This is a genomic window from Lentzea sp. NPDC042327 (genome assembly GCF_040647275.1).
Classification (GTDB): domain Bacteria; phylum Actinomycetota; class Actinomycetes; order Mycobacteriales; family Pseudonocardiaceae; genus Lentzea.
Genome location: NZ_JBEZBX010000015.1, coordinates 1 through 56,378 on the forward strand (window position 1 = coordinate 1; position 56,378 = coordinate 56,378).

Genomic DNA, 56,378 nt, shown 5'->3' on the forward strand with positions numbered 1-56,378 from the left:
GGGGGGGGGGGGGGGGGGGGGGGGGGGGGGGGGGGGGGGGGGGGGGGGGGGGGGGTGGGGGGGGGGGGGGGGGGGGGGGGGGGGGGGGGGGGGGGGGGGCCCCCCCCCGCGGGGGGGCCCCCCCCGCCCCCCCCCGCGGCGTGGGGTGCGATGCGAACGAACTCGCTGGCAGAAGGCGGCTACAGCGCCATGCCCGCGGTGGGCGTTGCGCTGGTCACTCGGCCTCGACGTCGTAGGTCAGGTCCGACGCCGCGGGGTCGGCGAGGCGGCGGTGGAAAGCCTCGGCCGGGAAGAGCTGCGCGTGCTCCTCGTGGATCGCGTCGTCGTAGAACAACTCGTCGCTGTCCACCACGTACGCCGGGGCGATCACTCCGGCGAGTGCCGCGTGGGCGCCGGCCGACATCCTCATCACCTGCGTGCCGTCGGCGTCGACGGCCAGCGACTTGGTGACGCGGGGGCTGTTGAGCTGCCGCCGGAACAGCGTGCGCAGAACACGGTCGCCGAGTTCGTGGTGTGGCGTCTGCCGCGCGAGGTCGTAGAGCTCCATCAGCTCGTCGTAGGCCGGGTCAGCGCAGTCGGGGTGGATGTCGAGCACTGCCGCGCCGAGCAGCCCCACGAGCTCGGACCCGGTCGGCACGCGGCACAGGTCGTAGACCCTCTGGACCGCGGCGACGTGGTCCGCGGCGTCGCACTCCTGGTCGTCGTCCTTCCGGTCGTTGCACTCGGTGTTGTCGCGCCGCTCGTGTTCGTCGTCGCCGAGGTCGAGGGGGTGACCGTCCACCATGACCGAGGCGACTTCCCAGCCGGTCTCACCCCAGACCAGGTAGAGCTTTCCGAACGTCTCGATGTAGTGGTCCGTGCAGTACTGCAATCCCTGGACCTCAGCCGCCTCGTCGATCCGGACGGTGTCCGGCAGCTCGACGCGGGCGAGCGTGGTGGGCGTGGTCGCCGGAGCGGATCCGGCGGGAAACTCGGTGCTGTTCATCGTTGAGCTCCTGTATTCGGGCACGAAAAAGCAGGACCTGATGTGGAAGCCGGACAAGATCGGCCGCCCGCGGACCGGGCCCGCCGGTAGAACCAAGGGGTTCGCCGGCGGGCCCGGTATGCGTTGGCGGGCAACAAAAAACCCCGCATCACGTCGTGACCGGGGTTGGATGGCTGGCTGGTTGATCAGAGCTGCAGTGGAACGCGTTGCGGGAACCGGTTGCGGGTGCGCTCGTGGTCGAGCACGCGCCTGCGGACGGCCTCCCACTCGTTCGTCTGGTCCTCGCGGCGCACCTCGGCGAACGCGAACGCCTGGTGCTGGCGCAGCGCGGGGCACTCGCCTCGTGCCAGGTCGAGGCAGCCCTCGTGCAGTGCACCGCCGTCGGCGACGCTGTCCAGGTCCGCGTTCAGCCACTGGGCGACCGCGACCCACGCGCCGCCCGCCGAGTTCAGCGGGGTGCCGCAGTACTGGCACAGCCAGCACGCCAGGGCTTTCTCGACCCGGGCCTTGTTCAGTGCGGTCCACGCCACCTCGCCGCCGATGACCGGGACGATCCACGGCACCGAGTGGCCCGCCACACGTGGCCGGGGAAGACCCGGTCCGGGCTGGGTCTCGTCGTCGACGAGCTCGCCCGCGGCCACGCCGTCGTAGGCGCAGCCGTCGTTGTGGCAGTACACGTATTCGGTGTCGTAGCGTCGATTCAGCCGCATCGGCGTGTCGCAGTCAGGACACGGGAACCGGGTTTCGCCGGTCACCAGTCGAACGCCGGCAGCAGTGCGGTGACCTCGGCGTCCCGGTCGAACAGGACGTAGGTACAGCCGTTGTCCCGACCGAGTTGAAAGATCCGCGGCAGTTCCTCGGGCATCTGCTGCGGATCGCTGTCGTCGGGATCGTCCAGGTTCGGAATCCAGACCAACCAGCCGTAGCGCGTCTGGTGGACTCCGACCTGATGGTGGTGGTGGAGGCGGGTGCCGATCTCCTCGCTCAGGTGCGCGGTGGAGAGCACGAGAAGCTTCAGGATCTCCAGGTCGCGGTGCCTGCGTCCAGGTCGGCAGGCGCGGATGATCCGCTTGAAAAAGGGCAGCACGAAGCCTCCGATCCGGATCGGTGTGCGGGGGAATGCGTTGCTGAGCCGGCCGGCCGGTAGCCGGACCTAGTACTGCATGGTCAACTGTGTCGCCCGCACGTAACGGCAGGGCGCCGGGACGCCGAGGTGGCGGCCGTCGCAGGCGATGTCGACCGGGGGCGTGCGATCGCTGGCAGCGAGGAACTCACGGGCGGCACGCTCGTCGGCGGCGACGCTGTCGCCGTTCAGCTCCTCGTAGTGGTAGCCGGCCGCGGCGAGTTCAGGGATGTAAGGCAGGCCGGCGAGCCGCCAGACCCGCATGTACAGGGCGGCACCCGAGGACTTCAGCGGCATCGCCGCGCTGACGTCGCGCATCGAGCAGGCCACCTCGACCGCCGTGCCCGGCCGGGTGTCCTCGCCGGCGAGAGCCCTGTCGATCAGTTCCCGGCAGTGCGAGCGGTACACCAGGTCGTAGTCCATGCACTCGTGGGTCGGTGTGAACAGCGGCAGGCCGAGGTGCCAGAGCCGGTCAGCTTCCTGCGGGTACCGCTCACCGGCCTGCTCGATCTCCTGTTCGACCCACTCGAAGCCGTCCACGAGCCGGCCGAGCCTGGCCAGCGTGCTCTTGGTGAGTGTGTCCACTGTGGTGACATCGACGGTGGCCATGGAGGGCCTGGCGGATTTGAGCATGATCATCTCTGTGTCCTTCATGACGGGGAGGACGGCTTCCCCACCACCTCGCCTGGTCGTGTGCCAGGCGGTGGGGCGCGCTCGTCGTGCCCTGGCAGCGACAGACGCGGGGCAAGCCCCGCTGTTGGGCTTGCCCCCTGTCGCTGCCAGGGCAGAGTGCGGCCGCCCCACCGCCCGGCACCGGCTGCTTCTCGGCTACGACGGCGGAGTCGGCGGCGTGGCCGACTGCCGGACCGGCATCACCAGGTAGCGGTAGGCGTGCGTGGTGTCGAAGTCAGCGGGGGCGTCGAAGAACAGCACCGGCCGCGTCGGCGCCGACGACGGGAAGATGCTGACGGTCTTGCCCGTGAACGCGTTGAGGCCTTCGAGCAGGTACTTCGGGTTGAACCACAGCTCGCTGACCTCGCAGTCCACGACGGTCGCGGGCAGCGCCGGAACCTTCACCTGCTCATCGCGCTCCCACGCCCGTGCTCGCGCGAACGCGGCGTCCGGTTTGATGAACAGCGCGACGCTGCCAGTCGCCCGGGGCAGGTGCTTCATCACCTTCGAGGCGCGCTTGACCTGCTCGATCAGGGCATCTCGATCGACCGTCACGTGCCCGTGCTGCTCGGTGGGCAGCAGTTCGCGCCACGTCGGGAAGCGGGAATCGATCAGGAACGTCGCGAGGGTGACGTTGCCGATGCTGAACGACATCACGTGGTTCTCGGAGTCCCGGCCGATCAGCACCCAGTTCTCGGTGGATTCCTTGACCTTCTTGAGCAGGTCTTTCAGCGTCTGGGCGGGAACAAGCGCGGGCTCGTCAGGCTGTGCGACCTTGTGAAGGAGCGCGCGCGTCTGCACGGTGGCCACGCGGAACCGGTCGGTGCACGTCATCGTCATCGCGCCCTCGCCCAGCTCGACGTACACCGCGGTCAAGACGGGCAAGACGATGTCCGTGCCCGCAGCGACGAGCACTCGTTCCACGTCGGCCACCCAGTCGGCCCGGGAGACCTGGGCGACTACCGGCGGCAGCGCCGGGTACGGCGTCGGATAGTCCTCGATGCGCAAGGACTTCAGCGGCATCTCCTGGCCGTTGAACACCAGCACCGGCCGGTCCGGGGCGCTCGCCCAGATCTCCACCGGCATGTTGGCGGCCTTCTTCTTCGTTACACCGGTGAGCAGGGCGTCCAGCGCACCGAGCAGGTTCGCGTGGTCGACGAGCAGCCTGCCATCGGTACACGTCGTCGTCGCCACCTTGACGCGCACGTGCACCTCGCCATCGAACGTGGTCAACGCCAGCTGGCCGTCGACACCCTCCAGCAGGACCCCGCCCAGCACCGCCACCGGTGGCTTGGACGCCACCCCCAGCCTGGCGGCCTCCAGACCCGCGAGCAGTTCGGCGTGGGTCGTCGCGAACACGATCGCGTCGGTGTCCACCTGGGTCGTCTCAAGACGGTTCAGCACCGCGGTCAACTCGATCACTCCTCATCCAGGGTTGCCAAAGCAGCGCCGTGACGTGCAATTTCGGGCACGTCACGGCGCTGAAAGCTCGGAAGGAACAGCGGGCCGGTGATCGGCTCCGCCTGCGCGATTGGTCCGGCTGCGCCTACGGCTCGGTGCCTTTCGGGCCGCTGAGGTCCGCGGACTTGACGGCGACAACGAGTTCGCCGTGGCTGCCGTACTTGTCGTCGACGACCTCGTAGCAGACCCGGCACACCGTCGCCCCGCAGCTGCCTTTGCTTGTCGCGTCGCAGCACGGTGTCAGCGGGATGAGGTACTCCGCGCCATCAGGCCGGAGCGTCGGCCGGTCAGGGTCGCAGCTCAGCGCGATCAGGGGGTCGCCGTCGCCGTCGCGTCCGCGGACCCGACCCGCGACCTCGGGCGAGAGGTGCAGGTGGCTCCCGTCTTCGAACTGCACCTCGACGAGTTCTGACATCAGGCACCGTCCCGGGGCTGACTGGGCTCGGTGTAGCCGAGAATCCGGTTGAGCTGCTCGACGTTGCGCACGCGGCCCGCCCAGTACCGGACACCGCTGGCCGGTTGTCCGGGCAAGCCCCACGCCGTCACGCTGATGTCGCGGTCGTGAGCCTTCAGCGTGACCGACCGTCCCGGCCGATCTCCCTTGGGCACCCGGTTGATCTCCGGCATGCCGACGATGCCGCTTTCGGTGCACGGGTAGTCGCGCACCAGCTCCCAGCGGCAGGCCACCGCGCGGTCGATGATCTCCTCCACCGTGAGAGCGAACGGCCGCTTGAGCTCGGCGATCCGCTCACGCTCGTACTGCGCGACCAGCCGGCCCAGGTCCACCGGCTCCGAACTGATCAGCTTCGAGAGCTCCTCGATGTCGGTGATCCAGCTCGTTCCCGTCCACGCATGGGCCACGACGTCGGGTGCGGTGAAGAACACCATGATCTGCTGATCGCATCGCTTGAAGACCCGGCGCCGGCCCCGTGGCCGGTCACCGATCTTGCTGCTCGGCGCGATGGTGACGTGTCCGTCCGTCTCGCGCGGGTCCTGTTCCCGCCAGCCGTTCACGTCGAGTTCGTGGAAGATCTCCGGCCACGGCTGATCCTGAGGCAGAGCCTGCCCGTAGCCGGTGATAGAGCGGCCGAGCACACTTGCGAGGTACTCGATGCGGGCCAGCAGGTCCGCGACCACCTTCGTGCCCAGTGGCCTGCTGCTCACCTGGTTGTCGAGCAGGTCGGCCACCCGGCATCGAACCTCGTGTGCCTGCCTTTCCAGATCCGGGAAGGCGTCGAGAAGCCGATCGAACACGATCAGCGCATCGTCGCCGCCGTCCGCGCTGCTGGTGAGTCGATCCGTTGAAAACCCTTTTTTCACGCAGTCTCCTTGCCACGCAAAGGAAACTGCCTCCGCGCGGGGAGCGCGGAGGCAGTTCGAGGTGCTGTTGTGCCGGCGTCAGGCCGCCGGAGAAGCGCCGCAGAGCGCCGTAGCCGGGCCCAGATCGAGGGGGCCGCCGTTCATCGCGACCGAGCGCACGCCGTGGACCGCGAGCAGCGCGGCTTCACCGTCATCCGAGACGTAGTCCCAACCCTCACGAACCCGGACCTCGTCGTAGATGTGGCTGTGGCCGTGTTCGCACCGGTAGCCCCGGCCCCCGGGCAGGTGCCAGCTCACCCCGTGGCACGGTCGCTCCCGGCGTTCGCCGTCCTCGGGGTCGACGAACTCGTTGAGCCACTCGCAGGGCCAGGCCTCCGGTTCGAGGTGGCAGCGGCGAACCGCCTCGACCGTCGAGTGACGTACCGGGATCCGCTCGGCGTGCCGAGCGCGGTTTCCACATACAGGCATTCAGCTCTCCCGTTCGGTGCGGCGTGGAGAGCGCTGAGCGGGCAGATGAGCTGGTGTGTGGAGGGGGCGAAGCCTCGCGTAGCGACGCCGCAGGCGCCCGGAACACGGCGGCTCATCTGCTTTGCTGGCGGCGTTCCACGCCGCACCGAACGGGAGCTGGCCCGGCACCACCGGCCTCGTCAGGCCCGCACCCGTGTGGATGCGGGCCTGACGAGCGGATCACTCCGCTGGCACAGCCGCCGTGACCTCGTCGTCCGGGACCTCGGCCTCTCCGGCCGCACCGACCTCGCCGTCGTGCTCGCCGTCGACCTCGACCTCGGGCATGTCCACGGGCTCGCCGTCGCCGACCTCGCCGACCACGCCGACCACGCCGTCGTGCTCGCCGTCGATCTCGATCTCGGCCTCATCCGCGTCGGCGTCGACGTCCTCAGCGGAGTTCTGCTTGGCTGCGGGAGCCAGGTGCGGCCACTTGGCGTGGTCGAGTTCGGGATTGAGGACGACCTGCTCGATGTGTTCTGCGGGGTAGCCGAGGAAGTGCAGCAGCCGGAAGTAGAACCGGACGTCCTCGGTCTGGACCCTCCAGGTGTGGTCGGCACTCCTGCGGGTGTACTTGATGTTGAAGTAGTCCTCGCACGCACCGATGACCTGGGCGAGCTGGATCAGCAGGACCTGGGCGTCGCCGATGTTCTTCTTGTCCAGCTGCACCATGATCGGGTGCTCGGACCGCTTCTTGCCGGCCGGCTGGGGCAGCCCGAGCAGCTGGCAGGCGTACACGTGCTGCGGTGCGCCGTCGGTCAGGACGTTCCGTGCCTCCATCGTCGCCCGCACCAGCCAGTGCTGCAGGCGGGCAGGGGGCGGCCCGTCGACGGCAGCCTTCTTGCCCTTCGCCTTGACCGCCAGGCCGTTGTTGACCGTGCCATTGCGCCACTTCGAGAAGTACTTCTTCAGCCAGGCACGCCGCTTTTCCTCCGCCAGCTCCCACAAGTCGTTGTTGTGCGGCGTCCGCTTGCGGTCCGCTGCCAGCCACTCCGGGCTGCGGGTCTCCTTCTTCGGCAACGCGGACGTGATGACGTGTCCGTTCGCCACGAAGTCGGTGCACACGTAGCGCACGTTCGCCGAGGTGCCGTAGCTGCCGTAGACGAAGGCGGCATGGCCGGGGCAGGACGCGTGTTCCTCGGGCTTGAAAGAGCGCTCGCCCTCCGCTGGGTACAGATGCCGCAACTCGACCAAGCCCTCGGTGGCGGGGTCGACCAGCACCACGCCCTCACCGCGCAGCTTCTCCTCGGCCGTCGCGACCACCACCGACTCCATGGTGCAGTGACCATGATCGGCGAAGTTCACGCAGTACTCGACTACCTCCGGTCCCTTCCACGTGAGCCTGACCTGCACTGCCCGGCCGGGACACGTCTCGTGCAGCTCCGCCGTGATCGGGGCTCCGCTCTCGGCGTCACACAGAGCGCTGAGATCCTCCACCCCGTCCACGTAGACGTCGTCGAGCACCGCGTAGCCCTGTGCGGCGAACTCGCGTTTCGCTTCCGCCACCTTGGCCTGGCGTTCACGGGTCTTGCGGGCGTCGTTGCACTCCAGGACGAAGTCACCGGGACGCTCCCGGAGCACCTCCACCAACTCCTGGTGGAGCTCCGGGTCGTCCTCGAACTCTGCCAGTTCGGCCAAGGTGAGCAGGTCGGCGTCAGGCAGTTCGTCGCCGGCTGCCCGAGTCCTGGTGTTCGTGGCGACCTTCTGAGCGGCCTGGATCCGGGCGATCGGCTCACTCAGCTCTTCGGCGATCGTCTCGGTGTCCAAGCCCTCCAGCGCGAGCATCTGCACCGCGTCCGCCAGCTCGGGCTCGGTGTAGCCCTCGCGATGGATGTTCTCGATCATCTGGCCGACCATGACGTCCGCGCGAGACGTTCCCGGGGCGTGCACCATGACGTCGATGAGCAGGCCGTCGTTCTCGGCGGTCTTGACCGTCACCGCCGCGGCGTGGCGGTGGAACCCGTTGAGGATGTGCAGCCCGTCCGCCTCGTCGGCCACGTTGATGATCGAGACGCGGGTCAGCAGGCCGTGCTTCACGACGCTGGCAACCAGCTTCGGCCGCGTCTGGCGGATATCACCGACCACGCGGGTGTTGTCCTTCGCGATCAGCGTCTGCGGGTCAACCCCTTTCAGCAGGTACGGATACTCGCGCTTCTCCTCGGCCGGCGTGGCGTCGAGCTCGGCGGCGGTGTCGGCGGGGGTGAGTGTGGCGGTGTCGGGGCGGGCGTGGTCGTCGTGGTTGGGCCGCTGGGCGTCGGCGGTCAAGGCGACGATGACGCAGTGGCCGCACTGTTCGTCGCCGCACAGGCCGTCGGTGACGCCGTTGGTGCACGTGGTGGATGGCGGGGCGTCAAGCTCGGCGACGGTGTCGTCAAGGTTCGTCTGGTGCGTCGTCATGGCGTTTCCCCAAGTCAGGTGGGCATGGGCACGGCTTTGCCCTGAGGTGAATGCGGTAACTCGTTGATGTGAAAAGGAAAGGTCATTTCCTTCGGCCTTCTGGCCGTCGAGCGGAGCCGGTGGAGCGCCCGCGCCCAGCGGCGCCGGGGGCCGGGATGTCCAGCGCTTTTCTGGACATCCCGGTGACCGGTGGCGCAGGCTTCGCGGCGCCCACCGGCTCCTCGACGGCCCGGCTCCCCCTCCTCCTAGACCAGGGCAGGAAGATCCATGGGGGAGTCGCGAATCGCCGCGATGACGCCTTCGCGCCAGGTCAGCGCCCAACGCGCGCAGTTGATGCACGGTCCCTCGTGCCGGCAACCGGCCAGCCGCAGTTCCCTGCGGCGCGCGTGCTCTGACCACGCGAGGCTGTCCGCCGAGGTGAAGTACGCGGCGTACGCGCGCAACGCCGTCGTTTTCAGGCCGAAGCCGTGCAAGCGGTAGCCGCGCTCCGCGAAGTGTTTCGCGATCTCGCCGATCGGCCGGATCGAACCCCGGCGGCACACCGAACCAAGACCGACAAGTGCTTGCGTCCCAAGAAAAACCCCGGCTTCGCGGTACATTGCGTCGTGCCGGATGTAGTCCTCAAAGGACCAACCTTGAAGGACCGGCAACCACGGCACGTACGGGAACTCCCGCACCAGGTACAGGTAGGACTCCAGAGTCAGGATCTGGTGCTCGAACACTGACGCACCAGCGCGGAGCAGGACCGTCCGCTCACAGGGACGGTCAAGCGGTGCCACCCACATCGGCGGGCCACACACCTCGATGAGGCGGGTGACCATGCTGCCGTAGGTGTCCTCGTCCCAGCGCCAGGTGCCGTAGTCGCGGATCTCCGTGTAGGCGCCGCTGTCGATCGCGTACGGGACGCCAGCCACCGGCATCGCAGCGCTGCCGGTTTTGTAGGCGGCAAGGGTGTGCGCCGAGACGCACAGCGGAACCGGACTGTGCCGAAGCCACCAGGGTCGATGGGTGCCGAGCAGAAACATCAGCCGGCGCGCGGGGTCGGCCGAGCGGTGGTCCTGCGCCCACGGCGTGATCGTGAGGTCGTGCATCGGCGGCCACTGCGCGCGGCGCGCGGGAACGTGGACCGGCATCGAGGTTCTCTCTTCCGGCTAGACGGGCATGGGTCGGTGGCCGCCCAGCACGTGGGGCAGCGGGTGCGGTCAGGCCGTGAGCAGCAGTTGCGAGGCAGCGGTCCAGGCCGACGGGAACGCCGGTCCTGTCTTGTCCTGTGCTGTGGCGGGCGCGAGGGTGAGGAACTGCTCCGCACCTGCACCCGGTGTCGCGCGCAGGTGGGTGGATGTGTGAGAAAACGACTGGTGAGGGAGTGCGAAGATCACGGCGTTGCGGGTGCTGCCGCCTCACGCCAGCGCATCCGCAGCACGGTCTGCCACGGGATGCCGAGGTGCCGGCTGCCTTCGCGCGTCATCTCGGTCAGGTGCTCGACGAGGACGCCTTCGTGTTCGGCGGCGGTCAGCGCCCACTGGCGCCCGGTCGATCCGGGGTGCGGGCACGGGCACCAGCCCAGGCCGGTGCGGTGATGCCACTCGCCGCCCACACGGGCGAACACCACGGCGGCGTCCGGTTCCGTAGCGCGCGGGTCCTCGACGTAGGCGACGCGCGGGTCGTCGACGACGACTGGTTCTCGGTCGCCATAGCTGACTTCGAACGCGCGCGAGAGCACATGGTGGCGTTCGAGCCGGGCCTCCCTGGACGTGCCCTCAGGGCTGAGGGCCGCCCACCTGCGCTTCGGGTTGAGCGCCTCGGTGATCTCCTGTTCGCTGGCACCGAGGACGATTGCGTAGGCGGTTCGGAGCTCGTCCGTCTCGAAGGTGGCGGCGTCCGCGAGACTCCAGGTTTCGCGCATCGAGATCACGGCGCCGTTGGTCAGGCTCCGCTCGTAACGGGGGTCGTCGGTGACGAGGGTGATGGCGGTGTGCAGATCCACCGGACCTCCTTGAACAGCCAGTTCGGGGTTTGGAACGGCGCGAAGGCCTGGCCTGAGTCCGTGTGAACCCAGGCCAGGCCTTCGCGGAGGGAGGAAGCGGAACGTCAGCTGGTGGTGGTCTTCAGGCAGCTCAGCGGGATGCCCTGCAGGTCGTAGGAGTCACGGCCGGCGAGGTGGTGGAACTTGCTGGACCTCACGCGCAGCTCGGCGGTGGACGCCTTGTCCAGCCTCACCGTGGCGTGTGCCCGGCCTCGGCCTCGGCCTCGGACGATCGTCGTCACCGCGCCCGTCAGCCCGTCGAGGTACTTCGGCCTGAGGTTGTGGGTGGTCACCGTTGCGCCTTCGGTCAACGACGCCGAGGCGATGTCAGCCAGGATCTGCCGGCGTGACCGGATCGCCTCCACGAGGTTGTCGAGGTTGTCGGCGTCCGCCTCCTCCAGCACGAAGCTCACGACGCCGGCCATGTTCACGGTTGAGTTGCTCATCCGGACTCCTTCTCCATCGGGAAACAGGGTTCGTGCCGCTCGCCCGGTGTTGGTGAGGGCACGAAAAAGCGGCCTGCTCGCACAGGCCGCTTGGCGAAGGCGCAGACGTGAGCTGCGCGGATCACTGCCGGACGAACGCCATCCGCAGGTAGGTGGCGGTGTCGCGGTCGTAGGCGCTGGTGACCTGGCTGTCCGAACCGGAGAACGGCACCGACGACAGCTGCAGGTCCGGCTCCTCGTCGGCCGCGTGGACGACCACGAGAAACTGCTCGTTCCCCGGCGCCGTCACGTAGTCGGTCGCCTGCGGCGACTCCGCGGTGCCACCGTGTTCGAGGGCGAGGTGAACCACCGGGTGCAGCAGCGGTATCGCCTTGATCTCCAGCGGGAGGCGGACGTCGTCGTCGATGTACCGGTACAAGGCGATCAGATCGACCTCGCCGGTCGACGGCACGGTGCCGCCGTTCTGGACGACTGATCGCACCTCGTCCCACAGTTCGGTGAGATCGAGCATGCGCGGCCGCACGTGGTCGTCGCGGTGGTGGATGATGAAGCTCCACCGGCGGCCGCGGTCGCACAGGAAGTCTTGCCGCGCCTCGCGCTCGGTATCCCAGAGGCTCTCGGAATCCACGTCGTGCGTCGAGCACGCGGCGGTGTAGCCGCCGGCACGGCGTTCGCTGATTGCGATCGAGCACGGCTGGTCTGCGCGGTCGTGCTCGAAGTCCGCCGTGCGGGCCAGGTCCCAGCACAGCCGACGCACGCGCTTCCGTTCGGCGCCGGGATCTCGGTACAGACTGATCTTCTTCTGGATCCGTTCGAGGTCGTCGCCGATTTCCTCGATCATGTCGCTCGCCTCTCTTCGGCCTGGATATGGCACGGAGAACTCCCTCACGTCCGATGAATTCGGAGCTGAGTAGCTGGTGCGCCCACCGCCAGATCTCGGCGGGGATCTCCCGCCGGTCGGCGGGGCGCACTCGGGCAGCGTCGCCACCGCGTGAGCGGCAAGCCCCTTCTTTTGGGGGCTTGTCCGGCGAGCGGGGTGGCGGTGCAGAGTGCGTCGCCCCGTCGACCGGAGGGGCCCCGCGGACCTTCACACCCGGTGCCGCCCCGCGCCGGACCTCGGACTGCTATCGCGTGCCACGATGCGGTCGGGGCTCGACCTCGCTTGGTGCTGGTGGCGGTGGGGCCGCCGCCGGGTGCGGCGGGTTAGACGTCCGTGCGCAGGGCGTAGTTGAGGTGGCCGTCGTGGGCGGGCAGCGTGGCCAGGATGTGTGGCGTGGGCGAGCCGGTCCAGGTGTCGGGGCTGCCGGGGTTGAGTGGAGTATCGGGGTCGCACGGGTCGTCGTTGAGCCAGCTCCAGAGCTCGCCGGCCAGCTCGTGCACGCGGCCGTCGTGGACGATGAAGAAGTTGGAGTGCCCGAAGTACAGGTCGCCGAGCGTGGCGGCCTGGTGCCGGTCCCACAGGCAGATGACGTGGGCGCCGGTGGCGCTGTTGATCTGGCCGAGGGTGGTGTTGACGTCGCTGTCGGTGTAGCCGTCGATCATGGTGCCGCGCAGGCCGGGGGCCAGGTCGGCAGGGACGTCGTAGGCCTCGTGGAGTGCGGTGAGGATGCTCTCCGCCGCGCGGGCGCCGGCCTGTGCGGTGATGATCTGGGTGAGCAGGTCGGTGTCGAACGGCGTGGGCGCGGCGTCGTCGAGGCTGCCGTGCGGGTTGAGCTGGGCCAGCCAGTTGTTGACGGCGAGCAGGCTGAGGTACGGGTGGCCGGTGCGATCCCGCTCGGCCTGTTCGCGGTAGTCGGCGTGTTCCTTGTCCAGGAACTCGCTCACGATCACGCGCAGATCATGCAGCGGCGCGTCGGGGTGGCGGGCGGACTGGTCGAGTGCGCTGTAGCCCAGCACGGCTCGGCCGATGGGGAGGTTGACGGTCCACTTCGGGGTACGGGCATTGATATCCCAGTCGCGCATCTGGGCGGCAGTGGCCTTGACGAACAGGTCGTCGGGCTTGGCAGCGGTGAGCGCACAGGACAGGTGGTGCTCGATGGCGTGGCGGACGTCGTCCCAGGTTTGGCCCTGGTTGCCGCGCCAACTGGTGAGCCAGGCCGGTGCGCGGTCGCTGACAGGAGTCCAGCGGCTCCCGACGGTGTTGAGCAGGCAGACGGTGACCGTGTTGGTGTCGGCGCTGATCCGGAGAGCGAGCTGGTAAGTGCGTGGGGCGATGTTCAGCAGAAGACGACTGATCTCCATCAGCCGCACGGCCCAGGTGGTCTCGGCTCGGTCGGCGGTGGCCTGCTCGAAGTAGCGGGAGGCGAGCGTGCCGGGCTGGGTGGCGGGATGAAGGGTGCTGGTCATGACGAGGCCTTCCTCGTGGTGCCGGTAGATCTGGGCGGGGGCTCTCCCGCCGGTCGGCGGGGCGCACTCGGTCAGCGCCGCCGACGCGCGAGCGGCAAGCCCCTTCTTTCAGGGGCTTGGCCGGCGAGCGCGGTGGTGGAGCAGAGTGCGTCGCCCTCGCCGAGCGGCAGGGGAACCCGCGGACCGTCACGTCCACGGTGTGAGAGTGAGGTCGTGCTGGCCGGCGGTGTGGCTTTCAGGCCGCCGCGGAGTGGGCCCGGCGGATGATCTCGGCGCTGAAGTGCGACATGGCTAGGTGCTGCTCTTTGTGCTCGGTTTCGGGCGCGGGCGGTCGATCCCGCGGCGCGACGTGCTGGCGCGGATGCGTGCTGGGGTGGCGAGCCGCCAGTCCCGCGCGGGGGTCTGCTTGGCCCTGGCCACCGGGTGGTGCCGCCCCGTTCGGTGGGGCGCGCTCCGGTGCCAGCGCACCGTGTGAGCGCCCCACCGGGCGGGTCGGCAGCGCCGAACTCCCTTGTTGTTGCTGGGGTTGGCGGCCTGGTGGGTCAGGCGTGGGGGAACCGGAGGACGTCCAGGCCCGGGATGAGGATGTCGGCCAGGGCGCGCAGCGTCTGCTCGTTCTCGTCGTGCAGGTCGAGGTCCATCTCGGGTGCGATCTCCAGCAGCGAGGCCCGGTTCTCTCGCGCGGTGTCAGCCAGGGCGCGCAGCCTCCCGGGCAGGTCGGGATCGCCGTCGTGCGGGCCCGAGCCCGACGGGTACAGCCAGCGGCTGCGGGTCTTCCAGTACCGCAGTCCTTCGCTGGGCGTGGGGCGCTGCATGCGCGCCCACGCCGCGCGTTCGGCCCGGCTGGCGTGGGCCCATTCGTAGTCGTGCAGGACGTCGGCGAGCTGGAGCAGCATCGTGTTGAGCTGCCGGGGCCGGCGCAAGTGTGTGCGGAAGTCCGGCGCGCTCCGATCGAGTTGGTCGCGGCGGCCGGTTTCGGCGTCCATCCGCAGGTAGAGGTAGTCGAGGTAGGCGTGGCCGAAGGCGAACACGGTGGCCTCGGTGAAGTGCGGGAGAGCGGCGGTGGGGAACGCCTCGGTCGAGCCGTCGACGGCCTTGTAGACCCAGGGCAGGACGCCGTAGCTCCAGGGCTGGATGCCGTCGGTGGTGGTCAGGATCAGCCACCTGCGTGCGACGTCGCCTTCGTCGGCCGGGTCGGCGGGGCTGGTGCTGGCCCACAGGTGGGCGGTCCCGGCCGGGGTGTGCAGGACCCAGGTCTCGGTCACGCCGTCCGGGGCGTGCCCGAGCTGGGACGGGCCGAGCCGGTCGCGCAGCTGGTGGACGCTGCTGGTCAGGTACCCGACACCGATCAGGCCGGTGGTGGGCGGTGTTTCCGGGTCGTCGCTCGTGTCGATGGACAGGTCGGGATTCAGGACGGCCATGGGTGATCCGTTCGTTGGCACCGCGCGGTGGCGAGGGGTGCTGGCCGCGAACCGGCGTGGGGCGTGCGCGGCGCGGATCCGCCGGACGCCGGCGCGGTGAGTTGGTTGCCGTGGGTGCGGGCCGCCGGAAGCGCGGCGGCCCGCGGACCGGTCAGGCGGGCACGGGGATGGCGTCTTCGAGCACGTCGATGCCCCAGGGCGCGCTCTCCCAGGCGGGAAGAGTGCAGTAGCGGTAGGTCTCGCCGAAGTGCCAGTTCACCCGCTCGCCGAGCTTCGGATGCCGGGCGAGGACCGCGGTGTGCAGCGCCTCCATGAGCTTGTTGGCCTCGCTGTCGGGCCAGCCGGGGTGCTCGCAGGACTGGTAGTCGAAGCAGGCCGCGGCCTTGAGCACCACGATCGGGTCGAGGGTGGCCTCGGTGGTGCGCAGCTGGTACCGCGGGGATTCGGTGAGTTCGCTGTAGCGGTAGTTGACCGACGTGTGGTTCTCCTGCCACAGCTTCTGGCCCAGCGCGCGGAATCCTTCGGCGCCGAGGTCGGGGGCGACGACCTCGTACTGCGCCAGGGCGTGCACGAGGACGTCGATGTGGCCGCTGGACACGATCCATGCAGACATGCGAAAGAAAGCCTTCCTGGACAAGGGAAAGAGAACGCGGCGCGGTGCCGGTGGCCGGGCTCTGGGCGGCCCTGGCTTTTCGTGATCACCGGGTGGCGCCGGCCCCGTTCAGCGGGGCGCGCTCGGCCCGCGCCGGCGCCGGGCAACGGGGTCAAGCCGGGTGCTGTTCCCGGCTTGACCCCGGGCCGGCGCGGGCGCACCGTGCGAGCGCCCTGCTGGGCGGGCGCGGCCGGGTCGCCCTGCTACTGCTGGCCGGGCGGAAGTTGGCCGAACGGGAAGGGCTCGTGATTCACGGCGATGACTTCGCCGTCGAGGACGTCGCCGTCCGGCTCTCCGTCGTCCTCGTCGCCGAGGTCGTCGGGGTCGTCGACGGCGCCGTGCTCGGCGGCCTGGTCGGCCAGCACGCCCACTTGGCGGCGGAAGTCGGCGCGCTCGCGCGCCGACAGGGTCGTTGGAGGCATTGGTGCTCCCGTTCACTCGGTTTCGGTGGGCCGCGCACCGGGGGTGGTCAGTCCCCGGTGCGCGTGGATCACCGCCCGAGGTACGGCGCCGTCTTCCCTCGCGTTCTCCCTGTTCAGCGTCGTTTTTGGTCAGTGCAAGCGCCGCTGCTGGTCGTCGGTGTCGGTGATCTCGTCGTCGTAGAGCCAGGCCGCGAGCAGCGGCCGCAGCGGCTCGGCGATCGCCCGGTCGATCTGGGCCAGCGGTACCCCGCTGTGGCGCTGGCTCTTGTGGTGGGCCCAGGCGGTGAGTACGCCGGTCAGCGCGTCGACCAGCGCGCGTGTGGGTGTGCCGGGCTGGTAGTCGGCTTCGAGCTCGGCCAGGAGCCGTTCGGTGTCCGTCAGCGGAGTCCGTACCTGGTAGCGGTGCAGGTAGGGCAGGGTGATCTCGACGGTCGTTCCTGGCTGTCGTCCGGCGAGCACGACCCGGTTGTTGCCGCCGTCTCCGCCGCACTGCACGACCCAAGCGGTGCTCCAGCGGGTCCAGACGCGGGTGATGCCCTTCATCAGCAGTTCGGGCCGGATCCGGACTTCTCGTTCGAACTCCTTGCGCAGGCCGTGCCCGATGAGGGCGTCGCCGAGGTCGCCGGTGTCGTGGACGTACAGCTCGCTGTAGGGCGGGATGAAGGCTGACTGCGGTCCGGGCATCACCGCACCTCCGCTTCCGTGGCGCCGATGTCGACCGCGTTGCGCAGCGCGATGGCCTGCTCGATGTGGATGCGGCCGGGTTCGTCGGCGCCGTCGAGGTCAGCGACGGTCCACGCCAGCCGCACGGCGATGTCCCCGCCGCGGGCGGAGAGCGCCCCGGTGTCCTGGGCGTGGCGGACGCGGTCGGCCACCGCGGCGGTGCCCGCGACGGCGTGCAGCACCGCGTGCGGCACGCTCGCGTTGGTGATCGCCGTCCCCTGCCCGGCCCGGCTCCAGCGGGCCGCGGCGCGGGCACGGGCCGCGGCGACGTCGGCGCGGGCCCGTGTCAGCAGCCGGGTGACGAGGGCGTGGTCGTGGGCGTCGGGTTTCGGGTACAGGGCGGTGTGGCGGGCGATGGCCTGGATGTCGATCGCGTCGCGCAACGCCGGTGACATCTGCCATCGCCGGGGGGCCGAGGTGCGGATGCTCGTGGCGAGCAGCTGAAGCCCGGCCGGGAAACGGTGGGTGCGCCCGTCGTGGGAGAGGCGGACTTCCCGCTCGATCAGCACGCCGCGCAGCGCTTCCTGTGCCGCGGCACCGAACTCGTCGAGCTCGGGGGCGAACAGCACGCCGTGGTGGGCCTGGCTCAGCAGGCCGGGCCGGGGTCCTCCGAGCAGCGACGCGATCGGGTCGCTGTGGTGGGTGACGACCAGCGGCGGTGTGGACACCAGGGCGGCGCCGTCCTCGCGCGGGCCGAGCAGGGACTGGATCGCGGCCAGCTTGAGCTGCTGCTGCGGGGTGAGGTCGGGCAGCAGGGCGTGCAGCCAGGAGGCGACGGGCGCAGTTCCCGCGTCGGTGCCGAAGCCGCACAGCAGGTGATGGCCGCCGGCGGCGGCGATCGTGACCACGCGCTGGGCGGTCGCGGTCAGCGCGCTCATCGGCGCGGGCTGACGCGAGGCAACCGGTCCGGCCGGCGTGCTCAGGCGGTGCAGGGCCGCGTCGTCGCCGCGCAGCCAGTCGGCGATCTCGGCGAGGGTGTGGGCGCCGAGCACGTCGAGCTCGGCGACCAGGGCCGCCTGGCCGAGCGAGGCCGCGGGCACGATGACCCGGCGGATGCCGTGGGCGTAGGCGGCCTGCGCGGCCGGCAGCACGCCCAAGGTCGGGCGGAGGCTGCCGTCCAGGCCGACCTCGCCGAGCACCGCGGTGCCGGCCAGCCGCCGCGGTGCGGTGTCGAGGGTGGCGGCCAGCACGGCGACGGCCACGGCGGCGGCCTCGGGCCGCGCGGACGTCGCCGGGATCCTCACCTCGACATGGGGGCGCGGGGCGCCGTGGTGCGGGCGGGAGTTGGCCAGGGCCGCGTGGACCCGGTCGTGCAGCTCCCGGTTGGCGCTGTGGTGCCCGGTGACCAGGGTGATCCCGGGCGGGCCATCGACGGCGGCGGCGGTGAGGGTGAGCGGGTGGCCGGTGAGGCCGTGCACGGCCACGGTCGAGAGGGTGGGCATGGCGAGGCTCCCTTCAGGGGCGAGGAGGCGCTGAACAGCGGAGACGGGGTCAGGCGCGGGCGATGGTGAGGAAGCCGGGCCCGCCGTACTTGCCGTCGACCGGGCGGTAGCAGCCGCGGCACACGACGCCGGTGGGCGATTCGGAGCCCTTGCCGCTGGCGTGGCAGCACGGGGTGAGCGGGATCAGGTACTCGGAGCCGTCGTCGTGCCGGATCGGGTTCTCGGTGTCGCCGGGCGGGACCAGCAGGTCGCCGTCGGCGTCGATGCCGCGGACGCGGTCGGCTATCACGGTGTGGACTGCCAGCTGTCGGCCGTCGGCGAGGGTGATCTCGACGGTGTCGGCGGGCGTGGGGCGGGGCATGGGGTCGTCACCTTTCGGGCGTGGGCGTGCGGGAACAGCGCGGCCGCCGGTCACCGTGGGGTGGGGTGACCGGCGGCCGCGGGGATCGTGGGGTGGTCAGCCGGTCTTCGGGGTGGACGTGCATGGCCAGCCAGTCGCAGGCCCAGACCTCCTCGGCCAGGAAACAGGCGCGGACCGCGGCGAGGCTGGCGTGCGGGCCTTCAGGTGCGATGCGGGTGGCCAGGCGGGCCGAAGCCGCGGCCGTGGCAGGGGTTAGTCGAGGCGGACGAGGCGGCGGCAGCGGGTGGCCGCGTGCACGGTGCCGGACTCCTCAAGGGAGCCGCGGTTCCACCGCTCGAAGGCCACGACCTTCTGCCGGCGGCGGCAGGTGCACCACTTGGTGCTCTCGACCGCACCGACGTGGTCGCCGACGAGGGTGAAGCCGGCGGTCGGCGTGCCGAACAGGTTGAGGCCCTCGACGAACGGCACGTCGATGTTGTGGATGTCGGGCGAGTCGAGCTCGGCGGCGAGCCGGTCGACCTGGCGGAGCCGGTCGGTGACCTGGTGCGGGGTGAGCGGGGAGGTCCCGGTCAGGGGCACCCACTCCTCGCCGTTGAACATCTGCCAGGAGGCGCCCTCGTCGAGGCCGCGGGCGTCGGCGGTGAGCCTGGCGGCCAGCGGCTCGCGGTCCGCGCGGTGGGCGATGATCCGGTCCCAGATCAGCGGTGCACCGCGGTACGGTCCCCCGCTGGCGGCCTTGCGCGAGAGGTACGCGCGGACGAGGAACTGGTTCTTGGCGCGCATCTCGGCGACCAGCTGTGCGGTCTCGGACTCGTTGATGATCTCGTCGAGCACGGTCTCCATGCCCGTGAAGCCGGTGTCCATCGGCTCGCCGTCCTGGAGGCTGCGCTGGAGGAACTGCTCAAGCTGGCGGTCGCCGAAGCGGGTGTGGTCGTAGGAGTGAAAGGTCGTGGGGCCGCTGCGGCCTTCGTTGGCGATGCGGCCGACGACACCGAGTTCGGGATGCACGAGTTCGGCGCTGTATGCGACGCCGCGGCCGGTCTCCAGCTCGTTGAACCCGTTGATGGTGAACGCGTACGGGGCGTCGATTCCGGTGTGCGGCCAGCGGACGCGGGATTCGATGATGGTGGGCACGGGTGGTCCTCCGGTGTTCAGGAGATGTCGGGCCGCTGGGTGAAGGGCCCTGGACAGCGCGAAGGGTGGAAGAGGTGGCGGTGAGTGATGCCAGGTCAGGAGTGGGTGACCTTGCAGGAGCTCAGCCGTGTCGAGGGCCTGACAGGGCTGCTCCGGCTGCGTCGCGTCAGCAGCTGGCCCAGCCGAAGAACAACCAGCCGGTCACCTCGGGGCGCGCGGTGACGGCGCTGTTCTCCCCGACGGCGGGGTCGCCGTGGGCGGATTCGATCTCGGCGAGCTTGTCGAGCCGCTGTGCGGTGGCACGGATCGGCGCGCTGGGTGTATCGCGGGATTCGCCGCACACCGGGATAGCCCCGGCGGGACCCCACTTGTCGCAGATCCGCTCGTCGTTGTCGCGGATCAGCTTGTCCGCCAGGGCCTCGGCGCCGCTTTCTGATAACGGGGGACCGTCGATGACGACGTACTCGTTCTTCTCCGCGATGCTGCCGGTGTAGCCGGCGTGGCCGTAGTCGTACTGGGCCTGCTCGACGGCGTCGCGGAATGCGGCGGCGACGTCGGCACCTTCGGCGTAGGTGGTGAAGGCTTCTGCACCCATGGGCGGGTTTCTCCTCGGCTGCCGGTTGTCCAGCGGCAGCCCCGAAGTGCCTGTTCACCGAAGGTGCAGGTGGGTTTGCGCTGCCGCGTCCCGCAGGTTCGGCGGGACGCGCTCGGCCGGCGCCGGCACCGGGAAGGGGGTCAAGCTCGCGGGTGCTGTTCCCGCGGGCTTGACGCCCGACCAGTGGCGGCGCAGCGTGCGCGATGTCCCGCCGGACCTGCGGGCGTGGCAGGAGGAGTTAGGAAAAGCGGGTCGAGGAACCCGCCTCCTCTGGTGCACGACGAGGAAAACTTCGCGCTGGCCGCACATCTGTGCTGTTCAGCGTCTTGACCTGTCGGTTTCTACAACGCGGGAGGGTCCGGGTTCAGTGGGACCGGGTGGCCGGGTTCGTCGCGGGCGAACGGCAGCGCGAGACGGGCAGCCGTCCGGGCGGCAGCGACCTCCTGCGGCGGGTTGTGCATCCCAAAAGAGGTGTCGCCGATCAGGTGACCTGCGTCCTCGATCGTTGAACTCCCCCCGTAACGATGAGGGATGATCGAACGCTAAAGCATCTGACAGGGTAATACGTCGCTCGGTGACCGCCATCATCACCAAGCGTGAGCGGGGGTGGCGTACGCTCAACCCGCTGGACTGTGGCGACGGTTCAGGTAGCCGGAAGCGGCGCAGGGGTGAGTCGTTCCTGGTGAATTGGGGCAAAGGGGCGTTGCCGTGACCGAAGCTGATGAGCGCAGAGAGCTGCCTTCTCTCTCGGAGAAGATCAAGCTGTTGCAGGCGGTGCGGCGGCAGCCGGACGGCAGTCCCTGGCATGGACCCACCGACATCAGGGCCGGACTGCTGGCCCTGCAGGGCGGCGAGGTGGTCGTGGACTACACCGTGTCCATGATCGCGAAGGTGATCAACGGCTCGGCGCCCAATCCCGGTGCTCTGCTGATCGCGGGGCTGGCGGCGTTGTTCGACGTTCCCGCCGACTACCTCCTGCAACCGGTGTCCGGGCGTGCGATCGAGGTCATGCTCGACGTGCACGAGACGCTGCTGCGGGAGCTCGCCGAGGCGGAACACGCCGCGCCGCCCGAGGCGCATGACGAACCTGCGGCGGCCGAGGTCACTCCCGACTGGACGGCCTGGACCCGCGGTCTCACGCTCGGCGTGAAGCGGATCGCCGAGGAGATCGCCGCCGAACTGCAGATCAAGCCGGGGCATGCCGAGATCCTGTTGCAGCTGACGGGCAGCACGAGAGCGTCGGTGTCGATCGCCGAGATGATCGCTGAATGTCAGATCTCGTCCAAGACGGCTTCGCTGGCCGCGGACGCGCTGGAGGAGAAGGACCTCCTGCGGCCGTGCGAACCCCAGCTCGGAGACCCGCGCAACGTCCGCCGGCTCGCGCCCACGCAGCGCGCCCGTGGGATCGTCGCGAAGCACACCCAGCCGCCGCCGGCCGGACGGGATGTGCTCACCGCCCTGAGTGCCCAGGATGTCGAGGCCGCGACGAAGCTGGTCCTGCTCATGGCCCAGCGTGCGCAGTCGGCGGCCGGCTCCGACAACCGCGGGCAGCCGCCGGTGACCGGCTCGGCACAGGGCGTAGCCTGACCGGCGTTCTGCTGGCCATGGCCTCACGCCGCGCGCGGGGTTGATCACGAGGAGCACGTCGCTGACGTCTCAGAAGCAGCGGCGACCGGCCGGGGCGTTTCGGCAGGTCTGGGCTGTACGCAGCTACCGCGGGCTGTTGCTCGCCGACATCGTCTCCACCCTGGGCGATCAACTTGCTCGCGTCGCACTGGCACTGCTGGTCTTCGACCGGACCGGCTCCGCCTGGTGGACCGCCGCCGTCTACGCGCTGACCTTCCTGCCCGACTTGATCGGGCTGCTCACGCTGGCGTGGGTCGCCGACTACTACCCGCGCCGATCGGTGATCGTGGTGTGCTCGTTGGTCCAGGGCGCATCGTTCACGCTGATGGCGATCCCCGGTGCTCCGTTGTGGACGGTGGCGGTGCTGGTCGCCGTGTCGACCGTGGCTCTGGCGCCCTCGAAGGCCGCCCAGATGGCTCTCGTCACCGATGTGCTGCCCCAGGACTTGCTTCCGGTGGGGCAGGGGCTCCTCGGCCAGGCGCGGTCGATCGGGCAGGTCGTCGGGTTGTCCGGTGGCGGTGCTCTGGTCGCCGCCATCGGACCGTCGCCCGTGCTCGTGCTCAACGCCGCCACGTTCGTGATCGCCTCCGTGCTGGTCGCGCGCGGAGTTCCTGATCTCCCGGCGCCGGGAGGTGCGCGCCGGCCAGGGGTGCAGTGGCGCACCACGTTCGCCGTGCTGCGCGGCGACCGCCAGCTGCTCACCCTGATCGCGCTCGCGTGGATGGCGACCATCGTCGTGATCCCCGACGGTGTCGTCGCACCGCTGGCCGAGGAGATCGGCGGGGGCCGGTCATCGGTGGGCCTGCTTCTGGCGGTCCATCCGCTGACCTACTTCCTGGCCCTGTTCCTGCTCGCCGGGCGCTTCGTGCGGCGCCGGCAGAACCAGGTCATGTGGATGCTCGCCCTGCTCGCGGTCGCGCCGCTGACGGGGTTCTTCCTCCGGCCGAGCCTCGCCGCCGCGCTGGTGCTGCTGGCGTTGTCGGGCGTCGGCACGGCCTATCAGGCGATCCTGCAGGCCGAGGTGATGAGCAGGGTGCCGACGCACGTGCGTGGATCAGCCGGCGGGTTCGTCCGCAGCGGCCTGCGCGTCGGACAGGGTGTCGGTGTCGCGCTCGCCGGCGCGGCCGCCGAGCTGACCGGGTCGACCACGCTCACCCTCGGGGCCGCGGGCCTCGTCGGCTGCTGCTGGGTGGCGGCCGCCGGGTTCACGTGGCGGCGAGCCGCGGCCACCGCACCTCGATGAACCTTGCTGCCGGCGGCGATCAGCCGGTCCCGTCCAGCAGGTCCTGCAGTTGCGCCCCGGGGTTGACCTCGCCCGAACCGATCGCCCGCGCCTTGTCGTCGGCGATGGACGTCGCGACGTCGAGCAGCCGGCTGACGAGGTCGAAGTCGGCCGGGCTGAAGCCGTCGAGCAACCCGCGGTGGTCCTCGTGCAGCCGGTAGTACTCGAAGATCATTTCCACGAGATCGCCGCGCAGCCGCACGCGGCGGTCCTGGACCGGCTCGCCGGCACGAGGGAACGCCCGCACCGCCATTCTGCGTTCGAGCAGCGCGTCGATCGCGGTCGCCGCCCGCTCGAAGGACAGGTCGCTGACCTTGGCGAGCTCCGAGATGGACACGGTGTTGTCGCCTGAGACCTTCGCCAGGTTCGTGACGGCGTGCACCTGGTCCTCGGTGAGGTGCAGGGACTCTCCGATCGTCATCCACATCCGGCGCACGGCCAGAGCGAGCCGGCACATGCCGTCGCGCCAGAGCCGGTCCTGGGCCTCCCGTCGTAGCGCCAGTTCGGGTTCCTGGTCCCGAGTGTGCTGATCCGGCACCATCTCTCCTTCGGCAGCGGCGCCCACCACAAGGGCGCGAGATCTCGTTCGACCTTGGCCTGCCGCCGAGCCGCCGGCATCGGGGTTATCCCGGAGAGAAACGCCGCGGTCGAGAAGATAAGGCCCGATCTGTGCAGGTAGCGAGGGCGCACGAGGTTCTCCGTGGTTACCCGGATGCGACAAGTGGCGCTACGTAGGCATGCTCCGAACGTCCGACACCGCCGCGCGCACTCCTGTCGGCCACGGAGGTTCGATGGAGGCCAGACCACATGACCGAGTTGCACCCGGTGGTGACGTCCTCGTCCGAGACGGCACCCACACGGTTCCTGGCGACCGAGCACCGGCTTCTCGTGCCGGTGTCGAAGACCGGCGGCGTGCTGTCGATGTTCGACGCCGGCGTCGTTCCCGCGGGCTTCGCTCCGCCGCCGCACCTGCACCTGCGTGAGCACGAGCTGTTCATCGTGTCGGCCGGCGCGGTCCGCTTCACGGCCGGATCCACCGTCACCGTCGTCGAGGGCTCCGGCGCGGCGTGGCTGCCCGCCCGCCTCGCGCACAACTTCGAGGTGCTCGCCGACGCCCGCATGTACGTGATCACGGTGCCCTGCCTGGCAGGTGGGGTCGGGGGAGACTTCGAGCGCTTCGTGCACGCGGTCAGCGCCGCAACCTCCGGCCCGGAGGTGGGGGCGGCTCAGACGGCGGAACTGGTCGCACAGATCGGCGCGGCACACGACATCCCGATCGTCGGGCCCTCGCCCGCGCTGCCGGGCAGCGCCTAGCGAGCACCACGTCGGGCCGACTACGAGGGGGGACTAGTGACCCGATCGCACGCAGACGACCCCGGCGCCCTGGACGCGTCGAGCACCCGGCCCAGCATCGGGGAGTTCGACCATCTCGATCCACGCCTGGCGGACACGCTGCACGGCACCTTCGCGGGCTTCCGCGGCCGTTGCCCGGTTGCACACAGCACCGCTCACGGCGGCTTCGTCCTCGTGACCGGCCAAGACGACATCGCCGCGGTCGCCAAGGACGGCGCAACCTACAGCGCCGCCGTGACCGGCCTGGGCGCGGCCGCGCTGTTTCCCGGCAGCGGCGACGTCATCGCCCCGCTGTTCGAAACCGATCCGCCGACGCACACCGGCTGGCGCAGGCTGCTCCAGCCGTTCTTCACGCCGGCCGCCGTCGAAGCCCACGCGCCGTTCATCCAGAGCACGACCGACGAGGTGCTCGCCGAGCTCGTCCCGCGCGGCCGGTGCGAGGCGGGCGCCGAGATCGCTGCACGCATTCCGACGGTGGTCGTCGCCGAGGTCATGGGCGTTGCGAAGGAGCGTCACCAGGAGCTGGCGGCGCTGGGACGTGGCCTGGTGGCGCCGGACTCCCCGCAGCAGGCCCGCGACGCCGTCGCCGGCGTCGTGGAGTTCCTGCGCCGCGAGATCCGCGAACGCCGTGACCGCGTCAACCATGATGCGGACCCGCTGACCGCCGTCGTCCACGCTGTGGTCGAGGGCCGGGCACCCAGCGACGACGAGCTGCTCAAGCACGCGTTCATCATGGTCAGCGCGGGTTTCATGACCACCGTCGACACCCTCTCCAACGCCGTGCTGCAGCTGGCCCGCGACCCTGGGCTGCGCACCCAGGTCAGGCGGGACCATTCGCTCGTCGCGGACTTCATCGAGGAGGTCGTGCGTCACGAACCGCCCATCGTGGCGACCGCCCGCACGGTGCTGCGCGCCGCCACCCTGGGCGGCGTCGACCTGCAGCCCGGAGACCGGCTGCTGCTGGCCTGGGCCTCGGGCTGCCGCGACGAGCGGCACGTCGACGACCCTGCACGGTTCCGGCTCGACCGGCCACGCCCCGGCCGAAGCCTTGGCTGGGGCGCGGGCGTGCACCGCTGCCTCGGCATGCGGCTGGCCCGCCTGCAACTGCGGATCGTGCTGAGCAGCCTGCTCGACGCGATCCCCGACTTCACCCTTGACCCCGGCATGCCCCCGACACGCACGAGCGGCGTGCTGCGCGGGGTACGTCACCTGCACCTCACCTGGCGGGTCTGACCGCAACGCGCGATCACTTCGGATATCCGTATCGACTCGGTGAACCGCTGCGGCGTTCCACGATCCGGTCGGGGAGCCGGACTGCGAGGTCGCGATATCCGACGTCACTCAATCGGGCTACCGTGAATTAGTCCGTTTGCGACCAAAGGGCATTTGACATGCGAGAACAGGATGCGAGACAAAGCGTTTTGTGTAGCGTCGCGGTGTGGAATCGCGACGAAAGCGTGGGGGCAAGCGTGTCGGCAACGTGCCGCACGCGGTGGATTGCTTCGTCGACCGCACCGACAAGCTCGACGAACTCACGCAACGGCTCCAGGAGCGGCGGCTGGTCTCCGTCGTCGGCATCGGCGGCAGCGGCAAGACCAGGCTCGTCTACGAGTTCGCCACCCGCGTGCAGGACAGCGGTGAGTTTCCCGACGGCGTGTGGATCGCCGAGCTCGACTCCGTCATCGTCAGCGATGACGAGGCCAAGAGCGGCAAGGGCGAAGAAGGCGTCTACCAAGCGATTCTGACCGCGCTGGATGCGCCCGGTCAGGCCACCCGCACACCGCTCAAGACGCTCTTGGAGTACGTGCAGGACAAATCGTTGCTCCTGGTGCTCGACAACTGCGAGCACCTCGGACGGACCGCGGGCAAGCTCGCGCTCACGCTGCTGCGCGCCGCGCGCGACCTCCGGATCATCGCCACCAGCCGCCTGCAGCTCGGTGCTGCCGGCGAGGCGGTCATCCGCATGGACCAGATGACGCTCCCGCCGCAGGACGCACCGCTGCCCGCCGATCCGGTCGGTCAGTACGAGGCGGTCGACCTCTTCTGCTCGCTGGTCGAGGCGCGGATCACCGGTTTCCGGCTCACCAAGGACAACTGGGACGACGTCGTCACGATCCTTCGCCGCGTCGACGGCATCCCGCTGGCGATCAAGCTCGTGACCGTCCGGCTGGGAACCATGGGGCTCAAGGAGCTCTTGGCCAGGATGGACAACCTGTTCGCGGTGCTCAACAAGAGCGACGAGCTCGACCCCGACCAGCACGAGACCCTCGAAGCCGTGTTCCGGTGGAACTTCGAGAACTCCGAGGACTCCGAGAAGCTGCTGTGGGCGCGAGCCTCGGTCTTCGCCGGCACCTTCACGCTCGCCGCGGCCGAGCAGGTCTGCGCGGACGACGAACTGCCCCGCGAACAGATCTACGACGCGCTCCACGGCCTGATCATGTCCTCGACGGTGGAGGTCACCAACGAGGAGCGCACGCGATTCCGGCTGCTCGTGCCGCTCAAGGAGTTCGGTGCCACGCTCCTGGATCAGCGAGGCGAACGGGACACGCTGCTGCAACAGCGGCGCGCCTACTTCATGTCGCTCGCCGCGCGCGCGGCGTCCACCTGGTACGGCCCCGCCGAGTACGACGTCCTCAACGCTCTCGCCGACGACTTGCCGAACTTCGACGCCGTGCAGCACGCCTACGTCGAGGACCCCGACCCGGACCAAAGCGGGCTGCAGATCGCCGTGAACCTGGCACAGACCAGGCTGTACTTCAAATTGGGCCGGATGCGCGAGTCGGTCAGCTGGCTCGGCCGCACCCTGGCCGCCACTGCCGACCCGCGACCGGAACTGGAGATCGGCGCCCGCGCCCTGGACCTCTTCGTCGACCTCTGCACCGGCGCCGACGCGGTCCGCGTGCGACAGCGCCTCGACGAGCTCAAGCAGATCGCCGGCGCGTACGGACAGCCGTCGCCGGTGGTGTGGTTCTCCGAGGGAGTTGCCCGGTTCCTGCTGCTCGACTACGACCTCAGCGCGATGCCCCTGCTCGACCAGGCCTACGACGCCCTGCGCGCGGCCGGTCCCGAGACGTACGGCGACGCGGCGATGGCACTGCTGCTCAAGACGATCGGCGAGACCCTGATGGCCGACAAGCACCGCGCCAGTGCCGCCGCCACGCGACTTACGGCGGAGACGGAGATCGCCGGCTCACCGTGGATGATCCGCTGGGCGCAGTGGTGCGCGGCCAACGTCGAATGCCGGTTCGGGCAGCCCGCCCGCGCGGCCGCGCAGCTCGAAGCCATGCTGCGGGACCAGAAGGACGGTGTCGACGCCGACAGCTGGCTGCCCATGTGGATCATCGAGGTGCTGGCCTGGACCGCGGTGAAGATGCGCGCCGGACACCGGGCCGCGGTCCTGCTCGGTATCGCCTCGGCGATCAACAAGATCACCAACACGAACATCGACACGATCCTGCCCTTCCGCGACAGCCACGTCGAAGCGGTCAAGACCGTCAAGCAACTCCTCGGCGAGGCCAACTACCAAACCGCCTTCGCCTACGGAGCCCAGATCCGCAACATCACCGAAGCACGACGTGCTGCACTCGGTCATCCGGTCGACCACCTCGACCTCGACGCCGCCACCGACGTCATCGCCGGCGCAGAAACCTGGGACCTGCTCACGGATGCCCAGAAGGACGTCGCCGTGCTCATCGCCAGAGGCCTGACGAACAAACGGATCGCCGAGATGCGCCTCAGCTCGATCAAGACCATCGACTCCCACGTCGCCGACATCCGCCAGCGAGCGGGCATCGAGGGCGGAGGCCGTTCCGCGCTGGTGGCGGGAGTGCTCAAGTTCGTACCACCGGCGTTGCTCGACGGCGACGACCACCACTGAGACACGATCTCGCCGGTGACCGACGCGGACTCTGCAGCGCGATGCCCGAGCTTGCGCAACCCGTCAGCACCTCCGGCGCCTCGCTCACCACGCTGCGGACGATCGCCGCGCGTAGGTGTTTTCCCTGAGACGACCGATCCCCCCGCTCGCGCACGACGAACGACCTGCGGCGCAGTCTCGGCGGAAGTTCTCGGGGTTTGCACGGATGTGACGCCTCTTCGCCACCCGGCATGCTCCAGCACGGCGGCAACTGGAACACGCACGCTCAACGCCGATCACCCTCAGTGACGGTCCGGCGGCAGTCCACACAGGCGCTGTCCGAGGTAAGGGTTACCTCGGAAACGGGTTAACCCAAGAACGAGCTGAGCGGCCGCGGCAGACAGCGGTTCACGAGGGATGCGGCCTGGGGGGATCAACAGCATGAGGACGCTGTTCACGAAGAGGGGAGGTTGCCCGCGGCCGGCGGCACCGGACCACGGACAACCATCCGCAACAGGAGGGCAAGCCTGGAAGACCACATCTCGCCCGCGCGGCCGCGACGTGCAGAGCCACTGCGAGGCTCACACGTCACACGTCCGCACCATCGCATTCACGTCTCGCGATCGCCCAGGTCAAGGGGTACGAGGACCGGGAGACGGACACGTCGGAGAGCTCACCACTCGACGTCGCCGCGGCTGCGCACAGAAATCACCTCCTGCCGGGAGGAAAAGCGCGCAGCACAACCACACACCGGTCGTGCAAGGACCGGTTCGGCAGAGTGTCCGCGCTCGGGGGAGTGAGGACTATCGCCGCTCAGTCTGGCCTAAGGCTCGGTACGCGGGGCCGCCCGGTTGCCGAATGTTTGGGCCCGACCTGTGAACCTGTGGGGCTGGGACCTGTGGACATGGCGTCCCAGGGTCATCGCGTGGGTGATCGTGGTCGAGCTGGTGACCGTGTCGTGGCTGGTCCACGCCACGGTCACCGGAGGCCAACCCAGCTCGCAGGACTGGATTCATCTCGGCACGATCGCGGCGGGAGCGCTGGCGCACGTGCACCTATCACGCCGGGCAGAGGAACGCCGCCGAACCGACGGCTCCAGACGCCACATCGACGTGTCGAGTATGTGGTCCTTCCCCGCAGCCCTGATCCTGCCGATTCCGCTGGTGGCGGTCCTGATCGCCGCCACCCGCGTGCAACGGCACCGGATCGCCCGCAAGCCACCGGCCAAGGCGCTGCTCTCGGCCTGCTCGATGATGCTGGCGGCGTTCGTCTCGCACGCGATCGCCGGAGCCGGCATCGGCCTGCGACCCGGTCCGCGGTGGAGCGACGGACTGGTCATCCTGCTCGCCGCGGGGATCTACTGCGTGCAGCAGGTCCTCGTGGTGGGGGCCGCGATCCTGCTGGAGGCCGACCAGCGGCCCCCGCTGACGGCGGTGCTCGGCAGCGCGCAGCAATGGCGGGTGACATACCTCGCGATCAGCCTCGGCATAGCGCTGGCGTTGACCTCGGCCCACCCGGTGCTGGTGGCGCTGATGGTCGGCGTGGGCGTCGCGATCAACCGGCTCATCGCCGGCCGCGCCGACGCCGAACACCAGGCCCGTGACGCGCGGAACGCGGCCGCGACCGACCCTCTCACCGGCGTGCTGAACAAAACCGGGTGGCGAGACGCCGCGGAGGCGAGCCTGCACAGCACACTGCAGCGCAGCGGCAGCTACGCCGTGGTGCTCGTTGACCTCGACTGGTTCAAGAGCGTCAACGACACCTTCGGGCACCTCGCCGGCGACGAGCTCCTCCAAGCCGTGGCCCGCGTCTTGACCAGCGGCGTACGTGAGGGTGACGACGTCGGCCGGTTCGGGGGCGAGGAGCTCGTCCTCGCTCTGCCCGACGCCGACGCCGCCGTGGCCCAGCAGATCGCCGAGCGCCTGCTCGACGGCATCCGCGCCATTCGCATCCCGACTACCCGGCTGCGTGGCGGAGATCCGGAGATCGTCACGACCACCGCGTCGATCGGCGTCGCGGTCAGCACCTCGATCAGCGACCTCACCGTCCTGCTCGATCGCGCCGACCGAGCCATGTACCAGGCAAAACGCGGTGGTCGCGACCAAGTCGTCATCGACGGCGACATGCACACTGCTCACTTCGGGGCCAAGCAACCGGTGTGACCCCGAAACGAGCGGTCGGTGGAACATAGTCCACGAAGTCTGACACTTGATACACAAGAAGCGCCATGCTGACTACAGAATGTTGCCTCTACTGCTCCATTCGAGTGAAGCGTGGACCATATTTCACCGATTGGTCTAGCGGTCACGGTGAGCGACCATGTAGACCTAATATGCCCTTAAAACAAGGGTTTTGATCACTGAGAGTGATTGATTGGTCTCAGGCTCGGGGGAGTTATGTCGGCCGTCGACCACTCTGTGACATCGCACCTGAGGTGTGTTCGACCGGCAGTTCGGACACGCTCCGTAAGGGAACGGCGCTGGGAGCCGCCGTCGGTGTCACCGCGTTCTCATGAACGTGTCGGTGATCAAGTCAAAGGGAGAGGGTCGCCGTCTGGATTTCACAGGTCCAGACGGCGCCGTCTCGCCGCACACCGCAGAGGGGGACAGCCGGGATGACAGCCAATGGGAAAGCCACGCCGCCGGTCAACGGACCGCGCCGGGCCGCGGACGTCCTCAAGGTGTTCAGCACGGATCCGGGCCCGAAACGCGTGACGGACCTGTCCCTGGCCACGGGTCTCTCGCCTGCCACGGCATCGCGCATCGCCAGCGGACTCGTGGATTCCAGCCTGCTGGCACGCAAGCCGGACAAGTCCTTCGTGCCAGGACCGGGCCTGATCGAGCTCGCACGAGCGGTGCTCACCGACATCGACATCGTGGGCTGACGGGGAGTCGGGATGCGCTCAGCAGTGCTCACAGAGGTCTCCAGAGACGACACCGCTCCGCGACACACGCTCGCGCGGGCGATCTTCGACACCGACGACCTCACGACATTTCTCACGGCCCGTGTCGGCGTAGGCCCGCTCACCAACGAACTCCAGTACCGCAGGCTGCGGCCGCCGGGCAAAGCCGAGTGCAAACGCCTTCTGCTTCCCCTCGATCTCAAAAACGTACTGGTGCGCAAGGGAATCACCCGCACGGCCATCCAGACTGCTCGACCGCCGCTCGTGTTGGTCTCCTACGTGGCCGTGGTCGTGCGGTTCCGCTTGCCCGAGGCTGTCCGTAAGGAGCTGGAGCACGGCTCGATCGGACTCGGCGAGGCGCTGCGGCCGCACGGCGTCCGCCGCCACGTCACCGACGTGCAGCTGACCAGCGCCGCCGACCGCATCGGCGGACAGCGGTTCGTGAGGGTGAAAGCGACGTTGAGCCTGCCCGGCGCTGGCCCCGTCGCGCTACTCGACGAGATCCTCTACGCCAGCGCGGTGTGCCGAGCCCGCTTCACAGGTAGGCCTCGTTCTTCCTGACCCGTCGTCGGCGATACGCCATAGCGTCGACGCGCCAGAAGGCGCGCGGCCGGGACTTTAGTCACCCGTCCGCGCGCCTCGACTCCGTCAGGGACTGATACGCACCACGCGGTTGCGATAGCGCAGCAGTTCGCCCTGGCAGTGCCTGGTCACTGCCGTAACCAGAACGCTCGCCTCCAGCGAACGCCCCTCGGTCGCCAGCTGAGCTGGCGTCGGGCACGGCGCCAGGTGCTCGATGGTCGTGCTTCTCTGGGCGATGATCGGTCCCTGGTCGAGCTCCGGGGTCACGTAGTGGGAGGTAGCGCCGATCTCCGTCACTCCTCGCTCGTGCGCCTGGTGGTACGGCCTGGCGCCCACGAATGCTGGCAGCAGCGAGTGGTGTGTATTGATCGTCGGCACGAGCTCGCACACTTCGGTGCGCACGATCTGCGTGAAGCGCGCCAGCACCAGCACGTCCACGCGGGTGGCCTTCACGAGCTGTAGCAACTGCTCGTGCGCGGCCTCATGTCCCATGCTGTCCACGGCCGCCGCCGGCCACGGGATGTGCGTGAACGGATGCCTGCCTGCTCGAAGTCGTGCTGCAGGTCGGTGTGGTTACCCGCGGCCGCCGCGATCAGTCCGGGCAGTGCGCCTTTTCCCTGCAGCGCGAGAAGTTCCCTCAGGCAGTGGTCTGCTTTGGACACCAAGACCAGCAGGCGAGGCTTCGCCACATCCGCGGTCCGCGGTGTGCTCGCCGTCTGGATGTGCCACGCGGTGAGGCCCCATTGCGCGGCGACTGTGCACCACGACGCTTCGAGCGTCTTGCGGTTCGCTGCGCAGGTGAACTCGGCTCTCACGAACACCGAGCCCTCGGAGTCCCCTAACATGCGGAAGTTCGTGCCGGCGATGGCACCGGTCCCGCGCATCCAGCTCTCGATGCTGCCACGCAGGCCGACAACATTTGGTCCTGCGGCCAGCAGCACGTACGAGTGGCTCACCGGATCGGCTCCGTCCTCGTGCTGGTGCGGGTGCGCGGTGTCCGCGCACGGTGCACCCAGTCGATGACCGCGACTGCGAAGTACAGCGCGGCCACACAGATCACGCCGATCCGGCCCCGCAGCGTCAGCGTGCGCGTGCTCATGACGCCGCCTGCCGTTGCGTGCGTACCGGGGCGCTCCGCGCTCGTAGGTGGCGGCCGTGCCCGTCCCGGCGGTGGTGCCGCAGCTCCAGGGCAGCCCACCCACCGGCGCGTGCGGCAATGCGAAGAATCGTCGGATTCCTGGGCTGGTTCGGCGGACCGTTCGAGAGGCGGGCAGCGGAGTTTGAAGTCACAGGCGTCTTCACAGCGATTTTCCCTTATGAAGGGCTGGCCCGCACCCAGGGGGAAGGGTGCGGGCCAACGTTTCGGATGTGGTCTTGAGGTTCCGGCGGAGTCATCCGCAGTTCTGGATGCACCAGGCGTAGTCGATGTTTCTTCCGAAACGCCACACCAGGTCGGTTTCCCCCTTCGTCACCCAGATATCGGTCGTGTCGAAGGACCACGAGAAATCGATGCGGACCAGAATGAACTGGTTCTGGCCGCAGTGCCTATAAATCGGTGACTGCCAGCCGCACGCGGAGAATGTGCCGAGCTGTGCCGTGCTGGCATCGCTGCCGTTCACGGCAGGTTTCTCGATGCCGCTCGACGGCTGCGTAGCCGGTGCTCTGGCAGCCGAGTCGACCAGCTGCGCGGACGAGGTGCCGACGAGCAGGCCGAACATCAGGCCGACCGTCACTATGAAAGCTCCGACGATCCGACCAAAGGCGGAAATCTTCATTGAACGCTTCCTCTCGGATCAACGCGAACTGGGAAGCTGTGTCACCAGCAGTCGGAGATGCACCAGGCATTCGTGACCATGCCCGCGCCCTGCAGGGCGTAGTGCCGCGAAAGGTTCGCGGTGCCCAGGACGGTGATGTCGCGGTGGCTCCACCCGTAGTTGAACTGGATGCGGATGCGGGGGAACGTGCTGGCACCGCAGTGGGTGTAGAAGGCATCGAGCCCCGAGTAGGGGCTGCGGTAGTACCCGCACCGGTAGTACGACGCGCTGACCGCGTGGGTGCCGGCCCAGCTCTGCTGCTCGCGGGCGCCGTAGCTGCTGGCAGACCCCTGTTCGTGAACCCCGTAGCTGCTCGCGGAGCCCTGTGCTCGGGCGTGTTCAGCCAAGGCTCTGGGGCCCGAGTCCGTCACCTGAGCGGACGAGGTGCCGGCCAGCAGCCCGAAGATCAGACCGGCCGCCACCACGAACGTGCCCACAACTCGGCCCAAGAAAAAACGATTCACTGCTTAGCCCCTTTATTTCAGCGAATGAAAACTTGTTACCTGAATGCGGCTGGCCGCGTCCGTTCGATGTATCCGGGGAAGCGGCCGTCCCGCGCCTTCGTCAATGAGCTTCAGGGAATCTATGCGAAATATTTCTGAAGCTGAAAAGAGCACGCTGAACTGGCTGAATCGGTGTCCTTCGGCCAGTTCAGCATGCTCTGCCGATTGGTTACACAGAAGAGCTGCTTGGCGTCGCCATGTGTAGCGTCAGGCGGGAACTAAATAGAGTCGAGGAAACTGTCGGCGGAGATCAGTAGCAGGTCGGTTGGTACCAGTCGGTCCACGCCAGGCTCACCCAGCCGCGCACGCCGGTGCGCAGGTTCGTGGCGAGCATGTAGCCGTCGCGGTAGTCGTTCGGGTAGGCCGCGTCGCTGTAGTGGTCGAAGCGCATCGAGTACCCGAGCACCGGCTCACCACCAGGGGTAGCGCGGATCCTGACCCAGTCGCCGGTGCTGTACGCGTAGTTCCTGCAGGAGGCGGCCTTCGTCGCCTGAGCCCCAGCCGTCTTGAGCTGGATCTGCGAGCCGGCCTGGATCTGCGAGCCGGGCTGGCTCATCGACACCTGAGCGTTGGCCGTGCCGGCTCCGAGCAGGGCGGTCGCCGCGATCGCGACGACGCCAGCGGCGCGCGAAATCAACGCACGATTCATCACGGGGTTCTCCTCGGTTTTTCAGTGAGTGAGACGCGGTCGGTTTCGGCATGCCGCCGCCGGTCTCTGAGGCGAGTCCCACGAAACTTCAGAGCCGGTGAAACCGTCAATGAAGAGAACCGAAAATGTGCAAAACTTGTCAGGGCTTGCTCGTGGCATGCCAGTATTGCCGCTGCGCATCTCCGCAGCGGCAATACTGGCCGTTCTCTCGCGACTACAGGATCAGATTTTTATCAGCGAACGAGTCGGCGAGATCCCGACACCAACGCGAACTGCGGAAGCGCGCGCAAGATCAAGGGGCCCAGCAGCATCGCGAGGACGATGCTCGCGATGCCGACGACGCCCCGGTCGATCGCACTTGCCGGGCCGAGGAGCAGGACTCCGGCGAGCAGTGCGGCGAGGTCGAACAGGACTCGGACCGATGCCAGTGACCGTCGTCGGCGCCGGGCCATCTCGATCATGACTCCATCGCGCGGAAGAGCGCCGAGGTCGGCGGCCAAGTAGGCCGCGACCCCGACGACGAACGCCACGGTGCCCAGGAGCAGGAACCCGGCACGCAGCAGGATGTGCTCCGCTGGCGGAACTGCCCTCGTCATACCGTCGCAGACGATGGCCGGTACGACAGCGGCGGCCAGAGTGCCGATGCCCCAACGGATGCGCAACGGCACGTACAGAAGCAGGAACACGGCCTGCGTCACGGTGAACGCGACGCCGACAGACCATCCCATCCGATCGGCCAACGCCGCGTGGAAGACGTCGAGCGGCAACAAACCGAGGCGCGCATGCAGCAGCAACGCGATCCCGATGCCCATGAGCACGGTGCCCCACAACGTCTGCAGCAGCGCCACCGGCGACCGCGGCCAACTTCGAACCGCACGGTGAGTCACGCCGCCCACCTCGCCGCGATGACGTGCGCAATCGCCTGCACGACGTCGTCGCACTCGTTGTCCCGCATTTCCTTCGCCACAGCCTCCCAGCGGGCCCGCGTGCTCGCGAACGCCGCCCGGATGTCACCGGGCTTGAGGTGAAACACGTCGGCGAGCCGGAACGCGATCACGTCGGGCACCCAGCCCGTGAGCGCGAACTGTTCGATGCTGCACCGGCGAATCCCCAAGTAGGCTGACAGCAGCAGCGGGCTCTCGGTCCCGTCGCCGAGCTGCCCCGCGAGCTCCCAGTACACCAGGCGGGACTCGTTGAACCCGGTGCGCGCCGCCACCTCGGCGGTCGTGAGCGCGCGGTTCATCCGCAGATCGGCAAGAGTCAGCGCGCCGTCGACCGGACGAAGCAGATCCACGGGCCGGACCCGCAGAACGTGCGCGGCCGCCCGCAGCGACCGCGCACGCGGCGACACCTCACCGGTGCCCCAGCGCAGCAAAGTCTGCCGGGTCTCGTTGATCCGCTCGCCGAACGCTCGGCGGCTCAGCCGCCGCTGCTTGCGCAGCCGCTCGAACTTCTCCGGGTCAAACCGCGGGCACTCGCTGATCGATGTTCCGTACATGGTCATTCCCCCTGGTTCAGGCTGTGCGACGCGGGCGGACGGCGGTCAACGTCAAGCTCGTCCCCGCCTCGGCCTCGGCGGCGGCTCCGCGGTCGAGCACCTGCAGAAGCGCGTCGAAGATCCGGGATGCCGAGGCCAATACCACGCCGTCGAGGCCCGGCTGACACACGGTTGCGCCGGCCTCCTCCGCGATCAGCAGGCCCGCAGCACGCTCGCGCAGGCTCACACCGCGGTCGACGTGCGCATCGGTCCAACCCGCCGCGACATGGACGAGGTCCAGCGCCGGCGAACCGGAACAGCGAATATCACCGATATGCGGCAGGAGCGCGCCGATCACCCTCGTCGCCGCAGTCGTGGAGAACCCCGTGCTCACCACCGCGACGTCGAGGCGCTCCGTCGACGAGACCCCAAGCTCAAGCCAACTGTCAGAGATCATGCGGTCATGCAGGCGAGCACCCTGACCCAAACCCGCTGACCACGTCCTGCGGCTGTGCGGTTCGACGACCGCTGCCGCCAGGACAACGTCGTCGAGCATCGCCGCGACCGACACGCTGTAAGAGGGCAGGCCCGAGAGGTAGTTCGCATTGCCGTTGAGCGCGTCGACGACCCAGGTCACCTGGCCCGGTGTCACCGCCGTGTGCCCAAGCACCGCATCCGACGGCCGATACTCAGCGAGCAACTCCCTGATCAAACGTTCCGCACCGAGACCGGCCGGACTGATCGTGGTCGCCGTTCCGCGCAGCCCCTCAACACGACGTCTTGCCGCCGCGGGAAGGCGGTCCGTCCAGATCAGGTGAGCGGCTCTCGCCGCCAGGTCCTCGGCGAGCTCCGTAAGCCTGTCAACAGGCACATGCATGTTCTTTACCCCCTTGCGCTGCACATCGAGCTGCCGATACCGGCACAACTCGCGTGTGTTTTTGTCGTGCGCTCGGGGGAGAGGCAACGAACGCAAGATACACCACCGGGCAGTCGAAGGCGAAATCCTTCCAGTGCTCGAAGCTTGCCGCTCTGGCATTTGATAGCCGTGTCTTTTTCAGTCACTGAAAAAGGCGTGAGATCGATAGGCGGCCAGTCGGCGACCAGTTACTCTCCGTCAAGATCGGCGAGGTGTGAATCTGTTTATGCACGTAGCTGGCTTAACTAGATGACTGCGGGTAGTTGCTGTGTGAGGGTAGGGCGGGTCGAGCAATGAGAGCGAGTGTCATCGGCGGTGAAGAGCGCGGCGTCGGCGCAAGGGGTCTAGGGCAATCATAAAGAAAGCAAGAGTCTTTGCTCGCGTCTGCGGTGCGGTTGAGATGACGAGCGATTATGAAGATGGTGAGAGCCCGGCGCCGACTAGTCCTCAATACATGCTGATGTGCAACCTCGCCCTCGGCCACATCGACGATTCGCTGCGACAGCTCGTCGGCGAGCTGAGCTAGGACTCAGGTGTTCGCGCGCTGGCGACCAGATCGGCCTCGCGCCGTCCCCACTTCCCTGGGGGACGGCGCGAGGTCCTCATCCGAGGGAGATTTCGGTGCGTGCACTGTTCGCCGTCGCACTCGCAGCGCTGCTTCTCGGCGCTTGCATCTCGATTGCGGGCCCCCCGCCTCCGCCTGGTCCTCCAGGTCCACCTCCAGCCACTTCGACCACGCCGCCAGCTGTTGATCAGCGGCAAGGCCGAATCGACGCCTACGCCGCGGCGATGATCGGCCGCATGGCTTCCGCAGATGGCCCCGGCTTAGGCATGACCAGCAGTGACGCATCTCTGCTCGAAAGTACGAACATCAACGGGACCGCCGGCATCCGGCAAATCGATTTAGTCACCGGCGTGACGCGAGCACGGGTACTGGACCAGCCCGGCCTGACCGCAACCGGCATTGCCGTCAGCAAGCCGCCGCGAACACCCGCCACGGTGTGGCAACTGACCCAGCACAACGGCGTCGCGATCGCGCGCGACCCCGTCACCCTCGCGACGAAACGCACGATCCCCTACGAAGGCAACGGCCAGGGCCTGTGCGACGACGGCACCCAACTCGTCCACAGCGACGGCACGATGCGCCTGACGCTTCGCGACCCCGTCACCTTCGACAAGACCGGCAACGTCGAGGTGGCGGGCGGCTGGTGGAACACTGCCCACCTCGGCGAGCTGGAATGCGTCTACGACAACGGCCAACGCGTCGTCTGGGCAAACCTCGTCGGCACGACCTGGATGCTCCGCATCAACATCGACTCCAGGTCTGTCACCGGCATCGCCGACCTGGCCCCCGCGCTCGCCGGCGCGACGGGCGGCATCGACCCGATCACCGGGATCGCAGCTGTTCCCAACGTCCGCAACGAGTTCTGGATCTCAGGCACCGGCTGGACCACGCCGGTGCGCATCCGGCTGGCCTCGCGGCCGTGAGCGCGCCCCCTAAATCCCGTCCGGCGCCGTCTAGTCGACCGCGTCGGGCGATAGCGACTCGTAAAGCCCGTCGAGCTCGGAATGGTTCAGCAACAACGCCACCTCCCACTCCGGCACGTCATGCTGCGGCATCCCACGTGCGAGGACTGGATCATGTTCATGGGACATCTCCGATCTTCGGAGTGAGAGCGCCAGACCTTGAGGTGACTTCCTCACGCCACGTGCAGACCGGTGCACGAGCCTATCGGTCTGCACGTGTAATAGCTTCAGTGTCAATCAAACCGAAGGCGTTCCCGGTATACAGCGAAGCGACGGTCCCTGATCTCAAACAACACCTGGAATCGCCCGTCCTATACTCGTCAAGCAGCGAACTTCGCGACTCGGACTCCAGCGCGCTCTCCGAGCTGATCAGCACCTCGGCCTCGGCGGCGAACACCGCGATGGTCAGAGCCTCCTCCACCGCGCGCCTGCGTGCGACTCCGGTCTAGAACACCAAAGATCCACAAGTTGACTTTTGCGCATTCCCAGCCCACTCGACCTGTGTCGCTCCCGCCGACTCACCTCCTGGCCGCCACCAGATGGCACCACTGCCGACAAGCACAAGACCTCAACGGGGCCCGGCGAGCCCGTAGAGCTGCAGGAGATCGACAGGTCCGTACCTCAGGACGTGCTGACCTCCAAACCTCAGAGGGCGAACGCCCAGGTCCAACTCTGCGGACCGTCGAGCGCATGGCGGCCGACCACCGCCACCGCCGCAGTAGTCGAGCTGCTCGACGCGGCCTCGGCCGGGCAGGCTCACGAGCACGGGGTCACATTGCGCGGTACCAGGGGGCTCCGCCCCCTGGACCCCCAGGGCCCGCGGCACGTCCCGCGCGACGAGCTGCATACCCACTCATCTTCCGTCCGCGCGGAACGCACCACGGGATCGGCCGCACCGTTACGAAGGCCAGGTGGTGAGCGAGCCAGCCGTGGCCGGGATGGCCGAGCACCACCAGCGCCCAGCGTGCGGATTTGGTCAACGTCAACGGGGAAGCAGGACAGGAGAGCGTCTTCGCCCTGATCCGAGGTGGTTTCGCGCGGAAGGAAGGATCCCGGACCGCAGGGCCCGCGAGTTCTACTTGCGTGACGTGCGAAACCGGCTGAACTGACTGGGTCGGCGCCGACGTGCACCAGCCGGAGTGAACCCGCCGAGGTTCGACCGCGAACCAGTGTCTCAGCAGCAGACCCCAACCGCTACCTCGGGCCGGGCGTGCTCGACACACCTATTCGCGCATGCTCGCCGCGATGTCGCTTCGTGCCCGCACAATCTTCTCGGACGCTCGGCGCGCCCTGTCTCCTGGGGCTTCGATATCACGCATACCGTGGGCTGCGGCTTCCTTGCCGGAGCCGAACAACGGCACCGGTGAGCGGTAGTCCCTTGTGGTCTCGGCCGTCTCCAGGCTGATCTGACCTTCTAACACGGCAAGACGCAACGCCAGCAGGTGGTCACCGTCGTGGCAGCCGGCCCAACCGGCGCAGATCCGCAGCCTGCCGGACTTCGGGTCCGACAGGTGGCACAAGAACAAGCCCTTCGGCTGCTCCGCCGTCGGGGCGTCGTAGCCGATCAACTTCTCGTATTCCGAAGGGGCCCAAATCCCAGACGGCGCATCTAACCGATACGGATCCGCGTCGCACGGTCTCGGCGCGGGCGCTGCGATTTGCTCATGGTTCACGGAGCGCCCCCAGGCGAAGTCGACTTGCGCGATCGATGCCAATCTTAGTCACGATCGCGGCGACAACAGATGGCACTGACGGAAACGAACACCGTACTGTGGCAGGAACATGCCGCGGCACGCTCGCGCCAGCGGTCCTGCGTGGCGGCGAGACCCCGCTGCCGGGCAGCGAAAGATCAGCTCGCGGTGCCGTGACGCCCGCGCCGGCCTATCGGAACCGGTCGCCGGGTCCGCCTCTGTTGAGAGGTTGGCGCTGGGGCACGGTCGAGCTCGTCGAGCAGCGCCACGAGCCGGGCACGATGCTCCTCGGTGCGCTGCTGACGACGCTTCTCCGCCCTGCACCCTCGACACCTGGTCCCCGGACGATCTTCCGTCCGGCAGCCTTTTCCTCGATCCTGAAGACGGCGAGTTCGTGCGACTCCACCGGGCTGAGATGTACGAGGCGACCGCCGACGAGAAGTGGGTTATCGCTATTCGTGTGGTCGGCACATACGAGCACTCCGGGAAGCCGTACCAGCGAATTCTCCCCGAGGACAGCGAAGTAGAGGTCTGGACCGAGCGGGTCAAGGCGTGGCTCGCTTCGGACGCGGGACTCGATCTGACGAACCTGCGCCGGCCGACGCTCGGGGAGACCGAGCCGGTGTTCGACGCCGCCCAACACCGGCTCATCACCGCCGCGGATCATCGCGCCGCTGCACTACCTGCCACCAGACCATAATCCGTGATCAACCGTCCACATGTGACATAGGGCCGGGTCAGGCTGGGCACCGGCCGGGATTGTGGGTCGCGGCCCTACGATGACGGACATGCCACTGCCTCACCTCGACGATGCCGATCTGCTTGAGGTAGGACAACTTCGTCTGGTCGAAACCGTAGCGCCGTCGGTGCCACCGCATCACCAGCAAGCCCGAGATGCGGTCTGGAACGCTGCGCTGAAAGCGAATCCGATCGGGTTGTTCGACGGTCCGGTGGTGGTGTGCTCGGGTCTTCGGCGTGACGGCGAGACCGTCCATCTGTCGTGGGCGCGCACGACCTACCGGCACTTCGCGCTCCGTCGCGTCGAGGGCGCGGCCGTGCTGCCGAGCATCTTCGTCACCGTCGCCGTCCCGACCGAGCGGGGAGGCCTACTGGTGGGACGCATGTCGCGGACCACGGCGGCGCCGGGTCGGTTGCAGCTTCCCGGTGGTTCGATGGAACCCCCGGTTGAGGCCGAACAGCTCGACACGGAGGCCTTGGCGCGGCACGCGGCGCGGGAGCTCGTCGAGGAGACCGGCGTCGACATCCCGGTGGCCGACCTGCGGTTGTGGACGTTGAGCAGGGGGGAACACGGCAACATCGGGGTGTGCTTCCGAGCACCGGCTCAACCGGAGGCGCGGGTGCGCGAGCGGTTCCGGGCGGCACTGGACGCCGAGGTCTCGGCGGGCCGGGAGCCGGAGCTGTACGACATCGTGTTTCCGCGCACCGCTGCCGATCTGGCAGTGCTGGACGGTCCGCGGGTGGACTACCTGGCGCCGATCCTCGACTTACACGCGCGCGAGTCGCTCGGCGCTGGCTGACCGGCGGAACTGCGGGTTGTTGTTCAGGCGGAGGCGAGCAGGTCACGAGCCCGGTCGTCGAGCTCGACGGCACAGCGCAGGCCACGTGCCCGGTAGCGGGCGATGTCGGCGCGCATCCCGAGGACCGCCTTGCGGGTGCGGACGGAATGGACGCCGTCGAGGTGGTCCAGTGCCTTCATCCAGGTCGCGCAGGCCTGTTCGACCCCGCCTCGTTTGAGCTGTTGTTCGGCGGCGTTGGCCAGGTCGAGCACGACGACGCGGGCGTAGTTGCCGCGGGGGCGGGCGCTGGCAGCGCGGGCGTACTGCTCGGCGGCGGCGTGGTGGTCACCAAGGGTTTCGTGCACGCGAGCGGTGCGGGAGAACACCGAGGCGCGGGCGGGTCCCCAGGTCAGCGCCCAGAACGGCGGCTCGTCGCCGGGGTCGGCGGCGAGCAGTGCGCGGGCTCGGCGGGTTTCATCGAGGGCCCGCTGGGGATGCCCGGCTTTCGCGAGGGTGTGAGCGTGCACGACCCGGAACAGGGCCTCGGTGGGGAAGTCGACCTTGCCCTTGGCCATGGTCAGCCCGGTCTCGGCGAGGTCGAGGCAGTGCTCGGGCCGGTGCAGCCGCAAGCCCTGCATGGCCATCGTGCGCAGGACGAACCCGGCGTGGCCGGTGAGTTCGGATTCGTGGGCTAGAGCGTAGGACTGCAGGTAGTAGCGCTGGGCGAGGCCGTGCTGGCCGGCGTCGTAGTGCTTCCACCCGAGCAGGTGCACGCCGCGGGAGGCGGCGGAGAGCATCTGCCGGCGTACCTCGTCGGTGCGGAACCGGCCGCGGCACAGCGGGGCGACGTCGTCGCGCAGGTAGGCGATCAGTGCGGTGCGGCCGAAGCGCCCGCCGTGGCGTTCGTCGAGGTCGGTCATCGCGCTGATCATGTCGCGCACGGCCTGGACCTCGGCCATGCCGATGGTGTGCCCGGTCCTCGCGGCGGCGGTGGCGCGGGTGGCGGCGTCGCGCAGGTGGTCGAGCGGCAGCACCGCGGCGGCCACCGAGTACGCGGACTTCAGCAGGAAGCGGCGCCGGTCCAACTCATACCTCCAGATCGACTGCAGCGTCGTGAGCGGGTCGCCCGAGAGCGCGAGCCCGACCGACGCATCGTCGTCTGGTTCGTCATCGGCCGCTAGACCGAGGTCGCTCGGGCGCAGCAATCGCCCGAGCCGCCGGGAGAGCACGGCGGTGAGGAAGCGGCCGGTGTCTGCGGCCGGCACTGACCCCGAGACCCAGTGCTCGACAGCGGACTTGTTGGTGCGCAAGGACACGCCGCCCTCAGCCGCGACGGCCCGCACCGCTGTGGCCACGGCCTGGTAGGTCATCTCGGCCTCGTCGATGAGGTTCTTCAGACGCCGGTTCGGCTGTCGCGCCGCGCTGGCCATGAGCACCGCCCCTATACCCGCTATACCGGTTGCCCCGGCCGACACCGTACCGCGCACGGGCGGTAACAGGTTGACTACCCATCGACCCTTTCAGGTGGAAGTTCGCAGGTCAGCGCGCCGCACATCTGTAGCCAGACAGACGAGTGCGCCGCCTTGCGACGACCCCGGCCAGGGCGAATCGGCATCAACCCGGAGGGGATGACCCATGACGTATGCGGGCTCGAACACTCGCACCGAGCCGCCCGCGGCCGTTGACGGCCAGGCCGGTGCGGGCACGTCCGGCGGCTGGATCGCGGACGAGGCGCTCATGCTGAGGGCGGCGCGGCGGAACGTGGCCGCGGTCGCGTCGCTGACCTCGCGGCGGCCCGGTGTGACCCTGGTCGACGCCTACCGGGTGCAGGCGGCTGGAATCGGGTTGCTGATCGCGGACGGCGCCCGCCGGGTCGGGCACAAGGTCGGGCTGACCTCGGCGGCGATGCAGGCCCAGATGGGTGTGGGCGAGCCCGACTCCGGTGTGCTGCTCGACCGGATGCTCGTCGCCGACGGCGGCGAGCTGCAGACGGCGCGGTTGCTCGCGCCGCGCGTCGAGGCCGAGATCGCGTTCCGGCTCGGCGAGGACCTGCCCGGTGGCGAGATCACCGCGGCGGACGCGCGCCAGGCCGTCGCGCGGGTGCTGCTGGCGCTGGAGGTGATCGACACCCGGTATGGCAGCTGGCAGATCGGGCTGGTCGACAGCGTCGCGGACAACGCCTCGTGCGGGCACATGGTCCTCGGCGGCGAGGTCGAACTCGGTGTGCTCGACCCGGCGACCGAGCAGGTCGTGCTGGAGGTCGACGGCGAGATCGCCGCGTCGGGGGAGGGCCGGGCGGTCCTCGGTGACCCGTTCGAGGCACTGGTGTGGCTGTCGCGGCGGCTCGACGAAGTCGGCGGCCGCCTGCGCGCGGGGGATGTGGTGTTGGCCGGCGCGGTCCACGCGAGCTTGCCGCTGGGCCCCGGCACACAGGTCCGCGCGACCTCGATGCACCTGCCCGTCGTGCACCTGAACGTGCGATGAGCGCCCACGACCTCCCCGCCGGGCGCAGGCAACGCGACCCGCGCCACGACAACGTCGACGAGAAAGCGGACAGCATGGACAACCACAGACCGGCACGGGTCGCGGTGCTGGGCGCAGGCCTGATCGGCCTGGACCTGGTCGACAAGATCAACCGATCCGATGCCCTCACGTGCGTACTGGTAGTGGGCCACCGGCGCGAGTCGCTCGGGCTGCGGCGCGCCGTGGCGATGGGCTGCGCGGTCACCGATGGTGGGATCGAGGCGCTGCTGCACACCGGCGCCGACATCGACGTGGTGTTCGACGCCTCCAACGCCGACGCCCACGAACACCACTGGACGCGGCTGGAGCCCACCGGCGCGACGATGATCGACCTCACGCCGGCGCGGCTCGGCGAGATGATCGTGCCGTCGGTCAACGGCGAACACGCCCTCACCACGCGGCATCTGAGCCTGGTCAGCTGCGGCGGGCAGGCCGCCATTCCGGTCGTGTACGCCCTCGCCGCGCACACCTCGCTGGCCTACGTGGAGATCGTCTGCACCGCCGCCTCGGCGACGGCCGGTCCGGCGACCCGGCTCAACCTCGACGACTACGTGGCCACGACCGCCGACGCGGTACGCCGGTTTTGCGCGGCGGGCGAGGTCAAGGTCATGGTCAACCTGTCCCCGGCCACGCCCGCGCCGCCGTTCCGGGTCACCGTGACGGCCCTGACCCGCGACGCGAACCCCGAGACGATCACCGCCGCCGTCGCGGGCGCCGCCCGCCGGGTGCAGGCCTTCGCGCCGGGCTACCAGATCTCCTCATGCACCGTGACCGACGACCGGATCACCGTCACGGTGCAGGTCGAGGCCAGGGGAACTCGGCTGCCCCGCCACGCGGGCAACCTCGACATCATCACCGCGGCTGCCGTCGTGCTCGGCGAACAGCAGGCCGCTGCACACGCAGGAGGGCACCGCTGATGCTCACCATCACCGCACCCACCGCCACCGCCTCGGCCGCGTCTCTTCCCGCTGCCGCACCGCATGCGGCACCGCGGGTGCTGCTGCACGACGCGACATTGCGCGACGGCCACCACGCCGCGCGCCACCAGCTCAACCACGACCAGCTGCGCGGGTACGCCGCCGCGGCCGAGCAGGCGGGCATCGCCGTGCTCGAAGTCGGGCACGGCAACGGACTGGGCGCGTCCTCGCTGCAGATCGGCCGAGCGCTGCTGTCGGACGCCGAGATGCTCGACACCGTCCGCGCCGAACTCACCCACACCCGGATGGGCGTGTTCCTCGCACCGGGCTGGGGCACCGGCGACGACCTGCGGGCAGCGGTCGCGCTCGGCGCACGGGTCGTGCGGATCGCGGCCCACTGCACCGAGGCCGACGCCACCCAGCGCCACCTCGGCATCGCCGCCGAGCTCGGTGCCGAACCGCACGGCGTGCTGCTGATGAGCCACATGGCCGACCCGCACAAGCTCGCCGAGCAGTGCGCGCTGCTGGCCAGGTACGGGGCCCGCGCGGTGGGGTTCTACGACTCCGCCGGCCACTTCCTGCCCGACGACGTCGCCACGAGGGTGTCGGCGATCCGCCAGGCCGTCGGCGACGACGTCGACGTCATCTTCCACGGCCACAACAACCTCGGGATGTCGGTGGCCAACTCGCTGGCCGCCGTCGCCGCCGGCGCGACGATCATCGACGCCACCGCGCGCGGCTTCGGCGCCGGCGCGGGCAACACCCCGATCGAGGTCCTGGCCGCCGTGCTGCACCGCATGGGCCACGACACCGGCCTCGACCAGCGTGCCGTGCTGCAGGCCGCGGACCTGGCCGGCCGGACGCTGATGGACGCCCCGCCCACCATCGACACCATCAGCCTGGCCAGCGGCCTGGCCGGGGTCTTCTCCGGGTTCAAGCTCCCCGTCCTGGCGGCCGCCGAGACGCACGGCGTCGACCCGGTCGACGTGCTGTTCGAACTCGGCGCCCGCGGGGCCGTCGCAGGTCAGGAAGACCTCATCGCCGACGTCGTCACCACCCTGCGCGGCGCCCGCCCCGGCACCCCGTAGGCCTCGTCCGGCGCCACCAACCCACCGAACGACACTCGCCAGGCGTACACGCACACTACAGGCACCCCGGCGACGTATGTCGCATGTGGACGCACGGCGGTGTGCGGATTACCGGCAGCACAACCGCTTTCGTCGTCATGCTGTGACCGATCGCGGCCGCGACACCATCATCGCCCGCACGGGCACAGCTCGTCCGTCCCTTCGTGCTCAAGGAGAGCAGCCGTGAACACCGACCTGACCAACATCCTGCGCGACGACATCCACGTGGCCCCGGACCACCTCGCCCCGGACACCTCCTTGCAGGACGCCGGCATCGACTCGCTGGCCGTCGTGGAGTTGTCGGTGCAACTCTCCGACACCCTCGGCATCACCGTCTCCGAGAACGACATCGCCCGTGCGGCCACGCTCGGCGACATCGACACCCTGGTCACCACCGAGCTCACGCGGAGCTCGCGATGAGCCTCACTACCGAACCGCGCACGCCCACCGCCACCGCCCGGCCCGGACGGGTCTGGATCATCACGCCCGCGCCCCGGCACGAACGCTTCGCCGCCGCGCTCAACAGCGACGCCCACGTTGCCCTGGCCGACATCGAGGACTCCGTCGCGGCCGCCGACAAGCAGCTCGCCCGCGACACCGCCTCGCGCTTCGTCGACCACGACACCAACCGCACCTCAGGAGGGGCCGAACCGCTGCGCGGCGTGCGGATCAACGCCGTCACCACCCGCGACGGGCTGGCCGACCTGCTCGCGCTGGCGGGCTGGCAGCGGCGCGCAGACGTGGTGCTGATCCCCAAGGTCGAGGCCGCGCGCGACATCGAGATCGCCGCCGCCGTGCTGGACACCGACACCCACACCCCGCACCTGTGGGCGCTGATCGAGACCCCACGGGCCTTGGCCGACCTGCCCGCCATCGTCGCCGCGCCCTGGCTGGGCGGCGTCGTGTTCGGCTCGGCCGACTACGCCGCGACCCTCGGGTGCGGCCTGGACTGGAACTCGCTGCTGCACGCCCGCACCACCGTGGTCACCGTCGCGGCCGCGGCTGGCAAGCCCGCGGTCGACGCGCCGTACTTTGATCTCGACGACCTCGACGGCTTGCGCCGCGAGGCCGAGAACGCCAAACGGCTGGGGTTCCTCGGCAAGGGCGCCGTGCACCCCCGCCAGGCCGAGGTCCTGCGCGAGGTGTTCGCACCCAGCCAAGCCGAGATCGACCACGCCCGTGCCGTTGTCGCCGCCGAGACCGCCAGCGGCGGCGGCATCACCCGCGTCGACGGGCAGATGATCGGCACGCCGTTCTTCTCCGCCGCCCACCGCCTGCTCGCGGAGGTCGACGGCCGATGACCACAGCCCCCACCCCAGCACCGCACACCGCGGCCGGCGACATCGCCCAGCCCACGGGCTACCGCAGGATCGGCCCCGGCCGGTTCCGGGAGAACGTGGGGCTCGGCTACGACGAGCTCACCGTCGGCCTGGTGATCGAGCACCGCCCCGGCCGGACCGTCACCGACACCGACAACCTGCTCGGCACCATGCTCACCGGCAACGTCGCGCCCATCCACACCGACGCCCACTACGCCGCGCAGACCCGGCACGGCCGCATCGTGGTCTGCGCCAGCGTCACCCTCGGCCTCGTCGCCGGCATGACCGTGCGCAGCACCAGCGGCCTGACCACCGCGAACCTCGGCCTCGACAACGCGCGGTTCCCGCACCCGGTCTACGTCGGCGACACCCTGCACGCCGAAAGCGAAGTCCTCACCCGCCGGCACTCGGCCAGCCGCCCCGGCGAGGGCCTCCTCACCTGCGCCGTCCGCGCGCTGAACCAGCACGACGAGCTCGTCCTGCAGTTCGAGCGCACGTTCCTGGTCCCGCTCGACCCCACCGCCGTCCGCAACGTCCACAACTACTAGCCGGAGAACCCGTGACCGACCTGACCTTCGTCTCCAGCGTCGACCGCCCGGACCTGCGCGAGCAGTTCGCCGACGTCGCCGCCCGCAGCTACGGCCACCCCATCTCCGACATCGAGCACCTGGGCGAGCACGCCGACCTGCGGGTCGCCCTGCGCGACGGCACCGTCATCGCGGGCGGTCTCGGCCTGCTGGTCGATCAGTACTTCGGCGGCAACCCGGTGCCCAGCGCGTGCCTGAGCGCCGGCTGTGTCGCCCCCGAGGAACGCGGCGAGCACCTGGCCACGCACATGGTCGCCGAACGCCTCGCCCCGCTGCGTGACCGCGGCGCGGTGATCTCTACGATGTCCACCGCCGTCAACGGCTACGCCCGCGCGCTGGGCTGGCAAGCCCCGGTGCCCGTCTTCGGCTGGTCGGTCACCACCGACGACCTCCGGCGATCCTTCCGCGACCAGAGGCGCACCGGCGTCGAGCACGGCCTCACCGCCCAGTGCCGGGAACTGCAGCGCGATCTCGCCCGCGAACACAACGGCCCCGTCGCGCGACCAGACTGGTGGTGGAACTGGAAGCAGACCAAGAGCGACCTGACGACCTACCGCTTCACCGGCCCCGGCGGCGTCACCTCGGGCGTGCTGACGTTGAGCACCTCGCGCCGGGAACGGCACGGCATGACCCTGACCGTGCACGACTTCTGGTCCGCCGACTGCGACACCGCCTGCGCCATGCTCGGCTTCCTCGGCCGGCACAACGCCCGCGCCACGACGATCGACTTCCGCCGTGGTGCTCTTCCCCCTTTCCCCGACCTGCTGCACCACCTGCACCGCTTCCGGCCGACAGTGCAGGCCTGGCACCCGTGGATGCTGCGAATCCTCGACGTCGAGGGCGCGCTGCGCCTGCGGGGATGGCCCGCCGACCTCGACCTCACCGCCACCATCGACGTCACCGACCACGACACCACCGGCTGCTACCGGCTGCACATCACCGGCGGCCGTGCCGAGGTCGAGGCGACGACCGCCCCCGGCGACGTGCGGTTCACCCCGCAGCAGCTGGCCGCCTGGTACGCGGGCGGCTACCGCACCGCCGCCGCGGCGCGCAGGTCCGGAGTGCACGCGGAGACGAGCGACGCACTTGGCGGGCTCGTGCGCGCCACGACCACGCACGAGCCGTGGCTCCCCGACCACTTCTGAGATCGCCTCCCGGACGAGGTGTTCAAGGATGTCGCGATCGGGCGAGGGCCCTGTCCGGGATAGGAAAGGTCCGGCGCCCCTGGGGGTGCGAGCCGGACCTTGTACCGAGTATCGCACTTCCGGGCCGGCTGTTACGGACGCTGGCCATGCGGGCGCCGATCAGGGTTGTGACTGCTCGGGTTCTGATTTGCCCGTGGTGCCTTCGAACCGCGTGCCGGAGATGTCCAACAGCCCGGCCAGCACCGCAGGACCCGCGCCGAACGCCATCGCGAGCGCGATGAACAAGGTCGGGGGGTCGCTGAAATTCCTGGCTGCGACGAGCAATCCCAGCAGTGCCATCACCGCGCCGATGATGATGGTGACGCGGAGACGGAGGAGCAGCGTCGGCTTGTTGTCGGTCCGCACGCCCTCCCACGCCGCGAACACCGCGCCGCCCTGCAGTGCGAGCGGCACCGCGAAGGCGATGATCACCGGTACGCCGAGGGAAGTGAACGTGCCGCCCAGCAGCACGGTCGACGCCAGGGCCGAACAGGGCACTATCACCGCGGCGGGGATCAGCAGGGACCACGGCAGCGGAGTTTTGTTGCGAGACAAGACACTCACGCGTGAGGGGTCGGCATCTGGGCTGGTCTGCATGGCGCCACATGCTAGAAGCGCTGGTCCACCTGACACGATCGGGCGACCCCGGCACCACGCAGGGTGGTGCGGGCGCGGGAACTTCCCCGGTGACCTGCCCGGCCGGTTGACCACGACGGCCGGGCAGGTCACCGGTAGTCGCGTGACCGAAGATCAACATCATTGATGTCGAGCTTCAGCAGCTTGTCCGCCACGAGGTTCAGCGCGCCGTGGGAGCGCTCGATGACACCGCGGATGATGAGCGCGTTGCTCGTCTTCGCCACGGTGGCGTATCGGTTCCAGGTCCCAGGGTGCACCACGACGTTGACCAGGCCGGTCTCGTCTTCGAGGCTGAGGAAGGTGATGCCGCCGGCGCCGGGCGGGCGTTGCCGGTGGGTGACGGCGCCGCCGATCGAGACCCGAGTGCCGGGAGCGACGGTGTGGATCGCGGCCGCGGTGACGACGTCGCGTTTGTCCAGGTAGGCGCGCATCAGCTCGACGGGGTGCCCGTCGGGAGTAATGTGGGTGGCCCAGAGGTCCGCGGCGATGAGCTCCCACGGGTGCATGCCGGGCAGCGCGGGCGCGGCACTGGTCATGCTGGTGCCGGGCAGCAGGTGCGCACGGTGTCGTGCGGCCGCACCGGCCGACCACAACGCTTCGCGCCGTGACGACCCGAATGCGGTCAGGGCGCCGGCGGTGGCGAGGGCTTCGAGTTGCTCGGTGTTCAGCCCAGCCCGGCGGGCCAGGTCGGCGAGATCGGTGAACGCGCCCTTCTCGGTGCGGGTGCCGACGATGCGCTGGGCGGTGTCGGTCGTGATCGTGCGCACGACACCGAGGCCCAGCCGCACGGCGACGCCGCCCGTGCTCTCGGGATCGGGTTCGAGCGTGGTGTGGGCGAGGCTGAGCGTGACGTCGGCGCGGTGGGTGCGCACGCCGTGGCGTCGGGCGTCGGCGACGAGGGTCTGCGGGGAGTAGAAGCCCATCGGCTGGGCGCGCAGCAGCGCCGCGCAGAACGCGGCCGGGTGGTAGCGCTTGAAGTACGCGGACACGAACACCAGGTGCGCGAACGACAAGGCATGGGAGAGCGGGAATCCGTACGTCGCGAACGCGGCGACTTTGTCGAAGATGGAGTCGGCGAGCGCGCCGGTGATGTCGTTGGCGGCCATGCCGGTGTAGAAGCGTTCCCGCAGCCGCTCCATTCGCGCGGTCGAGCGCTTCGAGCCCATCGCGCGGCGCAGCTCGTCGGCCTCGCCGGGCGTGAAGCCGGCGACGTCGACGGCGATCTGCATGATCTGTTCCTGGAACAGGGGCACGCCGAGGGTGCGGTCGAGCGCGCCGGCGAGCAGTGGATGGTCGTGGCGCCACGCCGCTCCGTTGCGGCGCGCGATGTAGGGGTGGACGCTGCCGCCCTGGATCGGGCCGGGCCTGATCAGCCCGACCTCGACCGCGAGGTCCCAGAAGTTGCGGGGCTTGAGCCGGGGGAGCGTGGACATCTGCGCGCGCGACTCGACTTGGAAGACGCCGACGGTGTCGGCTTCGCACAACATGTCGTAGACGGACTGGTCGGCCAGGTCGAGGTGCGCGATGTCCACGTGCTGGTGCTCGTGCTCGGCGACCAGGTCGACCGCATAGTGGATGGCGGAGAGCATGCCGAGGCCGAGCAGGTCGAACTTGACCAGGCCGGTGGTCGCGCAGTCGTCCTTGTCCCACTGCAGCACTGTGCGGTCATCCATGCGGGCGCGCTCGACCGGGACGACCTCACTGACCGGCCGGTCGCAGATCACCATGCCGCCGGAGTGGATGCCCAGATGCCGGGGGAACCCGTCGATCTCCACGGCGAGTTCGCGCACCAGCTCGGGAATCGGTTCCTGGTCGGTGCGCTGCTGGTCGAGTGGTGTCCAGGCGTCGATCTGCTTGCTCCACGCGTCCTGCTGACCGGCGGAGAACCCGAGTGCGCGGGCCATGTCGCGCACCGCGGACTTGGGCCGGTAGGTGATGACGTTGCAGACCTGGGCGGCGTGGCGGCGGCCGTGCTTGCCGTAGACGTACTGGATCACCTCTTCGCGGCGATCGGACTCGATGTCGACGTCGATGTCGGGCGGGCCGTCGCGGTCCGAGTGCAAAAATCGCTCGAACAGCAAGTCCCATCGGACCGGGTCGACCGCGGTGATGCCGAGCGCGTAGCAGACCGCCGAGTTCGCCGCGCTGCCCCGGCCCTGGCACAGGATGTCGTTGTCCCGGCAGAAGCGCACGATGTCGTGCACGACCAGGAAGTAGCCGGGAAAGCCGAGCTGGGCGATCACGTCCAGCTCGCGGTCGATCTGCGCCCACGCCGCCGGCGAGTCCTGCCGGGTGCCGTAGCGGTCGCGCGCGCCGCGTTCGGTCAGCACCCGCAGCCACGAGTCCTCGCTGTGCCCGTCGGGCACGTCGAACGGCGGCAGCTTCGGTGCGATCACCTGCAGGTCGAACAAGCATTCCTTGCCGAGCACCGCGGCGTTGCCGACCGCGCCGGGGTAGTGGCGGAACCGGTGGGCCATCTCGCGTCCGGACCGGATGAAGGCGGCCGGCGCCGGGGGCAGCCAGCCGGCCATCTCGTCGAGCGACCGGCGGGCGCGCACGGCGGCCATCGCCGCGGCGAGCCGCCCGCGCGACGGCGTGGCGTAGTGCACCGCGCCGGTCGCCACGATCGGCACCCGTGCCTCGCGCGCGAGGTGCACGAGCAGGTCGTTGCGGGCGCTGTCGCCAGGATGGCCGTGGTCGACGAGCTCGACGGCGACGTAGTCGCGGCCGTAGCGGTCGATCAGCCTCAGCAGCTCGTTCATCGCCGCCTGCGGGCTTTCGGTGTCGAGGGCCCGGCGCACCGCGTCCTTGCGGCACCCGCCAGTCAGCACCAGCACGCGGCCGCGCAGCTCGTCAACGAGCTCGTCGAGGTCGTAGACCGGCTTGCCCTTCTCGGCGTCGGCGCGCAGGTGGGCAGAGGAGATCACCCGGCACAACGCGGCATAGCCCGCCGGGTTCCGCGCGACCGTGAGCAGGTGCGTGCCTTCCGGGTCGGCGACGCCGTTCTGGGGCGCCGTCAGTCCGAGGCTGAGCTCGGAGCCGAACGCCGTGCCGAGACCCACTCCGCGGGCGGCCGTGGACAGGCGAACCACGCCGTACATGCCGTCGTGATCGGTGAGCGCGATTCCCGACAACCGTCGCCGCGCGGCCTCGTCGGCGAGTTCTTCCGGGTGGCTTGCGCCGTCCAAGAAGGAGAAGTTCGAGTGGGCGTGGAGTTCGACGAACGGCACCGCCGTGTCATCGACGGCGTCACGGGATCGGCGGGAGGCGACGTCGTCCGCGCCCCGGCCAGGCGGTGACGTGCGGCCGATGCCTGCGGTAGCCGATGCGTGCCGTGCGGCCGACTCATCCTGGCTGGTGTGTGGCGCGTTGAACGACACCTGACCTTCCCCTCTCCAGCATCGGACACCGGTGCTGAGGGGAAGTCAGCTCGAACAAGCGTGCGAAGTGTGCGGCCGAGCAGACCTCAAGTCAATTCGACAGCGATACAACTGTCGCTGCCACGCACCATGTCCCGCCGGGCCGGTGCGCGACCTCGCGTACATCGCCCGCAACACGCCGGCGCGGTCTTCCGGGTCGGAAAGCGCCTGCCGGAAGGGAAATATCCCGACTTCTCCGCTGAGGAGGAACCTCTCTTGGAAGATCTCCTACCAGGGGATCTTTGACCCCTTCGGGGGGAATTGACGAGATCGGCGTTGAGGTCCGAACGTGGCGCGGTCGCACTGCTGTGGGCTGTAGTCGCAGTTCAGAGCTGTGAGGATCAACGTTCCACAGTGCTGTTAGGTCATACCAGTTACAGGGTGCACCCTGACAGTTTCTCGATCACTTGGGTTGTACGGCTAAAGTCACAGGCGATCGGATCGGCCTTGCGCGAACTGATCCTCCTCACCGCCGGCACCCGTCACCCGGATCCGGTGACGGGTGGACCGAGCCCATCGGGCTCGACCGCACCGGGAGGAGGTGGTGCTCGATGCCTGGCCGAGCCGTACAGGGACCTTCCGATGGGGAGTCGCGCGAGAAGTTGGCGAAGGCCTGCGATCGCGCGGCCTGCGTGATGGACGGGCTGACAGTCGTGAGCCCGCTCCTGAACGAGAAGGGCCTGGCGATCGCAATGATCACCAGGCTCCTCGCGTGGGCATTCCGATTCGCTGCTAGCGAGGCACGAGGTCGGTAGGGCCCTGGTCCGGACGGCCGGGAAGTCGCACACGGGTGTTGCATCACCCGCGGCTTCCTGGCCGCTCGGTTGTGTAGATAGCCGAGACTCCACGTCACCGCGACGCTATCGCGATAGCATCGCGCGGCGTCGCCACCGTAGCCGCTGGCAGAGCCGTTATTCAACTTGTAGCGCATAAGTTCACCGGCTGGGTGCAGGTCACTGACCAAGGGAAACGAGTTCGGCGTTCCTGCTGGCACGTAGAACCCCAGGTCATCGCCATGTCGAAGAGCACCCTCACGGAACGCGCGAAAACGGATCGGCTGCGCCACCGGGTGGACGGCGAGGCAGGGCGCGGTGGCCCTTCCCGCACGTCTCGATCAGCACCTGCGGCTGCTGCAGTGCGGCTCGTCCGGAGCAGAGGCGTCGTGATCGTCATGCGATCAACGTTCGTGCCCGGAGTCGTTGTCCCGTAAGCCATTTTCCGTTGCCCACCTCAAAGGTCAACGGAAGGCGCTTGCGGGGCGGCGGTGGTCGGAGTGGGCCGCGCGTGTCGCTCGACCGTGTCAGGGCAGCCGGGGCTTTTAGTATCCGGCGCCATGCAGACCAGTCCAGGTCCCAACCCTGCTTGGGACCGATCGCGTCGCTCGCGCGCGGACCGGCGACGACGGCGCCCTGCCCGGCTGCGAAGACGACGCCAGCCGGTGACGCGGTAACGCGCCGGCCCTCGGGCCGGGCGTTGGCTCTAAGGTCCGCTGCCGAGGTGCTTTTGCGCCTCGCCTCGCGCCGTGCCGGCCGTCGGCTGTGATCATCCGCGGCTGCCAGCGCACCGCGCGCGTGGCATACCACCGTTTCACCGGTCAGGCGGCCGAGGTCTTCAGCACGTTGCTGATCCGGTGCCGGAGTTCGGCGACGTCGGCGCGGTCGGCGTGGCCTGCTGCTTGAGCGTGCAGTTGCCGTAGCCGCTTGTGGGCGCGGGGCATGGCCAGCGGGGCAATCGCGTCGACCGCGCGCAGACCGGCGTCGACGGCGCCCTCGAAGTCGCCGAGGCGGAGTCGGTTGGCGCTCAGGCCGGGCAGGTTCACGGCGGCGGAGCGGCTGTAGGTGGTGCCGAAGGTGGCGACGGCGGCCGCGAGGTGCTCAGCGGCCTCGGCGGCGACGGTGGGAGCGGTCGTCTCCGCGGCGGTGCCGGTGGCGAGCAGGTGCAGGGCGTGGCCGTGCTGAGCGCGGATCTCGGCGGGTCCCAGGTGCGAGGCCCACGGGGGCGCGGCGGCGGGGTCGAGGTCGGTGTAGGTCTGCAACCCCTCGTCCAGGGCGCGCAGCATCGCGTCGCGGTGGCCGAGGCTGGCGTGGCACCACGCGAGGTTCATGGCGACATAGGCGCGGGTGCCGGCGCTGACCGGGTACCGGTGCGTCGTGGCCTGGGCCGCGCCGAGCTGAACGAGGTACAGCGCGTCGCGCGGCCTGTCCAGGTGCAGTGCCTGGTGGGCGGCGTCGAGCAGCAGGGTGACCACGAGGTCGGCGCTGCGCGGATCCTCCACGCCCTCGACGCTGCGCAGCGCGTCCTGCCACAGGGCGCGCGCGGTGCCGTGCTGCTCGACGTCGTAGTGCATCCAGGCGGTGGCGCCGGCCAGGTCGGCGACGGCCAGGCGCAGCGCGTGTGCGTGCGGCCCGGTGGCCGCGCGGGCCTGGGCGAGGTACTGCCGGACGAGGGCGTCGGCGGAGCCGCGGAACCGGGCGCCCCCGAAGCGGAAGGCCATCGCGCGGAAGTTGCGGGTGGCCGACTGCACGGCCAGGACGTCGTCGGGGCCGACACGCCCCGCGGCGGCGACGGCGCGCGGCGCGCTCGGGGCGTCGCCGACGGACAGGCCTGCAACGATCGCGGGCACTGCGGCGAGAAAGCTCCTGCGGTCCATCGACCCCACCTCCGCATCCTGTGCGCCCGCGGGCGCGGGCTCTGCGCCGAACCCGACCAGGTAGGGCGCGATACCCAAGGTAGTCACGACCCGGCCGAGGTCAACGGCGCTGCTCAGCCGACGGCGACCGGTCTCGATCGCCGAGACCTTCGGCTGGGACATCTCCAGGATCTCCGCGAGGTCGTCCTGAGTCAGCCCCCCGTGCGGGTGCTCGAAGCGCCGCACGGCGCTGAACACGTAGCCGAAGTCGTGCTCGATCAGGGCGGCGCGCAGCTCGGGGCGGTGATAGAA

General features: G+C 69.4%; 55 protein-coding genes (1 of these 55 running past the window's edge). 18 read left to right on the top strand and 37 right to left on the bottom strand.

The features are described 5' to 3' along the window. Positions 1-214: 214 nt before the first annotated feature. The 22 genes from AB0A63_RS31200 to AB0A63_RS31305 form a co-directional block, all read right to left on the bottom strand. Positions 215-985 (bottom strand): hypothetical protein, encoded by a 771-nt coding sequence (locus AB0A63_RS31200; RefSeq protein WP_360397463.1) that lies wholly within the window; start codon positions 983-985, stop codon positions 215-217. 185 nt (positions 986-1,170) lie between these two features. Next, on the bottom strand, positions 1,171-1,695 hold the full coding sequence (locus tag AB0A63_RS31205) for a hypothetical protein (RefSeq protein WP_360397465.1): 525 nt from the start codon (positions 1,693-1,695) through the stop codon (positions 1,171-1,173). Between the two features lie 41 nt (positions 1,696-1,736). Then, entirely contained in the window at positions 1,737-2,072 is a 336-nt protein-coding gene (locus tag AB0A63_RS31210) for a hypothetical protein (protein WP_360397467.1), read from the bottom strand. Positions 2,073-2,138: 66 nt separating this feature from the next. Next, a complete protein-coding gene (locus tag AB0A63_RS31215) occupies positions 2,139-2,762 on the bottom strand; it encodes a hypothetical protein (protein ID WP_360397469.1) in 624 nt (207 codons plus the stop codon). Between the two features lie 174 nt (positions 2,763-2,936). Beyond that, on the bottom strand, positions 2,937-4,202 hold the full coding sequence (gene dnaN, locus AB0A63_RS31220) for a DNA polymerase III subunit beta (RefSeq protein WP_360397471.1): 1,266 nt from the start codon (positions 4,200-4,202) through the stop codon (positions 2,937-2,939). 124 nt (positions 4,203-4,326) lie between these two features. Continuing rightward, entirely contained in the window at positions 4,327-4,656 is a 330-nt protein-coding gene (locus AB0A63_RS31225; protein ID WP_360397473.1) for a hypothetical protein, read from the bottom strand. Then, a complete protein-coding gene (locus AB0A63_RS31230) occupies positions 4,656-5,561 on the bottom strand; it encodes a hypothetical protein (protein ID WP_360397475.1) in 906 nt (301 codons plus the stop codon). The genes AB0A63_RS31225 and AB0A63_RS31230 overlap by 1 nt, the downstream gene beginning before the upstream one ends. Before the next feature lie 78 nt (positions 5,562-5,639). Next, on the bottom strand, positions 5,640-6,029 hold the full coding sequence (locus AB0A63_RS31235; protein WP_360397477.1) for a hypothetical protein: 390 nt from the start codon (positions 6,027-6,029) through the stop codon (positions 5,640-5,642). A 219-nt stretch (positions 6,030-6,248) separates the two neighbouring features. Continuing rightward, complete coding sequence (locus AB0A63_RS31240) at positions 6,249-8,462, bottom strand: hypothetical protein (protein WP_360397479.1); 2,214 nt, start codon at positions 8,460-8,462, stop codon at positions 6,249-6,251. A 245-nt stretch (positions 8,463-8,707) separates the two neighbouring features. After that, on the bottom strand, positions 8,708-9,595 hold the full coding sequence (locus tag AB0A63_RS31245) for a hypothetical protein (protein WP_360397481.1): 888 nt from the start codon (positions 9,593-9,595) through the stop codon (positions 8,708-8,710). Positions 9,596-9,837: 242 nt separating this feature from the next. Then, positions 9,838-10,449 (bottom strand): hypothetical protein, encoded by a 612-nt coding sequence (locus tag AB0A63_RS31250; RefSeq protein WP_360397483.1) that lies wholly within the window; start codon positions 10,447-10,449, stop codon positions 9,838-9,840. Between the two features lie 104 nt (positions 10,450-10,553). Then, entirely contained in the window at positions 10,554-10,934 is a 381-nt protein-coding gene (locus AB0A63_RS31255; RefSeq protein ID WP_360397485.1) for a hypothetical protein, read from the bottom strand. Positions 10,935-11,055: 121 nt separating this feature from the next. Beyond that, complete coding sequence (locus tag AB0A63_RS31260) at positions 11,056-11,775, bottom strand: hypothetical protein (RefSeq protein ID WP_360397487.1); 720 nt, start codon at positions 11,773-11,775, stop codon at positions 11,056-11,058. 362 nt (positions 11,776-12,137) lie between these two features. Next, on the bottom strand, positions 12,138-13,280 hold the full coding sequence (locus tag AB0A63_RS31265; RefSeq protein ID WP_360397489.1) for a hypothetical protein: 1,143 nt from the start codon (positions 13,278-13,280) through the stop codon (positions 12,138-12,140). 542 nt (positions 13,281-13,822) lie between these two features. Further along, positions 13,823-14,701: a hypothetical protein gene (locus AB0A63_RS31270; RefSeq protein ID WP_360397491.1), complete on the bottom strand. Its 879-nt coding sequence runs from the start codon at positions 14,699-14,701 to the stop codon at positions 13,823-13,825. A 151-nt stretch (positions 14,702-14,852) separates the two neighbouring features. Then, complete coding sequence (locus AB0A63_RS31275) at positions 14,853-15,314, bottom strand: hypothetical protein (RefSeq protein ID WP_360397493.1); 462 nt, start codon at positions 15,312-15,314, stop codon at positions 14,853-14,855. Positions 15,315-15,556: 242 nt separating this feature from the next. Further along, entirely contained in the window at positions 15,557-15,775 is a 219-nt protein-coding gene (locus AB0A63_RS31280; protein ID WP_360397495.1) for a hypothetical protein, read from the bottom strand. A gap of 129 nt (positions 15,776-15,904) precedes the next feature. Continuing rightward, entirely contained in the window at positions 15,905-16,459 is a 555-nt protein-coding gene (locus AB0A63_RS31285; RefSeq protein WP_360397497.1) for a hypothetical protein, read from the bottom strand. Then, entirely contained in the window at positions 16,459-17,940 is a 1,482-nt protein-coding gene (locus tag AB0A63_RS31290) for an ATP-binding protein (protein WP_360397499.1), read from the bottom strand. Before AB0A63_RS31290 ends, AB0A63_RS31285 begins: the two co-directional genes overlap by 1 nt. 49 nt (positions 17,941-17,989) lie before the next feature. Further along, positions 17,990-18,301, bottom strand: a complete 312-nt coding sequence (locus tag AB0A63_RS31295) for a hypothetical protein (RefSeq protein ID WP_360397501.1) — start codon at positions 18,299-18,301, stop codon at positions 17,990-17,992. A 252-nt stretch (positions 18,302-18,553) separates the two neighbouring features. Next, on the bottom strand, positions 18,554-19,435 hold the full coding sequence (locus tag AB0A63_RS31300; RefSeq protein ID WP_360397503.1) for a hypothetical protein: 882 nt from the start codon (positions 19,433-19,435) through the stop codon (positions 18,554-18,556). 166 nt (positions 19,436-19,601) lie between these two features. Beyond that, positions 19,602-20,030: a hypothetical protein gene (locus AB0A63_RS31305; RefSeq protein WP_360397505.1), complete on the bottom strand. Its 429-nt coding sequence runs from the start codon at positions 20,028-20,030 to the stop codon at positions 19,602-19,604. 708 nt (positions 20,031-20,738) lie between these two features. On the opposite strand from AB0A63_RS31305, the gene AB0A63_RS31310 reads away from it, so the two are divergent. Together AB0A63_RS31310 and AB0A63_RS31315 are read left to right on the top strand one after the other, a co-directional pair. Continuing rightward, positions 20,739-21,617 (top strand): hypothetical protein, encoded by an 879-nt coding sequence (locus tag AB0A63_RS31310; protein ID WP_360397507.1) that lies wholly within the window; start codon positions 20,739-20,741, stop codon positions 21,615-21,617. A gap of 136 nt (positions 21,618-21,753) precedes the next feature. After that, positions 21,754-22,899: an MFS transporter gene (locus AB0A63_RS31315; protein ID WP_360397509.1), complete on the top strand. Its 1,146-nt coding sequence runs from the start codon at positions 21,754-21,756 to the stop codon at positions 22,897-22,899. A 19-nt stretch (positions 22,900-22,918) separates the two neighbouring features. On the opposite strand, the gene AB0A63_RS31320 is transcribed toward AB0A63_RS31315, so the two are convergent. Then, the gene (locus AB0A63_RS31320; protein ID WP_360397511.1) at positions 22,919-23,479 is read right to left on the bottom strand and encodes a hypothetical protein; all 561 of its coding nucleotides are present in this window, start codon (positions 23,477-23,479) and stop codon (positions 22,919-22,921) included. A 266-nt stretch (positions 23,480-23,745) separates the two neighbouring features. Here AB0A63_RS31320 and AB0A63_RS31325 point away from each other — a divergent pair, with 266 nt between their 5' ends. The 6 genes from AB0A63_RS31325 to AB0A63_RS31350 all read left to right on the top strand — a co-directional run bounded on the left by AB0A63_RS31325 (position 23,746) and on the right by AB0A63_RS31350 (position 31,610). Next, on the top strand, positions 23,746-24,252 hold the full coding sequence (locus AB0A63_RS31325) for a hypothetical protein (RefSeq protein WP_360397513.1): 507 nt from the start codon (positions 23,746-23,748) through the stop codon (positions 24,250-24,252). Positions 24,253-24,288: 36 nt separating this feature from the next. Continuing rightward, positions 24,289-25,524 (top strand): cytochrome P450, encoded by a 1,236-nt coding sequence (locus tag AB0A63_RS31330; protein WP_360397515.1) that lies wholly within the window; start codon positions 24,289-24,291, stop codon positions 25,522-25,524. 259 nt (positions 25,525-25,783) lie between these two features. Further along, a complete protein-coding gene (locus tag AB0A63_RS31335; RefSeq protein WP_360397517.1) occupies positions 25,784-28,168 on the top strand; it encodes an NB-ARC domain-containing protein in 2,385 nt (794 codons plus the stop codon). A gap of 854 nt (positions 28,169-29,022) precedes the next feature. Next, positions 29,023-30,309 carry a diguanylate cyclase gene (locus AB0A63_RS31340; protein ID WP_360397519.1) on the top strand — a complete coding sequence of 429 codons (1,287 nt, stop codon included), beginning with the start codon at positions 29,023-29,025 and terminating at the stop codon, positions 30,307-30,309. A gap of 452 nt (positions 30,310-30,761) precedes the next feature. Next, entirely contained in the window at positions 30,762-31,031 is a 270-nt protein-coding gene (locus tag AB0A63_RS31345; protein ID WP_360397521.1) for a helix-turn-helix domain-containing protein, read from the top strand. 12 nt (positions 31,032-31,043) lie between these two features. After that, positions 31,044-31,610 (top strand): hypothetical protein, encoded by a 567-nt coding sequence (locus AB0A63_RS31350; protein WP_360397523.1) that lies wholly within the window; start codon positions 31,044-31,046, stop codon positions 31,608-31,610. 87 nt (positions 31,611-31,697) lie between these two features. Here AB0A63_RS31350 and AB0A63_RS31355 read toward each other — a convergent pair whose 3' ends face one another. From AB0A63_RS31355 to AB0A63_RS31395, 9 genes are all read right to left on the bottom strand, one after another. Beyond that, positions 31,698-32,123 carry a formyltransferase family protein gene (locus AB0A63_RS31355; protein WP_360397525.1) on the bottom strand — a complete coding sequence of 142 codons (426 nt, stop codon included), beginning with the start codon at positions 32,121-32,123 and terminating at the stop codon, positions 31,698-31,700. Next, positions 32,081-32,587: a hypothetical protein gene (locus tag AB0A63_RS31360; protein WP_360397527.1), complete on the bottom strand. Its 507-nt coding sequence runs from the start codon at positions 32,585-32,587 to the stop codon at positions 32,081-32,083. The genes AB0A63_RS31355 and AB0A63_RS31360 overlap by 43 nt, the downstream gene beginning before the upstream one ends. Further along, positions 32,584-32,730, bottom strand: coding sequence for a hypothetical protein (locus AB0A63_RS31365; protein ID WP_360397529.1), 147 nt, complete (start codon positions 32,728-32,730; stop codon positions 32,584-32,586). The genes AB0A63_RS31360 and AB0A63_RS31365 overlap by 4 nt, the downstream gene beginning before the upstream one ends. Before the next feature lie 292 nt (positions 32,731-33,022). Further along, on the bottom strand, positions 33,023-33,406 hold the full coding sequence (locus AB0A63_RS31370; protein WP_360397531.1) for a DUF6355 family natural product biosynthesis protein: 384 nt from the start codon (positions 33,404-33,406) through the stop codon (positions 33,023-33,025). Between the two features lie 41 nt (positions 33,407-33,447). After that, positions 33,448-33,894: a DUF6355 family natural product biosynthesis protein gene (locus AB0A63_RS31375; RefSeq protein ID WP_360397533.1), complete on the bottom strand. Its 447-nt coding sequence runs from the start codon at positions 33,892-33,894 to the stop codon at positions 33,448-33,450. A gap of 304 nt (positions 33,895-34,198) precedes the next feature. Beyond that, positions 34,199-34,597: a hypothetical protein gene (locus tag AB0A63_RS31380; protein ID WP_360397535.1), complete on the bottom strand. Its 399-nt coding sequence runs from the start codon at positions 34,595-34,597 to the stop codon at positions 34,199-34,201. A 233-nt stretch (positions 34,598-34,830) separates the two neighbouring features. Further along, positions 34,831-35,445, bottom strand: coding sequence for a hypothetical protein (locus AB0A63_RS31385; RefSeq protein WP_360397537.1), 615 nt, complete (start codon positions 35,443-35,445; stop codon positions 34,831-34,833). Between the two features lie 35 nt (positions 35,446-35,480). Continuing rightward, positions 35,481-36,095 (bottom strand): helix-turn-helix transcriptional regulator, encoded by a 615-nt coding sequence (locus AB0A63_RS31390; protein ID WP_360397539.1) that lies wholly within the window; start codon positions 36,093-36,095, stop codon positions 35,481-35,483. Between the two features lie 16 nt (positions 36,096-36,111). Continuing rightward, a complete protein-coding gene (locus AB0A63_RS31395; protein ID WP_360397541.1) occupies positions 36,112-37,038 on the bottom strand; it encodes an inositol monophosphatase in 927 nt (308 codons plus the stop codon). A gap of 741 nt (positions 37,039-37,779) precedes the next feature. Between AB0A63_RS31395 and AB0A63_RS31400 the strand changes: the two genes are divergently transcribed. Then, positions 37,780-38,478: a glutaminyl-peptide cyclotransferase gene (locus AB0A63_RS31400; RefSeq protein ID WP_360397543.1), complete on the top strand. Its 699-nt coding sequence runs from the start codon at positions 37,780-37,782 to the stop codon at positions 38,476-38,478. A gap of 1,262 nt (positions 38,479-39,740) precedes the next feature. On the opposite strand, the gene AB0A63_RS31405 is transcribed toward AB0A63_RS31400, so the two are convergent. Beyond that, the gene (locus AB0A63_RS31405) at positions 39,741-40,190 is read right to left on the bottom strand and encodes a DUF6283 family protein (protein ID WP_360397881.1); all 450 of its coding nucleotides are present in this window, start codon (positions 40,188-40,190) and stop codon (positions 39,741-39,743) included. Between the two features lie 433 nt (positions 40,191-40,623). Between AB0A63_RS31405 and AB0A63_RS31410 the strand changes: the two genes are divergently transcribed. Further along, a complete protein-coding gene (locus tag AB0A63_RS31410; protein ID WP_360397545.1) occupies positions 40,624-40,908 on the top strand; it encodes a hypothetical protein in 285 nt (94 codons plus the stop codon). Between the two features lie 88 nt (positions 40,909-40,996). Further along, positions 40,997-41,746, top strand: a complete 750-nt coding sequence (locus tag AB0A63_RS31415) for an NUDIX hydrolase (RefSeq protein ID WP_360397547.1) — start codon at positions 40,997-40,999, stop codon at positions 41,744-41,746. 23 nt (positions 41,747-41,769) lie between these two features. On the opposite strand, the gene AB0A63_RS31420 is transcribed toward AB0A63_RS31415, so the two are convergent. Further along, entirely contained in the window at positions 41,770-43,155 is a 1,386-nt protein-coding gene (locus AB0A63_RS31420; RefSeq protein ID WP_360397549.1) for a hypothetical protein, read from the bottom strand. A gap of 205 nt (positions 43,156-43,360) precedes the next feature. Between AB0A63_RS31420 and AB0A63_RS31425 the strand changes: the two genes are divergently transcribed. The 7 genes from AB0A63_RS31425 (at position 43,361) to AB0A63_RS31455 (ending at position 49,343) form a co-directional block, all read left to right on the top strand. Then, a complete protein-coding gene (locus AB0A63_RS31425; protein ID WP_360397551.1) occupies positions 43,361-44,209 on the top strand; it encodes a fumarylacetoacetate hydrolase family protein in 849 nt (282 codons plus the stop codon). Further along, the gene (locus AB0A63_RS31430; RefSeq protein WP_360397553.1) at positions 44,206-45,165 is read left to right on the top strand and encodes an acetaldehyde dehydrogenase (acetylating); all 960 of its coding nucleotides are present in this window, start codon (positions 44,206-44,208) and stop codon (positions 45,163-45,165) included. Before AB0A63_RS31425 ends, AB0A63_RS31430 begins: the two co-directional genes overlap by 4 nt. Next, positions 45,165-46,253 carry a 4-hydroxy-2-oxovalerate aldolase gene (gene dmpG / locus AB0A63_RS31435; RefSeq protein ID WP_360397555.1) on the top strand — a complete coding sequence of 363 codons (1,089 nt, stop codon included), beginning with the start codon at positions 45,165-45,167 and terminating at the stop codon, positions 46,251-46,253. The genes AB0A63_RS31430 and dmpG overlap by 1 nt, the downstream gene beginning before the upstream one ends. A gap of 222 nt (positions 46,254-46,475) precedes the next feature. Continuing rightward, positions 46,476-46,712 (top strand): acyl carrier protein, encoded by a 237-nt coding sequence (locus AB0A63_RS31440; protein ID WP_360397557.1) that lies wholly within the window; start codon positions 46,476-46,478, stop codon positions 46,710-46,712. Further along, on the top strand, positions 46,709-47,593 hold the full coding sequence (locus AB0A63_RS31445) for a CoA ester lyase (protein WP_360397559.1): 885 nt from the start codon (positions 46,709-46,711) through the stop codon (positions 47,591-47,593). The genes AB0A63_RS31440 and AB0A63_RS31445 overlap by 4 nt, the downstream gene beginning before the upstream one ends. Then, positions 47,590-48,159, top strand: a complete 570-nt coding sequence (locus AB0A63_RS31450) for a MaoC family dehydratase (RefSeq protein ID WP_360397561.1) — start codon at positions 47,590-47,592, stop codon at positions 48,157-48,159. The genes AB0A63_RS31445 and AB0A63_RS31450 overlap by 4 nt, the downstream gene beginning before the upstream one ends. A gap of 11 nt (positions 48,160-48,170) precedes the next feature. Beyond that, complete coding sequence (locus AB0A63_RS31455; protein ID WP_360397563.1) at positions 48,171-49,343, top strand: GNAT family N-acetyltransferase; 1,173 nt, start codon at positions 48,171-48,173, stop codon at positions 49,341-49,343. A 159-nt stretch (positions 49,344-49,502) separates the two neighbouring features. Here the strand turns inward: AB0A63_RS31455 and AB0A63_RS31460 are convergent, their stop codons facing one another. The 3 genes from AB0A63_RS31460 to AB0A63_RS31470 all read right to left on the bottom strand — a co-directional run. After that, positions 49,503-49,979, bottom strand: coding sequence for a hypothetical protein (locus AB0A63_RS31460; protein WP_360397565.1), 477 nt, complete (start codon positions 49,977-49,979; stop codon positions 49,503-49,505). A 128-nt stretch (positions 49,980-50,107) separates the two neighbouring features. Beyond that, positions 50,108-53,206, bottom strand: coding sequence for an error-prone DNA polymerase (locus tag AB0A63_RS31465; protein ID WP_360397567.1), 3,099 nt, complete (start codon positions 53,204-53,206; stop codon positions 50,108-50,110). A 1,825-nt stretch (positions 53,207-55,031) separates the two neighbouring features. After that, on the bottom strand, positions 55,032-56,378 hold the 3' portion of the coding sequence (locus tag AB0A63_RS31470; protein WP_360397569.1) for a helix-turn-helix transcriptional regulator. 57 nt of this gene lie beyond the right edge of the window; the window shows 1,347 of its 1,404 coding nt (coding positions 58-1,404); the start codon falls outside the window, past its right edge — the gene reads right to left on this strand; its stop codon occupies positions 55,032-55,034.

Excerpts from the sequence above, each read along its gene's own strand:
- AB0A63_RS31200 (WP_360397463.1), bottom strand. The coding sequence starts at position 985 with ATGAACAGCACCGAGTTTCCCGCCGGATCCGCTCCGGCGACCACGCCC.
- AB0A63_RS31205 (WP_360397465.1), bottom strand. The coding sequence starts at position 1,695 with ATGCGGCTGAATCGACGCTACGACACCGAATACGTGTACTGCCACAAC.
- AB0A63_RS31420 (WP_360397549.1), bottom strand. The coding sequence starts at position 43,155 with ATGGCCAGCGCGGCGCGACAGCCGAACCGGCGTCTGAAGAACCTCATC.
- AB0A63_RS31350 (WP_360397523.1), top strand. The coding sequence starts at position 31,044 with ATGCGCTCAGCAGTGCTCACAGAGGTCTCCAGAGACGACACCGCTCCG.
- AB0A63_RS31280 (WP_360397495.1), bottom strand. The coding sequence starts at position 15,775 with ATGCCTCCAACGACCCTGTCGGCGCGCGAGCGCGCCGACTTCCGCCGC.
- AB0A63_RS31320 (WP_360397511.1), bottom strand. The coding sequence starts at position 23,479 with ATGGTGCCGGATCAGCACACTCGGGACCAGGAACCCGAACTGGCGCTA.
- AB0A63_RS31255 (WP_360397485.1), bottom strand. The coding sequence starts at position 10,934 with ATGAGCAACTCAACCGTGAACATGGCCGGCGTCGTGAGCTTCGTGCTG.
- AB0A63_RS31270 (WP_360397491.1), bottom strand. The coding sequence starts at position 14,701 with ATGGCCGTCCTGAATCCCGACCTGTCCATCGACACGAGCGACGACCCG.
- AB0A63_RS31445 (WP_360397559.1), top strand. The coding sequence starts at position 46,709 with ATGAGCCTCACTACCGAACCGCGCACGCCCACCGCCACCGCCCGGCCC.
- AB0A63_RS31370 (WP_360397531.1), bottom strand. The coding sequence starts at position 33,406 with ATGAAGATTTCCGCCTTTGGTCGGATCGTCGGAGCTTTCATAGTGACG.
- dmpG (WP_360397555.1), top strand. The coding sequence starts at position 45,165 with ATGCTCACCATCACCGCACCCACCGCCACCGCCTCGGCCGCGTCTCTT.
- AB0A63_RS31380 (WP_360397535.1), bottom strand. The coding sequence starts at position 34,597 with ATGAATCGTGCGTTGATTTCGCGCGCCGCTGGCGTCGTCGCGATCGCG.
- AB0A63_RS31260 (WP_360397487.1), bottom strand. The coding sequence starts at position 11,775 with ATGATCGAGGAAATCGGCGACGACCTCGAACGGATCCAGAAGAAGATC.
- AB0A63_RS31240 (WP_360397479.1), bottom strand. The coding sequence starts at position 8,462 with ATGACGACGCACCAGACGAACCTTGACGACACCGTCGCCGAGCTTGAC.
- AB0A63_RS31325 (WP_360397513.1), top strand. The coding sequence starts at position 23,746 with ATGACCGAGTTGCACCCGGTGGTGACGTCCTCGTCCGAGACGGCACCC.
- AB0A63_RS31225 (WP_360397473.1), bottom strand. The coding sequence starts at position 4,656 with ATGTCAGAACTCGTCGAGGTGCAGTTCGAAGACGGGAGCCACCTGCAC.
- AB0A63_RS31235 (WP_360397477.1), bottom strand. The coding sequence starts at position 6,029 with ATGCCTGTATGTGGAAACCGCGCTCGGCACGCCGAGCGGATCCCGGTA.
- AB0A63_RS31400 (WP_360397543.1), top strand. The coding sequence starts at position 37,780 with ATGATCGGCCGCATGGCTTCCGCAGATGGCCCCGGCTTAGGCATGACC.
- AB0A63_RS31295 (WP_360397501.1), bottom strand. The coding sequence starts at position 18,301 with ATGCCCCGCCCCACGCCCGCCGACACCGTCGAGATCACCCTCGCCGAC.
- AB0A63_RS31425 (WP_360397551.1), top strand. The coding sequence starts at position 43,361 with ATGACGTATGCGGGCTCGAACACTCGCACCGAGCCGCCCGCGGCCGTT.
- AB0A63_RS31430 (WP_360397553.1), top strand. The coding sequence starts at position 44,206 with ATGAGCGCCCACGACCTCCCCGCCGGGCGCAGGCAACGCGACCCGCGC.
- AB0A63_RS31285 (WP_360397497.1), bottom strand. The coding sequence starts at position 16,459 with ATGCCCGGACCGCAGTCAGCCTTCATCCCGCCCTACAGCGAGCTGTAC.
- AB0A63_RS31245 (WP_360397481.1), bottom strand. The coding sequence starts at position 9,595 with ATGCCGGTCCACGTTCCCGCGCGCCGCGCGCAGTGGCCGCCGATGCAC.
- AB0A63_RS31390 (WP_360397539.1), bottom strand. The coding sequence starts at position 36,095 with ATGTACGGAACATCGATCAGCGAGTGCCCGCGGTTTGACCCGGAGAAG.
- AB0A63_RS31355 (WP_360397525.1), bottom strand. The coding sequence starts at position 32,123 with ATGGGACATGAGGCCGCGCACGAGCAGTTGCTACAGCTCGTGAAGGCC.
- AB0A63_RS31345 (WP_360397521.1), top strand. The coding sequence starts at position 30,762 with ATGACAGCCAATGGGAAAGCCACGCCGCCGGTCAACGGACCGCGCCGG.
- AB0A63_RS31415 (WP_360397547.1), top strand. The coding sequence starts at position 40,997 with ATGCCACTGCCTCACCTCGACGATGCCGATCTGCTTGAGGTAGGACAA.
- AB0A63_RS31410 (WP_360397545.1), top strand. The coding sequence starts at position 40,624 with ATGTACGAGGCGACCGCCGACGAGAAGTGGGTTATCGCTATTCGTGTG.
- AB0A63_RS31365 (WP_360397529.1), bottom strand. The coding sequence starts at position 32,730 with ATGAGCACGCGCACGCTGACGCTGCGGGGCCGGATCGGCGTGATCTGT.
- AB0A63_RS31275 (WP_360397493.1), bottom strand. The coding sequence starts at position 15,314 with ATGTCTGCATGGATCGTGTCCAGCGGCCACATCGACGTCCTCGTGCAC.
- AB0A63_RS31305 (WP_360397505.1), bottom strand. The coding sequence starts at position 20,030 with ATGGGTGCAGAAGCCTTCACCACCTACGCCGAAGGTGCCGACGTCGCC.
- AB0A63_RS31460 (WP_360397565.1), bottom strand. The coding sequence starts at position 49,979 with ATGCAGACCAGCCCAGATGCCGACCCCTCACGCGTGAGTGTCTTGTCT.
- AB0A63_RS31265 (WP_360397489.1), bottom strand. The coding sequence starts at position 13,280 with ATGACCAGCACCCTTCATCCCGCCACCCAGCCCGGCACGCTCGCCTCC.
- AB0A63_RS31450 (WP_360397561.1), top strand. The coding sequence starts at position 47,590 with ATGACCACAGCCCCCACCCCAGCACCGCACACCGCGGCCGGCGACATC.
- AB0A63_RS31290 (WP_360397499.1), bottom strand. The coding sequence starts at position 17,940 with ATGCCCACCCTCTCGACCGTGGCCGTGCACGGCCTCACCGGCCACCCG.
- AB0A63_RS31215 (WP_360397469.1), bottom strand. The coding sequence starts at position 2,762 with ATGAAGGACACAGAGATGATCATGCTCAAATCCGCCAGGCCCTCCATG.